The organism is bacterium (assembly GCA_021372615.1).
GTDB lineage: Bacteria > Armatimonadota > Zipacnadia > Zipacnadales > UBA11051 > JAJFUB01.
In genome coordinates this window covers 113,674-171,344 of the sequence record JAJFUB010000092.1, presented here as the reverse complement: position 1 = coordinate 171,344, position 57,671 = coordinate 113,674, and the positions used below count along the sequence as shown (strand labels likewise).

Annotated in this window: 48 protein-coding genes, 1 tRNA gene and 2 pseudogenes (2 of these 51 only partly in view); 41 read left to right on the top strand and 10 right to left on the bottom strand. The window is 67.0% G+C overall.

Annotated features, from left to right (window positions below; all coding sequences use genetic code 11):
- The 3 genes from LLH23_14490 to LLH23_14480 form a co-directional block, all read left to right on the top strand.
- Window positions 1–1,355, top strand: partial view of a glycoside hydrolase family 20 zincin-like fold domain-containing protein gene (locus LLH23_14490; protein ID MCE5239678.1) — the 3' portion only. The gene continues 679 nt to the left of window position 1, outside the view; only the last 1,355 of its 2,034 coding nucleotides appear in the window; its start codon lies off the left edge, out of view; the stop codon is at window positions 1,353–1,355.
- 75 nt (window positions 1,356–1,430) lie between these two features.
- On the top strand, window positions 1,431–1,652 hold the full coding sequence (locus LLH23_14485; GenBank protein ID MCE5239677.1) for a hypothetical protein: 222 nt from the start codon (window positions 1,431–1,433) through the stop codon (window positions 1,650–1,652).
- A gap of 48 nt (window positions 1,653–1,700) precedes the next feature.
- Window positions 1,701–3,434: a trypsin-like peptidase domain-containing protein gene (locus tag LLH23_14480; GenBank protein MCE5239676.1), complete on the top strand. Its 1,734-nt coding sequence runs from the start codon at window positions 1,701–1,703 to the stop codon at window positions 3,432–3,434.
- Window positions 3,435–3,494: 60 nt separating this feature from the next.
- On the opposite strand, the gene LLH23_14475 is transcribed toward LLH23_14480, so the two are convergent.
- Window positions 3,495–4,529, bottom strand: a complete 1,035-nt coding sequence (locus LLH23_14475) for a uroporphyrinogen decarboxylase family protein (protein MCE5239675.1) — start codon at window positions 4,527–4,529, stop codon at window positions 3,495–3,497.
- Window positions 4,530–4,933: 404 nt separating this feature from the next.
- Between LLH23_14475 and LLH23_14470 the strand changes: the two are divergent.
- The 14 genes and pseudogenes from LLH23_14470 (at window position 4,934) to LLH23_14405 (ending at window position 18,598) form a co-directional block, all read left to right on the top strand.
- Window positions 4,934–5,191: pseudogene (locus LLH23_14470) on the top strand (NADH-quinone oxidoreductase subunit A).
- Window positions 5,192–5,361: 170 nt separating this feature from the next.
- Window positions 5,362–5,886, top strand: a complete 525-nt coding sequence (locus LLH23_14465; GenBank protein ID MCE5239674.1) for an NADH-quinone oxidoreductase subunit B — start codon at window positions 5,362–5,364, stop codon at window positions 5,884–5,886.
- 35 nt (window positions 5,887–5,921) lie between these two features.
- Window positions 5,922–6,494: an NADH-quinone oxidoreductase subunit C gene (locus LLH23_14460; GenBank protein MCE5239673.1), complete on the top strand. Its 573-nt coding sequence runs from the start codon at window positions 5,922–5,924 to the stop codon at window positions 6,492–6,494.
- Window positions 6,495–6,563: 69 nt separating this feature from the next.
- Window positions 6,564–7,676 carry an NADH-quinone oxidoreductase subunit D gene (locus LLH23_14455; GenBank protein ID MCE5239672.1) on the top strand — a complete coding sequence of 371 codons (1,113 nt, stop codon included), beginning with the start codon at window positions 6,564–6,566 and terminating at the stop codon, window positions 7,674–7,676.
- Window positions 7,677–7,758: 82 nt separating this feature from the next.
- Window positions 7,759–8,856, top strand: coding sequence for an NADH-quinone oxidoreductase subunit NuoH (nuoH, locus tag LLH23_14450; protein ID MCE5239671.1), 1,098 nt, complete (start codon window positions 7,759–7,761; stop codon window positions 8,854–8,856).
- 124 nt (window positions 8,857–8,980) lie between these two features.
- The gene (locus LLH23_14445; protein MCE5239670.1) at window positions 8,981–9,550 is read left to right on the top strand and encodes an NADH-quinone oxidoreductase subunit I; all 570 of its coding nucleotides are present in this window, start codon (window positions 8,981–8,983) and stop codon (window positions 9,548–9,550) included.
- Between the two features lie 72 nt (window positions 9,551–9,622).
- The gene (locus LLH23_14440) at window positions 9,623–10,159 is read left to right on the top strand and encodes an NADH-quinone oxidoreductase subunit J (protein MCE5239669.1); all 537 of its coding nucleotides are present in this window, start codon (window positions 9,623–9,625) and stop codon (window positions 10,157–10,159) included.
- Complete coding sequence (gene nuoK, locus LLH23_14435) at window positions 10,156–10,485, top strand: NADH-quinone oxidoreductase subunit NuoK (GenBank protein MCE5239668.1); 330 nt, start codon at window positions 10,156–10,158, stop codon at window positions 10,483–10,485. Before LLH23_14440 ends, nuoK begins: the two co-directional genes overlap by 4 nt.
- 364 nt (window positions 10,486–10,849) lie before the next feature.
- Window positions 10,850–12,937 (top strand): NADH-quinone oxidoreductase subunit L, encoded by a 2,088-nt coding sequence (nuoL, locus tag LLH23_14430; protein MCE5239667.1) that lies wholly within the window; start codon window positions 10,850–10,852, stop codon window positions 12,935–12,937.
- Window positions 12,938–12,960: 23 nt separating this feature from the next.
- Window positions 12,961–14,508: an NADH-quinone oxidoreductase subunit M gene (locus tag LLH23_14425; GenBank protein MCE5239666.1), complete on the top strand. Its 1,548-nt coding sequence runs from the start codon at window positions 12,961–12,963 to the stop codon at window positions 14,506–14,508.
- Window positions 14,509–14,619: 111 nt separating this feature from the next.
- Complete coding sequence (locus tag LLH23_14420; GenBank protein ID MCE5239665.1) at window positions 14,620–16,071, top strand: NADH-quinone oxidoreductase subunit N; 1,452 nt, start codon at window positions 14,620–14,622, stop codon at window positions 16,069–16,071.
- 7 nt (window positions 16,072–16,078) lie between these two features.
- Window positions 16,079–16,744 (top strand): redox-sensing transcriptional repressor Rex, encoded by a 666-nt coding sequence (locus LLH23_14415; protein ID MCE5239664.1) that lies wholly within the window; start codon window positions 16,079–16,081, stop codon window positions 16,742–16,744.
- Window positions 16,696–17,751, top strand: coding sequence for a polyprenyl synthetase family protein (locus tag LLH23_14410; protein MCE5239663.1), 1,056 nt, complete (start codon window positions 16,696–16,698; stop codon window positions 17,749–17,751). The genes LLH23_14415 and LLH23_14410 overlap by 49 nt, the downstream gene beginning before the upstream one ends.
- Before the next feature lie 103 nt (window positions 17,752–17,854).
- The gene (locus LLH23_14405) at window positions 17,855–18,598 is read left to right on the top strand and encodes a tetratricopeptide repeat protein (protein MCE5239662.1); all 744 of its coding nucleotides are present in this window, start codon (window positions 17,855–17,857) and stop codon (window positions 18,596–18,598) included.
- Between the two features lie 77 nt (window positions 18,599–18,675).
- On the opposite strand, the gene LLH23_14400 is transcribed toward LLH23_14405, so the two are convergent.
- Together LLH23_14400 and LLH23_14395 are read right to left on the bottom strand one after the other, a co-directional pair.
- The gene (locus LLH23_14400) at window positions 18,676–19,383 is read right to left on the bottom strand and encodes an MtnX-like HAD-IB family phosphatase (protein MCE5239661.1); all 708 of its coding nucleotides are present in this window, start codon (window positions 19,381–19,383) and stop codon (window positions 18,676–18,678) included.
- Between the two features lie 42 nt (window positions 19,384–19,425).
- Window positions 19,426–20,664, bottom strand: coding sequence for a DegT/DnrJ/EryC1/StrS family aminotransferase (locus tag LLH23_14395; GenBank protein MCE5239660.1), 1,239 nt, complete (start codon window positions 20,662–20,664; stop codon window positions 19,426–19,428).
- A 109-nt stretch (window positions 20,665–20,773) separates the two neighbouring features.
- On the opposite strand from LLH23_14395, the gene LLH23_14390 reads away from it, so the two are divergent.
- The 6 genes and pseudogenes from LLH23_14390 (at window position 20,774) to LLH23_14365 (ending at window position 26,354) form a co-directional block, all read left to right on the top strand.
- Window positions 20,774–20,849, top strand: a tRNA-Ala gene (locus LLH23_14390).
- Window positions 20,850–20,933: 84 nt separating this feature from the next.
- Window positions 20,934–21,545 carry a hypothetical protein gene (locus LLH23_14385; GenBank protein ID MCE5239659.1) on the top strand — a complete coding sequence of 204 codons (612 nt, stop codon included), beginning with the start codon at window positions 20,934–20,936 and terminating at the stop codon, window positions 21,543–21,545.
- 53 nt (window positions 21,546–21,598) lie between these two features.
- A complete protein-coding gene (locus LLH23_14380; protein ID MCE5239658.1) occupies window positions 21,599–22,819 on the top strand; it encodes a PilT/PilU family type 4a pilus ATPase in 1,221 nt (406 codons plus the stop codon).
- 99 nt (window positions 22,820–22,918) lie between these two features.
- On the top strand, window positions 22,919–24,001 hold the full coding sequence (locus tag LLH23_14375; GenBank protein ID MCE5239657.1) for a type IV pilus twitching motility protein PilT: 1,083 nt from the start codon (window positions 22,919–22,921) through the stop codon (window positions 23,999–24,001).
- Between the two features lie 15 nt (window positions 24,002–24,016).
- Window positions 24,017–25,042: pseudogene (locus LLH23_14370) on the top strand (type IV pilus twitching motility protein PilT).
- Window positions 25,043–25,208: 166 nt separating this feature from the next.
- Window positions 25,209–26,354 carry a hypothetical protein gene (locus LLH23_14365; GenBank protein ID MCE5239656.1) on the top strand — a complete coding sequence of 382 codons (1,146 nt, stop codon included), beginning with the start codon at window positions 25,209–25,211 and terminating at the stop codon, window positions 26,352–26,354.
- A 131-nt stretch (window positions 26,355–26,485) separates the two neighbouring features.
- Here LLH23_14365 and LLH23_14360 read toward each other — a convergent pair whose 3' ends face one another.
- Window positions 26,486–27,694: a hypothetical protein gene (locus LLH23_14360; GenBank protein MCE5239655.1), complete on the bottom strand. Its 1,209-nt coding sequence runs from the start codon at window positions 27,692–27,694 to the stop codon at window positions 26,486–26,488.
- A gap of 135 nt (window positions 27,695–27,829) precedes the next feature.
- Between LLH23_14360 and LLH23_14355 the strand changes: the two genes are divergently transcribed.
- The 11 genes from LLH23_14355 to LLH23_14305 all read left to right on the top strand — a co-directional run bounded on the left by LLH23_14355 (window position 27,830) and on the right by LLH23_14305 (window position 42,685).
- A complete protein-coding gene (locus LLH23_14355) occupies window positions 27,830–28,495 on the top strand; it encodes an LON peptidase substrate-binding domain-containing protein (GenBank protein ID MCE5239654.1) in 666 nt (221 codons plus the stop codon).
- A gap of 51 nt (window positions 28,496–28,546) precedes the next feature.
- Window positions 28,547–29,056 (top strand): hypothetical protein, encoded by a 510-nt coding sequence (locus LLH23_14350; protein ID MCE5239653.1) that lies wholly within the window; start codon window positions 28,547–28,549, stop codon window positions 29,054–29,056.
- 106 nt (window positions 29,057–29,162) lie between these two features.
- Window positions 29,163–30,086, top strand: coding sequence for a hypothetical protein (locus tag LLH23_14345; protein ID MCE5239652.1), 924 nt, complete (start codon window positions 29,163–29,165; stop codon window positions 30,084–30,086).
- Window positions 30,087–30,228: 142 nt separating this feature from the next.
- Window positions 30,229–31,272 (top strand): hypothetical protein, encoded by a 1,044-nt coding sequence (locus tag LLH23_14340; GenBank protein MCE5239651.1) that lies wholly within the window; start codon window positions 30,229–30,231, stop codon window positions 31,270–31,272.
- A gap of 124 nt (window positions 31,273–31,396) precedes the next feature.
- On the top strand, window positions 31,397–34,075 hold the full coding sequence (locus tag LLH23_14335) for an extracellular solute-binding protein (protein MCE5239650.1): 2,679 nt from the start codon (window positions 31,397–31,399) through the stop codon (window positions 34,073–34,075).
- A 3-nt stretch (window positions 34,076–34,078) separates the two neighbouring features.
- On the top strand, window positions 34,079–34,945 hold the full coding sequence (locus tag LLH23_14330; GenBank protein MCE5239649.1) for a hypothetical protein: 867 nt from the start codon (window positions 34,079–34,081) through the stop codon (window positions 34,943–34,945).
- Between the two features lie 18 nt (window positions 34,946–34,963).
- Window positions 34,964–36,979 carry a carbohydrate ABC transporter permease gene (locus tag LLH23_14325; GenBank protein ID MCE5239648.1) on the top strand — a complete coding sequence of 672 codons (2,016 nt, stop codon included), beginning with the start codon at window positions 34,964–34,966 and terminating at the stop codon, window positions 36,977–36,979.
- Window positions 36,980–37,002: 23 nt separating this feature from the next.
- Window positions 37,003–38,388 carry a sulfatase-like hydrolase/transferase gene (locus LLH23_14320; protein ID MCE5239647.1) on the top strand — a complete coding sequence of 462 codons (1,386 nt, stop codon included), beginning with the start codon at window positions 37,003–37,005 and terminating at the stop codon, window positions 38,386–38,388.
- An 82-nt stretch (window positions 38,389–38,470) separates the two neighbouring features.
- Complete coding sequence (locus LLH23_14315) at window positions 38,471–40,132, top strand: hypothetical protein (GenBank protein ID MCE5239646.1); 1,662 nt, start codon at window positions 38,471–38,473, stop codon at window positions 40,130–40,132.
- A complete protein-coding gene (locus tag LLH23_14310; GenBank protein ID MCE5239645.1) occupies window positions 40,133–41,584 on the top strand; it encodes a sulfatase-like hydrolase/transferase in 1,452 nt (483 codons plus the stop codon).
- A 39-nt stretch (window positions 41,585–41,623) separates the two neighbouring features.
- The gene (locus LLH23_14305) at window positions 41,624–42,685 is read left to right on the top strand and encodes a hypothetical protein (GenBank protein MCE5239644.1); all 1,062 of its coding nucleotides are present in this window, start codon (window positions 41,624–41,626) and stop codon (window positions 42,683–42,685) included.
- An 83-nt stretch (window positions 42,686–42,768) separates the two neighbouring features.
- Here LLH23_14305 and LLH23_14300 read toward each other — a convergent pair whose 3' ends face one another.
- Window positions 42,769–43,632 (bottom strand): bifunctional methionine sulfoxide reductase B/A protein, encoded by an 864-nt coding sequence (locus tag LLH23_14300; GenBank protein MCE5239643.1) that lies wholly within the window; start codon window positions 43,630–43,632, stop codon window positions 42,769–42,771.
- A gap of 324 nt (window positions 43,633–43,956) precedes the next feature.
- On the opposite strand from LLH23_14300, the gene LLH23_14295 reads away from it, so the two are divergent.
- The gene (locus LLH23_14295) at window positions 43,957–44,643 is read left to right on the top strand and encodes a DUF1559 domain-containing protein (GenBank protein MCE5239642.1); all 687 of its coding nucleotides are present in this window, start codon (window positions 43,957–43,959) and stop codon (window positions 44,641–44,643) included.
- 65 nt (window positions 44,644–44,708) lie between these two features.
- Here LLH23_14295 and LLH23_14290 read toward each other — a convergent pair whose 3' ends face one another.
- The 4 genes from LLH23_14290 to LLH23_14275 all read right to left on the bottom strand — a co-directional run bounded on the left by LLH23_14290 (window position 44,709) and on the right by LLH23_14275 (window position 49,993).
- Window positions 44,709–45,842, bottom strand: a complete 1,134-nt coding sequence (locus LLH23_14290; GenBank protein ID MCE5239641.1) for a hypothetical protein — start codon at window positions 45,840–45,842, stop codon at window positions 44,709–44,711.
- A 90-nt stretch (window positions 45,843–45,932) separates the two neighbouring features.
- The gene (locus tag LLH23_14285; protein ID MCE5239640.1) at window positions 45,933–47,024 is read right to left on the bottom strand and encodes a glycoside hydrolase; all 1,092 of its coding nucleotides are present in this window, start codon (window positions 47,022–47,024) and stop codon (window positions 45,933–45,935) included.
- A gap of 152 nt (window positions 47,025–47,176) precedes the next feature.
- Window positions 47,177–48,166, bottom strand: coding sequence for a Gfo/Idh/MocA family oxidoreductase (locus LLH23_14280; protein MCE5239639.1), 990 nt, complete (start codon window positions 48,164–48,166; stop codon window positions 47,177–47,179).
- A 114-nt stretch (window positions 48,167–48,280) separates the two neighbouring features.
- Window positions 48,281–49,993 (bottom strand): DUF4091 domain-containing protein, encoded by a 1,713-nt coding sequence (locus LLH23_14275; GenBank protein ID MCE5239638.1) that lies wholly within the window; start codon window positions 49,991–49,993, stop codon window positions 48,281–48,283.
- A 244-nt stretch (window positions 49,994–50,237) separates the two neighbouring features.
- Here LLH23_14275 and LLH23_14270 point away from each other — a divergent pair, with 244 nt between their 5' ends.
- A complete protein-coding gene (locus LLH23_14270; GenBank protein ID MCE5239637.1) occupies window positions 50,238–50,885 on the top strand; it encodes a DUF2993 domain-containing protein in 648 nt (215 codons plus the stop codon).
- Window positions 50,886–51,002: 117 nt separating this feature from the next.
- On the opposite strand, the gene LLH23_14265 is transcribed toward LLH23_14270, so the two are convergent.
- On the bottom strand, window positions 51,003–52,238 hold the full coding sequence (locus LLH23_14265) for a hypothetical protein (protein ID MCE5239636.1): 1,236 nt from the start codon (window positions 52,236–52,238) through the stop codon (window positions 51,003–51,005).
- A 220-nt stretch (window positions 52,239–52,458) separates the two neighbouring features.
- Between LLH23_14265 and galT the strand changes: the two genes are divergently transcribed.
- The 5 genes in view from galT to LLH23_14240 are tightly spaced (at most 42 nt apart) and all read left to right on the top strand, a layout consistent with a single transcriptional unit that may run on beyond the window.
- Window positions 52,459–53,532, top strand: a complete 1,074-nt coding sequence (gene galT / locus LLH23_14260) for a galactose-1-phosphate uridylyltransferase (GenBank protein ID MCE5239635.1) — start codon at window positions 52,459–52,461, stop codon at window positions 53,530–53,532.
- A gap of 25 nt (window positions 53,533–53,557) precedes the next feature.
- Window positions 53,558–55,504, top strand: coding sequence for a PAS domain-containing protein (locus LLH23_14255; GenBank protein MCE5239634.1), 1,947 nt, complete (start codon window positions 53,558–53,560; stop codon window positions 55,502–55,504).
- Window positions 55,476–55,877: a response regulator gene (locus LLH23_14250; GenBank protein ID MCE5239633.1), complete on the top strand. Its 402-nt coding sequence runs from the start codon at window positions 55,476–55,478 to the stop codon at window positions 55,875–55,877. Before LLH23_14255 ends, LLH23_14250 begins: the two co-directional genes overlap by 29 nt.
- 3 nt (window positions 55,878–55,880) lie before the next feature.
- Window positions 55,881–57,113: a glucose-1-phosphate adenylyltransferase gene (glgC, locus tag LLH23_14245; protein MCE5239632.1), complete on the top strand. Its 1,233-nt coding sequence runs from the start codon at window positions 55,881–55,883 to the stop codon at window positions 57,111–57,113.
- 42 nt (window positions 57,114–57,155) lie between these two features.
- On the top strand, window positions 57,156–57,671 hold the 5' portion of the coding sequence (locus tag LLH23_14240) for a glycogen synthase (protein ID MCE5239631.1). Its footprint extends 915 nt past the window's final position; 516 of the gene's 1,431 nt are visible here — the first part of the coding sequence; its start codon is at window positions 57,156–57,158; its stop codon lies beyond the right edge, outside the window.

The window sequence follows — 57,671 nt, the reverse complement described above, 5'->3', positions numbered from 1 at the left end:
CGGAGGGAGAGGTGTACCAGTGCCGGGGGCTGGAAAGCTCCGAGGGGCGGCAGTACGGCTCGTGCCTGTGCAGCGAGGGGCTGGCGGCGGCCAAAGTGGCCGAGATGCGGCGCTTCGTCGAGACCATCGAGCCGGGGTTCATGTACATCCACGACATTGACAGCGGCACCTGGGCGGCCAGCGAGCAGAGCTGGCGGATGCGCTGCGACGAGTGCCGCCGACGCTGGCCCAGCGATGAGCTGACCGACCCGCAGGGCATGGCCGGGGCGCTGGCGCACTGGTTCGGCTTCGTGGCCCGGCACCTGCGGCAGGTGCGGACGGACGACTATGACGCCGCGCGCGACCTCACGCTGATCTTCGTCTCGCCGCTGTACGGCGCCGCGCATGAGAGCGACGAGACCTGGCGGCACGAGATCGCCTGCTTCCGGCTCATCAGCGAGCTGATCGGGCCCGTCCCAGGGGTGCAGTTCGGGTTCCGCGAGCAGTTCCTCAACACCAACAGGTCGCCCCGGCTGGCTCAACTGGCTGCGGCGTTTGACACCGTTGGCCACGGCCACGGCGCCCATGTCATCGCCTTCAGCGGCGGCGACAACTACACCAGCGACGACCTGTGCAACCTCTCCGGCGGGCTGAGCCCGCTGTACCAGGGGGCACAGTCGGTCTGCCTGTCCAACGGGGGCGTCCACGAGGAGCCGGTGCAGGTGCTGAACGCCGAGTGCCTCTGGAACGCCGCCGAGCCACATTTCGGCATGAACCTGCTGGACCCCGACGAGGTCCAGGAGCTATATCACCGGCTGCAGCGAGGGGAATACCGCCCGGCAGACGTGTTCGCGGAGGGGGGAGTGTTCCAGAGCGTGTGCCGCAGCCTATGGGGCGCGGAGGCAGGCGACTGCATGTGGCGGGCCTACCTGGCTGGCGGGGACACCGGGCAGGGCCCCGTCAGTCGTGTGTGGTGGGTCGTGACGCGCGAGGTGCGCCGCTTCAAGGGGGATCTGGCCGGAGCCGGGCAGAGCTGGGACGAGGTGTCGGAGCAGTGGCGGCAGCGGGTGGAGAGCACCCTGGGCGCACTGGGGTGGGCCAGGCAAGCGGCGGCCCTGTCAGATGACGAGGGCATCCACGCCTTCGTGCGCGGACTGGAGATGGGGGAGAGGTTCGCGCGGGTGGTGCAGGCGCTGGCCGAGTACCGGGCGACAGGGGCGGCGGAGGCACTGGCTGAGGCTCGCGACAGGCTGGCGGGGCTCCGTGAGCACCTCGCGGGGCTCACGCTGGCGCCGACAGACGTGCTGGGCGGAGACCCCGGGTGCTGGGAGGAGACGCTGGTAGCCCTCACGGAAGCGGCGGCAGGAGAGCAATAGCCTGCAGCGGCGCAGGAATCGGGCCCCACACGTCGAATACGCGGCACGGCCTGTTGCGCAGGAGGATGCCACCGAATGGGATTCGTTAGTCGAGCCATGCGAACGGTGTGGGGCGTGACTGCGCTGCTGGCATGCGGCGCGGCCATCGGGCAGACCACTGCCAGCCCGCCGGTGCCGCCCGCAGCTACCTCGTCGCAGCACCTGACCACCACCATCGTCATCGGGGCGGCGGTTCTCTCCCTCATCGCCATCGTGGTCGCCCTGGCGACGCGCCGGAGACCCTCACCACCGCAGTAGGCCTGTCGCGTCGGTCGCGCTCACACAGACATAGGAAGGGATGGGACCATGTCACCACTGAGGAGAGCGGGTCTGCTGGTGTCTCTGATGGTTGTGGGGGTGGTGCTGGCGGCCGGCGCACCGGCGCTGGCGGGACAGGGGGCCTCGCCGGCGGTCAACGAGGTCTTTGACTTCGCCAAGCCCGCGACGGTGATGGTCGTGGCGGTCTACAGCGCGGAGCTGTCCGTGCCCGCCAACTCGCACGTCCCGCAGGCCAAGGTGCAGGAACTGCAGCGCGAGCTGGTCGCGAAGGTCCAGGCCGGCGAGCTGCCGGCCAACGAGAGCGCCCTGAAGAAGGCGGCGCTGGAGGCCTTCCTCGCCGATCCCCTCTACTACCTGGTCCCCAGCGAAGAGCGCGAGACCCACGAGCGCACGATGTCCGGTCAGGGCTCGGGCTTCTTTGTCACGCCCGACGGCTACTGCGTGACCAATGCCCACGTGGTGAGCGCCGACCAGGACGAACTGAAGAAACAGTTCGTCATGTCCGTGCTCTCCGATCTGGTGGACAAGACCGTCTCCGAACTCAAGCAGGCCTTCCCGGAGGAAGTCACCGAGGACGTCATCGAGAAGCTGAAGGTCGCGACGGTCAAGTGGTATGTGGAGTACATGCAACTGGAGAGCCTGACGACCGAGTACCTCGTGCTGACGGGCGTGGCAGTGCCCGGGAAGGGCGCCGAGAAGAAGGGCCTGAAGGCCGAGTTGGTGACCAAGGGGGACATGGACGCGAGCAAGGATGTGGCGATCCTGAAGGTCGAGGCCAAGAACCTGCCCACCTTGCCCATCGGCGATGACAGCACGCTCAAGACCGGCGACCCGATCCACTGCATCGGCTATCCGGCGGCCGCTACTTTCCAGCCCTGGGCCGACGAAGCCGCTACCATCCAGGCGACGTGCACCAGCGGCAGCATGAGCGCCCGCAAGACCTGGAGTGGCGGGGTCGAGGTCATCCAGACCGATGCCGCCATCACCCATGGCAACAGCGGCGGCCCGGCGCTGGACAAGAACGGGAACGTCATCGGCCTGACCACATGGGGCGCCACCGCCGAGCAGCAGACCGCCCAGGGCGATGTGGTGCAGACCGAGGTCCAGGGCATGAACTTCCTGGTGCCCATCAGCGTGGTCAAGCAGTTCCTGGACCGCAGCAATGTCAAGCCCCAGGTCAGCCTCGTCACCGAGTTGTACCGCAAGGCTGTTCACAAGATGAACCAGCAGCACTTCAAGTCGGCCATGAAGCTGCTGTCGCAGATCAACGCGCTGTACCCCGGCTCGCCGTACACCGAGGAGTACATCTCGGCCGCCCAGAAGGGCATCAGCGAGGGCAAGGACAAGAGCTACATGGAGTGGCTGCCGGCGGTCCTGGGTGTGGTCGTGGTGCTGGTGCTGGTGGTGGGCGGCGTGATCGTCTGCGTCTCGCGGAAGCGGCGCGTCCCGGTCGCCGCTCCGGCGGCGCCAGGCCTCCCCATGGCGCCGCCACCTGCCCCACGGGTCATCGCCTCGCAGGCGACGCCGCTGCCGCCCGCCGCGCCTGCCCCGCCTGTCCCGGCGCCTCCGCCGGCTCCGACGCCGACCGTGGCGGCCCCCCCACCGCCTCCGCCGCCACCGGTGAGCCCGGCCGCACAGCCCGCTGCGCCGCCAGCAGCCCCGCCTGCTGCTCCCCCGGCCGCACCGCCGGCAGCGCCACCCGGTGCCCCGCCGGCGGCGGGGCCGACGCAGCCTGCGGAGCGCGATGAGGGGATCGAGTAGGCGGCACGTTCGCTACGACACACACAGCCGGGAGGCTCCGTTCGGAGCCTCCCGGCTCTGCTACTCAAACTCCCTCGCCACCTCGATGAACGCCCGGATGTTCGCCTCGGGCACCCCCCGGCACAGCTCGACGAGCATCGTCTGTGCCCCCTCGGCCACCATCTCCCGATAGCGCGCCTGGATCGCCTCCGGCGTAGAGTGCAGCATCTCCGCACTCGTCTTCATCTGCACCAGGAAGGGGATATGGAGCACCTCGCGGCAGTCGGCGATGGTCAGGTACGGGTCGGTGCCGACGTCAATATAGCCCCAGCCGTGCTCCTGTAGGATCGCCAGGTGGGGCTGGCGGAGCAGCTCGGTGTGGATGGTCTTGCGGGTGGCGCCGAAGTGGTCGGCGATCTGGAGCATGTACTGCACGTCGCAGTCGTAGTACAGATTGGGACCCAGGAGGCCGCCGTAGTCGTCAGTGAAGCCGAGGGAGTCCTGCGGCGCGTGCCAGTCGGGCGGCATGTGCCGGCTGGAAGCCGGCGCTCCTACGACCGACAGGGCGAACTCGCGCTGGCGGATGCTGGTCTCCGTCAGCGTCTGCAGGAAGCGGTGGGCGAGGTCCGGGTGGTCCACGAGATCGAGCAGAAAGCCCTCGCCGCGCAGCAGGACCGCCGTCGTGAAGGGGGCCTGGCTGCCACCGGTGAAGCCCACGCTGACGCCCTCCGGGGCGTGGGCCCGCATCCACGCGTAGAACTCCAGGGCGCGCGGGAAGGTGCCCGCCCGGCTCATGTCCTCGGGCACGGTCAGGGCGGCGGCTTCCTGGGTGCTGGCGATGGGGTGGCCCCGGGGAGCGGGGACCTGATCCTCGAAGACCTCAAACTCGAGACCGAAGACGGAGCCCGTCAGGTAGGTTGTGAAATCTGGCACAATGTGCTTGCTTGGGGGCAGGCCGTAGCGCTCGTGGAAGGTCCGGGGACCCCGAAGCTGGACGTCCATCTGCACTGCAGGACTGCTGTGGTACGCACTCATGGTGGCACCACAGACCTCGCAGTAGACCTCGGGCGGCACAGCGATAGACCAGGGGATACGGGGCATGCAGGCGCTCCTGATGGCTCTGGGGGGTTATGTGACGTTTTCACAAGGTGGCTTCGACAGCCTGGCGCTGTGGACCTCCCGGGCTGCCCGGGCTGGTCCGCAGGGGCTGGCGTCGGGCCCCTCCGGTTGACACCACCCGACTCGCGCGGCTATACTGAGGCCGCTCGCACGCGACACGGACCGGTGCCCTCGCTCGTTCTCCGGCCCGTGTTCCTCTGACAGCCGCCGCAACGGTGGCTGCCGTCCGCGATAGTGCCACCACCTGGCCGGCTGCCCCGGTCCCGCCGTTGGAGACTTAGATGGCGCTTACCTACGGCCCCGTCGCCGTCATCACAGCTCTCGCCGCAGCTCTGGCAGTCGCCTCCCTGGTGGTGGCCTGGATTGTCCGCCCCCACGACCCCTACGCCGCAAAGCGCGAGACCTACGAGTGCGGCCTGACCCCCATCGGTGAAGCCTGGGGCCAGTTCTATGTCCGCTACTACCTGATCGCCCTGGTGTTCGTCGTCTTCGACGTGGAGGCGATCTTCCTCTTCCCGTGGGCTGTGGTCTTCAAGCGCCTGAGCGCGCCCGACATGATGGGCCTGTGGCCCGTGGTGGAGGTCGGCGTTTTCATCCTGATCCTGCTGGTAGGGTTGGCGTACGTCTGGCGGAAGGGGGACCTGGAATGGACCCGCTAGACTTCAACCCCGAGCAGAAGATCGCGGAGATCAACCGCCGCATTGACGACAAGCTCGAGCAGCTTCGCGATGTGAACCTGTACGAGAAGCTGAAGCTGGAGAAGCTGGAGAAGTACCGGGTGGACGAGCCGCTACGGCGCGTGGCCCGGCGGTTCTCCGAGCAGCCGCTGATGGTGCGCTTCTTCAGCCTGGTGGACCACGTCTTCAACGTCTCGCGGGCCTGCTCGCTGTGGCCGATGCAGTTCGGCCTGGCCTGCTGCGCCATCGAGATGATGGCCACGAACGCCTCCCGCCACGACCTGGACCGCTTCGGCATCATCCCCCGCGCCACGCCCCGGCAGTCCGACGTGATGATCGTCGCCGGGACGCTGAGCGTGAAGATGGCGCCGGTATTGGAGAAGCTGTACCACCAGATGCCCGAGCCGCGCTATGTGCTGGCCATGGGCAACTGCGCGGTCAGCGGCGGGCGCTTCCACCAGCACGCTTACTCGGTCGTGAAAGGCGTGGACCGGGTCGTGCCAGTGGATATCTACGTGCCGGGCTGCCCGCCGCGGCCCGAGCAGCTCATTGACGGCCTGCTGGCCCTGCACAAGAAGATGCGGGGCGAGTCGGTCCGCGATCCCTCGCCCGAGGCGGGCGAGAAGCAAGCCGGGAGCGGGTACCGCACCATCATCACACCGGATGCTGCCCGCTAGCCGAATCGCCTTGCGCCGAACCAGGAGTGTGTCACGTGTCACAGACGCCGAACCCCGAGTGCGCCGGCAGCGCCCCACCCGAAGCGGCTCTGCAGGCCCGCCTGCAGCAGCTTCGTGAGGACTTCGCCGACACACTGCTCGATCATACTGTCTCCGAGCGCGAGATGGACTTCACCGTGGCGCCCGAGGCCCTCGCGGACTTCGTGGGCGCCCTGCGCCGCTCCGTACTGCCCCCGCAGCACTGCTTCTGCGACGCCTGCGCCGTCGAGCGCCCTGACAGCATCGAGGCCGTCTACCGCCTGTCGCTGCTGATGGAGCCCCGGCGGGTCACCATCCGTACCCGCATGCCGCGCCACAAGCCGGTGCTGCCAACCCTGTCGCACCTGTACAAGGGGGCCCTGTGGCCGGAGCGGGAGCTGGCCGAGATGTTCGGCGTGCAGATCGAGGGCCATCCGGACCTGCGGCACTTGCTGCTGCCCAATGACTGCGAGGGCTACCCGCTGCGCAAGGACTACCAGGTCCCACTGGACCACCCGTACCTGGCGCCGGACCCGCTGCGGGAGGACCCGGGGCAGGTGCTGCGTGCCGAGGGGACTGCGGAGAGCTAAGCCGAGGCGGGGTTGCGCCATCCGGGACGAACGGCGGGCCGGCTGGTAGCCGGCCGCTCCAGACGACACATGAGTGAAGAGACAGTCGGGACAACTGACGAGCTTCTGGTCAACATGGGCCCCCAGCACCCCGCTACCCACGGTGTGCTGCGGGTGGCCCTGAGGCTCGACGGCGAGAAGGTGCTGGGGGCCGACCCCGACATCGGCTACCTGCACTCCTCGATGGAGAAGATCGCCGAGTGCGTCGAGTACCGGCAGTACGTGCCCTACGCCGACCGTTTCGACTACCTGAACGGCATGGGCAACGAGTTGTGCTACGTGCGGGCCGTCGAGCGCCTGGCGGGGATCACCGTGACGCCGCGCTGCGAGTACCTGCGGGTCATCATGGCGGAGCTGAACCGCCTGGCGAGCCACCTGCTGTACTTCGCCGCCATCGGCATTGACCTGGGCGCCACGACCGCCTTCCTGTACACCTTCCGCGAGAGAGAGCTGATCCTCGACCTGTTCGAGTGGGTCTGTGGCCAGCGCCTGTTGTACCACTACCTACGCGTCGGCGGGGTCCGCAACGACCTGCCCGACGGCTGGGCGGAGAAGGCCGTCGAGGTACTCGACCTGCTGCCGGAACGGTTCGAGGAGTATGACGACCTGCTGACCCGTAACCGCATCTTTGTCGGGCGGACGCGGGGCGTAGGCGTGATCTCGGCCGATGATGCCCTGCAGTACGGACTGACCGGCCCGTGCCTGCGGGCCTGCGGCATACCCTACGACCTGCGCAAGCTGGATGGCTACGGGGCCTACCCGGACTTGGACTTCGAGGTGTGCGTCGAGGAGGGCGGGGACTGCCTGGCGCGTCACCTGGTGCGCATCCGCGAGCTGCGCGAGAGCGTCAAGATCATCCGCCAGGCCCTGGACAAGCTGCCCGAGGGCGATGTCAACGTCCCGGTGCCGCGGAAGCTGAAGATCGAGCCGGGCGAGGTGTACGAGCGCGTGGAGTCGCCCCGGGGCGAGGTGGGCTGCTATCTCGTCGCCGACGGCAGCGACAAGCCCTGGCGAATGCACTGGCGAGCCCCGTCCTTCTACAATCTGTCGGCTCTGGACACCATGTGTACCGGCGGCTGGATGGCCGACATGGTGGCCGTGATCGCCAGTACGGATATCGTGCTGGGAGATGTGGATCGGTAGCAACGGCGAGTGGCAAGTGCCATGTGGCAAGTCAGGGCCGTTGCCCTTGACCCTCGCCCCTGAACCCTAGACCCTGATACTCATGTCCGACCTTCTCTTCACAACCGGCGCCGCCCTGGGTGAGTGGTTCGTTCGCCTGCTCACCGGCTGGGGTGTGCCTCCTGAATGGGCCAAGATCATCTGCGAGGTCTTCGCCTGGGGCATCGGTGGCGTGTGGGCGCTGGTGGTCATCATGCTGGCCGCCCTGGTGTTCATCTACCTGGAGCGGAAGGTCGCCGGGTACATCCAGAGCCGTCTGGGCCCCACGCGCTGCGGGCCGGCGGGCATCTTGCAGTCCTTCCCGGACGCGCTGAAGCTGCTGCTCAAGGAAGACATCATCCCGGCTGATGCCGACAAGCTGCTGCACTGGCTGGGGCCGGTCGTGTTTCTGGTCGCGGGGGCGCTGGCGTTTGTGGTGATCCCCTGGGACCGCGGGCGGACCACGGCCGGGCTCATGGACGCCAACATCGGCCTGCTGTTCGCCGCGGCGGTGTCGTCGCTGGCCATCGTGGGGATCATCACCGGTGGCTGGGGCTCGAACAACAAATGGTCGCTGCTGGGCGCCATTCGCGGCGCCGCGCAGATGGTCTCGTACGAGGTGCCGATGCTGCTGGCGCTGCTGTGCATCGTCATGCAGTCGCAGACGCTCTCGATGGTGGGGATCGTGGAGACCCAGCACGGGGGCTTCGGGCACTGGAACATCGTGCGGCCCTGGCTGTGGCTGCCGATGCTCATCTTCATCATCTGCAGCATCGCCGAAGTCAACCGGACGCCCTTCGACCTGCCCGAGGCCGAGAGCGAGCTGGTCTCCGGCTACCACACCGAGTACTCCGGCATGAAGTTTGCCCTGTACTTCCTGGGCGAATACGGGAACGTCTACCTGGTCTCGCTCATCTTCACGGTACTCTTCCTGGGCGGCTGGCAGTCGCCGCTGGGCAACCCGGACCCGCTCTGTCTGCCGGGGCTGCTGTGGCTGCTGGGGAAGGCCTTCGTGTTCGTGCTCGTCCTGATGTGGGTGCGCTGGACATTGCCCCGCCTGCGGGTGGATCAGCTCATGGCGATGTCATGGAAGCTGCTCATCCCGGCGGGATTCATCGCGCTGGCCATCGTGACGGGAGTCGTCCTGGCCGGCTGGGCCTAGGCTTAGGCCGCGTGGGCGGGCGTGTCCTCACGCCCGCAGGCATGTTGCGCCGGTACGCCCGACACTCTTGTCGGGCGCTACACGGGGCGTGCCCGACAGGAGTGTCGGGCGTACCATCGATATCATGTCCGAACAGATCCGTCGTCCACAATCTGCCTGGGAGTTACTCGGCGACATCGGCTACGGGGCCCTGAGCGTCTGCAAGGGCCTATGGCTGACCCTGCGGGTGCTGTTCCGGCCCAAGGTGACGCACCAGTACCCCTTCAAGCACCACCCGGAGAAGGACTGGGTGCCGGCGCCGGGCTACCGGGGCGACTTCGCGCTCATCGCCGATCCCGAGCGGCCCGGCGGGACGCGCTGCATCGCTTGCATGGCGTGCCAGAAGGCCTGCCCCGACGAGTGCATCCACATCACCGCCGAGGGGAAGGGCAAGGAGCGCCACCCGGTGGAGTTCTACGTGGACGCGGGGCTGTGCATGTACTGCTGGCTGTGTGTCGAGGCCTGCCCGGTCGGGGCGCTGACCATGACGCGCGAGTACCACAATGTGGAATATGACCCCAGGAAGCTCATCCGCGACCTGGCGGACCTGAAGGCGCGCGGACAGGGCATTCCTGAGCCCGAAGTGCCTGTGTCTCCAGAGAAGACGACACTGGCCTCAGGCAAGAAGAAGGCGCCTGGCGGGGACGAGAGTTAGGGGAGGGGCCGGCTATCAGCCGGCCCAGGGAACAGCGGGCCGGCTGGTAGCCGGCCCCTCCAGCGAACTACCATGTACGGTATTCCTGCCGAGCACATCATCGAATACGTGGCTTTCCTGTGCACCGCCGGGCTGACGCTGCTCGGCGGGCTGGGGACGGTCGTGTCGCGGCGCGTGTTCCCGGCGTGTCTGTGGCTGCTGGTGTGCCTGCTGGGCATGGCCGGCCTGTATGGCCTGCTGGCCGGGCACCTGATGGTCGCCATGCAGATCCTGATCTACGCCGGGGCCATCACGGTGCTCATCATCTTTGCGGTGATGCTGCTGCAGCGCGGCACCGGGCGGATCATCATGGCCGAGAACCAGCACCTGATCGGCGGAGTGATCGCCGCCGGGTTCGTGGCGGTGCTCATCATGGTGGGGGCGCTCACCACGCGCTTCCCGGAGCTGTCCACCGCCGAGCAGCCCGTCGGCTTCGCCGGGCAGAACGTCCAGATGATCGCCCATCTCCTGCTCACGAAGTACCTGCTGCCCTTCGAGATCATCTCGGTAGTGCTGCTGGCCGCGATGGTGGGGGCCATGGTGCTGGCGCGAAGGGAGCCGGGCGAATGAACCCCGTCCCTCTGCTAGCCTGGCTGTTCGTCTCGGCCATCCTCTTCTCGATGGGCCTGTTCGCGGTGATGACCCGGCGGCACGCCGTGGCGCTGCTGCTGGGCATCGAGTTGATGCTCAACGCCGCGAACCTCAATCTGGTAGCCTTCAGCCACTACCTGTCGCCTGGCAAGCAGATCAACACGGTCCTGGACGGGCAAGTGTTCGCCCTGATGGTGATTGCCCTGGCGGCGTGCGAAGTGGCGGTGGGGCTGGCGATCATACTGCGCATCTACCGGACGCGGGGCGTGCTGAACCCGGATGAAGCGAGCACGATGAAGTGGTAAGCGAACGGCACCCCATGGAGGTGTATCGTGAGAGACCGCGCCTTTGTTGTACTCGTGGCCGTCGTTGTCATACTGTCTGTGGCCCTGTTGACCCAGACCAACCTGAAGGCTGATGCCCCCGAGGTTGGGAGGTACCAGATGGCCCCGTCGGGTCAGTACCCCTATGTGTACTTTGTTGACACCGCCACCGGCTGCCTTTGGGTGAAGGAAGACAATAACCGGGACAATCCCTGGCATCAGATAAAGTCACCTGTACACTAACGCGACTGAACCAATGGTGTGGCCTCTCGGCAACGTTCGCGGGTTCCGGTAGGAATCTGGCTTTGCGGCACATGCTACCTATGGCTTTCGGCCAACTCTCTCTATGCTTGACCTAGCCTGGCTCATTCCCATCATCCCATATGCCGCCTTCGCGGTGCTGATCTTCTTCGGCAGCGCCCTGCGTCATCGCCTGGGCGAGCGGGTGGGCTGGATCGGCGTCGCGGGGATCGCGGCGACGATCCCACTGACCGTCGGCTGCCTGGTGGAACTGCTGATGGGCGTGGCGCCGGTGGACCACACTGTGGTCTGGGCCAGCCTCGGCAACAAGGCCATGCAGGTGGGCTACGCGGTGGACCCGCTGGCGGCCATCATGCTGGTCATGGTCAGCATCGTCGCCACCTGCATCCAGGTCTACTCGCTGGGCTACATGCACGGCGACAGCCGCTTCCAGCGCTTCTTCGCGTACCTGTCGCTGTTCTGTGGCTCGATGTACCTGATCGTCCTGGCCAACAACTTCGTGATGCTGTATGCGGGCTGGGAGATGGTGGGGCTGTGCTCGTACCTGCTCATCGGCTTCTGGTATGAGCGCAAGTCGGCTTACAACGCCGCGAAGAAAGCCTTCATCACCACGCGCGTGGGCGATGTCGGCTTCGCCATCGGTATCCTGATCCTCTTTGCGCACGTGCCGGAGCTGCACTTCGGGGCAGTGTTCCACGCGATCTCGGCCGGGGCGATCCCCGCGACGGTGGCCGGCGCGGCGGCGCTGTTCCTGTTCTGTGGGGCCATCGGCAAGAGCGCGCAGTTCCCGTTGCACACGTGGCTGCCCGACGCCATGGAGGGCCCGACGCCGGTCTCGGCCCTCATTCACGCCGCGACGATGGTCGCCGCCGGCGTGTACATGGTCGGGCGGCTGTTCACGATCTTCTACGTCCCGGGGCTCGAAGGCGCCGGGCCCGTCGGCGGCGGGCTGCTGCTGACGCCGCTGACCTGGGTGGCGATCATCGGCCTCATCACGGCGCTGCTGGCCGCGACCATCGGCGTCGTGCAAAGCGACATCAAGCGCGTCCTGGCGTATTCGACGATCTCACAGCTCGGCTACATGATGGTCGCCATGGGCATGGGCCCGATCGGGATGGTCGCCGGGATCTTCCACCTGATCACCCACGCCTTCTTCAAGGCCCTGCTCTTCCTGGGCTCCGGCAGCGTCATCCATGCCTGCCACGAAGAGCAGGACATGTGGAAGATGGGCGGGCTGGCGCGTAAGGCGCCGGTGACCTACTGGACCTTCTGGGCGGGCACGCTGGCCCTGGCGGGCATCTTCCCATTCGCGGGGTTCTTCTCCAAGGACGAGATCCTGACCGCCGCGTTCCACAACACCGCCGAGCACTGGGTGTACTGGGTCTTCTTCGTCGGCCTGGAGATCGCGGCGTTCATGACAGCCTTCTACATGGGCCGGGCCTGCTTCCTGACCTTCAGCGGCGAGCCGCGCAGCGAGAAGGCCGAGCACGCCCACGAGAGCCCGAACGTGATGACCGTGCCGTTGGTCATTCTGGCGGTGTTTGCGGTGCTGTTGGGGTGGATCGGATCGCCATGGGTCGGTGGGAACCTGTTTGCGGGCTTCCTCCACTCTGGGGCGGCCTTGGCCGGCGGGACCCCGGCACTGGGCGGGGAGCATGGGTTCAGTTGGCTGGTGGCCGGTATCTCGACGCTGATGGCGTTGGGGGGCCTGCTCGTGTCGGCGGCCATCTATCGCTATGGCGTGCTGAACGTCAACTGGATCAAGATCCCGGCGTACCCCCTGTACTTCGCCGCCCGGCACAAGTTCTGGTTCGATGATGTGTACGAGGGTGTGCTCGTGCGGGGCGTGCTGCTGGTGGCGGCGCTGTTCCGCTGGCTGGACCAGAACATCGTGGACGGCGCGGTCAACCTGGTGGGGTGGGGGACGCGGACGCTGGTAGCGCTGGTGGCCGGGTGGGTGGACAAGTGGATCGTGGACGGCGCGGTCAATCTCGTCGGCTGGATGACCAAGACAGTAGGCGAGTACGGCGCGCGGCTGCAGACCGGGCGCGTGCAGGAGTACGTGTCGGGCTTCGTCTTCATCGCCTGTGCGGTGGCGGCGGCGGCGTATGTGCTGATCCTGGCGATGCCGTATCTCGAGCCGGTCTTGCGCGGGTGGTTCGGCGGGTCGTGAAGGAGCTAACTCGAGGCTAGCCTATGACGATACCTTTCCTGTCCCTCATGATCTTCCTGCCCGTGGTGGGCATGGCCATCATTCTCCTGATGCACAAGGAGAAGCACGTCACGGCCATCCGGTGGACGGCGAACATCGTCGCCGGCCTGGTGTTCGTGCTGTCGCTGCTCGCCCTCACCGCCTTCATCCCGGGCAATCCGGCCATGCAACTTCAGGAGGGGCCGACCCCCTGGTTCGCGGCCGCCGGCGTGGTTGTCAACTACCACCTGGGGGCGGACGGCCTGTCCCTGCCACTCATCATCCTGACGACGCTCCTGACGTTCCTGTGCACGATCTACTCCTGGCGCATCACCCACCGCGTCAAGGAGTACATGGCCTTCTTCATGCTGCTCGAGGTGGGGATGCTGGGGACCTTCTCGGCCCTGGACTTCTTCCTGTTTTACGTGTTCTGGGAGATCTCGCTGGTGCCGATGTACTTCCTGATCGGCATCTGGGGCGGCCCGCGCCGCGAATATGCCGCCATCAAGTTCTTCATCTACACCCTGGTCGGCAGCCTGGCGATGCTGCTGGCGATCCTGGCGCTGTACTTCCACAGCAGCCCACACACTTTCGACATGATCGAGCTGGCCCGGCAGACGCCGCTGGCGTCCCATTTCTGGGTCGGCGTCCTGGCCTTCTGGGGCTTCTTCCTGGCCTTCGCCATCAAGGTCCCGCTGTTCCCGTTCCACACGTGGTTGCCCGACGCGCACGTCGAGGCCCCCACGGCCGGTAGCGTCATCCTGGCGGGCGTGCTGCTGAAAATGGGAACGTACGGCTTCGTGCGGGTGTGCCTGCCGATCCTCCCGGGGCCCAGCCGCATGTTCGCCATCGTGATCGCCCTGCTGGCGCTGGTGAGCATCGTCTATGGCGCGCTGGTGGCGATGGCGCAGACCGATCTGAAGAAGCTGATCGCGTACTCCTCGGTCAACCACATGGGCTACGTGATGCTGGGGATCGCCGCCGCCGCGGGCATCACCTGGCCCGGCAACCCGCACGCCTTCGACGCCGTCAGCCGCACCACGGCGCTCAACGGCGCGGTGTTGCAGATGGTGACCCACGGGATCATCACCGGCGCGCTGTTCTTCCTGGTCGGAGTCATCTACGACCGGGCGCACACGCGCGACCTGGCGTCCTTCGGCGGGCTGGCCAAGCAGATGCCCGTGTACGCCGGGATCATGATGATGGCCTCCTTCGCCTCGCTGGGCCTGCCGACGCTGGCCGGCTTCGTGAGCGAGTTCCTGGTCTTCGTCGGGGCGTTCGGGACGTACCAGATCATCACGGGGTTGGCGGTCATCGGCGTGGTGCTGACCGCAGGCTACTTCCTGTGGATGATCCAGCGGATGTTCTTCGGGGACCTGAACCGACAGTGGGCCGGCCTCCCGGACATGGACCCGGGCGAGCTGGTCGCGGTCGTGCCGCTGATGGTCCTGACACTGGCCATCGGTGTCTTCCCGCACCCGGTGCTACAGGTCATCAACACGGTGTCGTGGTCGGTCGTCCAGCACCTCGGACAGGCGCTGGGGCTAGGGTAGGCCTGTAGGGCGGGGGCTTGTACCCCGCCCCTCCTTGCCTGGTCTAGACGCGGGCGTGGTACAAGCCCCCTGAGATCGCGAGCGATCTCTACGCCCTACAGACAACATCTCATGCCAGTATACAACATCACAACTTTCCTGCCGGAGATCATCCTGGCCTTGCTGGGCCTGGGGGTGCTGGTGCTCGACCTGGTGCTGCGGGGCGAGCAGAAGCGCCTGCTGCCCGCGGTGACGGTTGTGGGCCTGGCGGCCTATGGGACCGCGGCCGGCAGCCTGTGGAACCCGGCGCATGTGCCGGCGTTCGAGTTCTGGCACAGCATGCTGCTGGACAACTACGCCGTGTTCTTCAAGGTGCTCTTCGCCGTCGTCGGCATCCTGGTGGTACTGCTGGCTACCGACTTCCTGCGGCGCGTGTACGCGTACGGCGAGTTCTTCGTGCTGCTGGTGTTCACGCTGCTCGGGATGTCGCTGCTGAGCGGTGCGGTGGACCTGGTCACGATCTACCTGGCCTTCGAGCTGGTCAGCCTGTCCTCGTATGTGCTCGCGGGCTATCTGCGCCGCGACCCGAAGTCGAACGAGGCGGCGCTGAAGTACTTCCTGTACGGGGCCTCGGCCTCGGCCGTGATGATCTACGGCATGAGCCTGCTGTACGGGCTGGGGGGCTCGACGAACTTGCTGGTGCTGGCCGACCGGCTGGCGATGAACCCGGTCGGGCCGATGCACGCGCTGGCGCTCGTCATGGTCCTGGCGGGGCTGGGGTACAAAGTCGCCATGGCCCCCTTCCAGGCGTGGGCGCCGGATGTGTATGAGGGCGCGCCGACCGCCGTGACTGCCTTCCTGTCGGTGGGGCCCAAGGCTGCCGGCTTCGCGATCCTGGCGCGCTTCCTGCTGATTGTGGCGCCGCCGCTGGTGCCGCAGTGGCAGGTCATCGTGGCGGTGCTGGCGACGCTGACAATGTTCACCGGCAACCTGCTGGCGATCCGCCAGCAGAACGTCAAGCGCATGCTGGCGTACTCGTCCATCGCCCACGCGGGGTACATGCTCATCGGCGTCGTCGCTGCCGGCAGCCAGCTCGGCTTCGGCATGGCGGCGGTGTTGTACTATCTGGTGGCCTACCTGCTGATGAACCTGGGCGCGTTCGCCGTGCTGATGATCGTAGCGCACAACACGGGGACGGAGGAGTTGGAGGGGTTCCGGGGCCTGGCGCGCGGGTCGCTGGGGTTGGCGCTCATCATGCTCGTGTTCCTGGTGTCACTGACCGGCATCCCGCCGACGGCAGGCTTCGTGGGGAAGTTGTACGTGTTCGGCGCGGCGATCAGCTCCGGTGTGTGGTGGTGGCTGGGCGTGGTCGGGATCATCAACAGCGCCATCTCGGTCTATTACTACATGAACATCGCCCGCCTGATGTTCTTTTGCGAGGGGGGCGGCGAGACGACCCGCCAGCCGGTGGAGTTCAGTCTGGTCATGTGGGTCTGTCTGGTCGGCACACTGGTGCTCTGCCTCGTCCCGGCGCCCATCCTCAACGCCGCGGCCGAGGCGACCATGCTGGTAATGGGACGGTAGCGAGCCGATGCCCAACGAGCTTTCCCGACGACCGAATGTCCCCGAGGGCACCGTCACACGGCTGTGCGACTATCTGCGCGTGCTGACGATGATGGAGCGGCGAGGCCAGCCGAAGGCCTCGTCAGTGGACATCGGGCAGTGGGCCGGGGTGAAGGCCTCGCAGGTGCGCAAGGACCTGTCGTACTTTGGCGAGTTCGGGCGGCGCGGCCTGGGCTACGAAGTGGCCAAGCTGCGGATGCACATCCAGGACATCCTGGGGGTGCGGCAGCAGCGTCCGGCCATCGTGGTCGGGGCGGGAAACCTGGGGTCGGCGCTGGCCCGCTATCCGGGGTTTGCGGCGCACGGCTTCCAGATCGTCGGCGTGTACGACAACTACCCGGCGCGGATCGGCCATCGCCTGGGGAACATGAAGATCCGCTCGACCCGCGAGCTGCCGGATGACGTCCGGGCTCTGAAGGTCGAGATCGCCATCCTCACCGTGCCCGAGCATGCAGCGCAGGATACGGCGGACTTCGTGATCGCCGCTGGCGTGAAGGCCATCGTGAACTTTGCGCCGCTACTGCTGAACGTGCCGCGAGAGGTCACCATCCGCAACGTGGACCTGGCGCGGGAGCTGGAGACACTATGCTTCTATCTGCCGGCGGACGTGCCGCCGGCGGGGACGGATCGCTGATGGCCGCCATCACCGAGCAGCCGGCGCCCTGGCAGGCGCCGCGTGAGTTCGCCAGGCCGGTCGCGGCGGAGTTGCGGCAGGTCGAGGAGAGCCTGGCGCAACTGCTCCCGCCGGATGTGGGTGGCCTGGCGCCGGTCATCTACCACCAGGTCGTGCAGGCCGGGGGCAAGCGTCTGCGTCCGCTGCTCGTGCTGCTGTCGTGCGCGGCGGCCGGCGGCGACCCCGCCCGCGCCATCACCATGGCGACCGGCGTCGAAGTCGTGCACCTGGCCTCGCTAATGCATGACGATGTGATTGACGAGGCCCGGGAGCGTCGCGGGCGTCCCGCGGCGCGCCAGCGCTGGGGCAATCGGGCGAGCATACTGGTGGGCGACCTGCTCATCGCACAGACCTTCCGGCGCCTGAGCGACGAGTCTGGCCGCGCTGCGCTGGGCGTCATGGCTGAGGCTGTGGTGCAGATGTGCCAGTCGGAGCTGGTGCAGCAGGGAGAGGGCCGTCCGTGTCCTGACGAGGCCGCGTACTTCGCGAACATTCAGGGGAAGACGGCGGCGCTCATGGCCGCGGCGTGCGAGACCGGTGCTGTGGCCGCCGGGAACACGGCAGCAGCGCAGCCCCTGCGGGAGTTCGGCACCAACCTGGGACTGGCGTTCCAGATCACGGATGATCTGCTGGACCTGTACGGGGACCCGGCGAAGCTGGGGAAGCCTGTGCGGCAGGACTTGTTGCGGCGGCAATGGACGCTGCCGGTCATCGCGGCCCTGGAGAACGCGCCCCCCGAAGAGGCCCGTGGGTTGCAGAAGCTCCTCGAGCACGCCGCCGAGGGCGATGCGCAGGCCGCGGCGGAGGCGGCGGCCCGGGTGGAGGCGCTGGGGGGCCGGGAGTACGCCTCACGCCGCACGGCGGAACTCGTCAGACAGGCTTCGCTGGCTCTCGCGCCCCTGCCGGAGACGCCGGCACGGGACGCCCTGGTGGGGTTCGCAGAGTACGTGACGCGGCGAGAGTCGTGACGCGCAGGAATTGTCGCCGGGCAAGAAGGAGACGGTTGAGGGCTGGGGAACTGATTACCGCACTGAACTAGCGCGGACATCATATCGAAGGGAAGGACGCCCCGTGAGAGTACCGATCGTCTTAGCCGTCCTGGTCATACTGGCCCTGCTGGTGTCGCTGTGTAGCGGATGTCTGTTTGGTGGCAGCAAGGGGGAGACGGAAGAGGGAGGCGCCGCTGAAGGTGGCCCGGGTGCGGAAGCGGGCGCACCTCCTGGCGGTGGCCCCGGTGGGCCACCGGCCGGCGGACCTGGCGCGGAGGCCGGCGGACCTCCTGGCGGCGGTCCTGGCGGACCCGAGGGCGCTCCCGGCGCGGAAGCTGCGGGCGGCCCTGGCGGAGCCCCTGAGGGCGCACCGGCGGCCGGAGGCGCGGCGGCTATCACGCCCATCCCCGGGAAGACCACCAAGGAAGGCCTGAACATCAAGCACAGTGGCGACTATACCCAGGCGCTCGGGATCTTCGAGGCCAACCTGCAGAAGAACCCCAAGGACGCCCTGGCGCTCTATGGCAAGGCCTGGATCCTGGCCGAGCAGGGGCAGCGCCCGCAGTCCATCGCCACCTTCAACAGCTTCCTCAAGGTGAGCAAAGACGCCAAGAAGGTCAAGGAAGCCAAGGCCGCGGTCAGCCGGATGAAGTCGGCTGGTGCGGCGCCGGCTGCGGCCCCAGCCGCGGCTCCTGGCGGCATGGGGGCGCCGGGTGGTGCTCCGGCTGGCGGTCCCGGTGGGCCTCCCGCCGGCGGCCCTGGAGGACCCCCGGCGGGCGGGCCTGGTGGTCCCCCGGCCGGCGGACCGGGTGGGCCTCCCGCCTAGCCCAGTCGCCGAGTTGAAGTGAGCGAGCGGCCGGAGTCCCCACGGACTCCGGCCGCTCTCGTGCCTGGTCAGGGCCCTCAGGCCAGGACGCGCATCACGTCGGCGAAGGTCTCGAAGGGGATATAGGGGCGCCCGGCGCTCTCGCAGTCCTCGGCCAGGGCGTGCTTGGCGAAGATGAGGTCGGCAAAGCGCGCGGCGCACAGGTCGGAGTGTCCGTCGCCCAGGTAGATCACGCGCGTGGCGCTCCGCCGCAGGCGGAACAGGTGCTCGACCTTGCAGTTGCCGCACTGGCCGCAGGCGTTGCAGTAGGGGAACTCGATCCGCAGGCCCTCGGGGGGGAAGGTGGCGGCGTTGCTGAAGCGCAGCAGGCAGTCCGTCGCCCGCAGGCAACTGTCCTCACCGCACGTACGGAGGCCGAGGCCCGCGAACATGCGGTCCAGGTAGAAGTCCAGGCCGTCGCTCAGGATGGCAATTCCCGCACCCCGCGCGCGGGCCAGGGCGAGTAGTTCGAGAAAGCCGGGGTCTATGACGAGGCCATCCACGAAGGCCAGAGCCTCCGCCTCGGTGGGATAGAACGTGCGCCACTGGCGGCGCAGGCACTCCATCGAGTCGATCTCCCCCCGTCGCCAGGCATACTCGTCTTCCCAGGCGGCGGCCGCATCCGCCGGGGCGAGGGTGTCAATCATTGCCAGCCCGGTGTCAATGAGGCTGATAGTCCCGTCGAAGTCGGAGAGAATGAGGTCTTCGGGTTGCAGTGCAATGGCGCCAGGTGTCACGCGGCGCATTATACCACGGCCCTCAAGGCCCCCCGCCAGGGCGTGCTGCCGCTACTCCCTCAGCTCGTCTATGTTCTCGACCACCTTGGCCATCGCGTCGGCCATGAGCTGCATGTCCTGTTCGTCGCACGGCGGCGAGAGGTAGGGCTGGATGATCGAGAACTCCCGCTCGGCGATGAGCTCGCTGACCGGCAGGTCGCCCTTCCGGTAGACCGGCGGGTTCTCCACGTGGGGGCACTGGAAGGGGCAGCCCTTGCCGTAGAGGTTGCGCTCCTGGAAGATCGTGCGCAGGTGGATCGGTCCGCCCGCCTGGATCGGCCGGCTCTCGGGCGCGAACCGATAGTTGGCGTCATTGACGTAGGCGACCGCATAGACGCCCTCGGCATTGAGCGCCTGGCAGAAGCGGTCGCGGCTGACGCCGTGCACCTCCGGGTCCCACAGCGCGGTCCAGTAGTGGAAGACATGACGATAGCCCGGGCGCACGTAGGGCGGCGTCAGGCCGGGGAGATCGGCAACCTGCCGGGAGAGGGCCTCGCAGTTCCGGATGCGGGCTGCGGTACGGACCTCGGCGTCCAGGAGTTGCTGCATGGCCTCGGCGGCGCCCACGGCCCGCATGTTGTCGCCGGTGCCGCCCATCGAGGCATACTTGAGCACCTCGGGGTCGGTGGCCAGGCCCTGGATGACGGTCGGGTGCTGGCCCGCCAGCAGTGCCCGCTCGTACAGGCCCTGGTCGTTGGTCAGATACGCCCCGCCACCGGAGAAGGAGTAGATGGGCTTGCCGGACCAACTGAAGGCCGTCATGTCGGCGATGCTGCCGACCTTGCGGCCGTCGATCTCAGACGTGGAGGCCTGGCAGGCGTCCTCGATCACGGGGATGCCGTACTCGGCGGCCAGCGCCATCAACTCGGGGATGGGGGCCGGGTGGCCGTAGAAGTCCACCGGCAGGATCGCCCTGGTGTTGGGGGTGATCTTGCGGCGGGCGTCGGCGACGTCCATCGTGAACGTCTGGGGGTCAATGTCGGCGAAGATCGGGACGGCGTTGACGCGCAGGATGGCCCCCACTGTCGCCACCCAGGTGAAGGCGACCGTCAGCACCTCGTCGCCGGGGCCGCAGCCGGCGGCGAACAGGGAGGAGATGAGCGCGGCCGTGCCCGAACTGACACAGCGGGCGTAGCGAGCGCCGGTGTACTCGCACAGGGCGGCTTCCAGGCCCTTGCCGGCCCAACTGGACTTCAGATCGCGTTCCGGACCTACAGTCTGGGGGCCACCGAACAGCGCCAGCTTGCTCATGTCGCACCTCACGGGGGGAGTGGGTCCGCAAGTGCGTTCCTGGCCCCGGGGAAAGCACCTCTTTTTCTTGACGGTCGGGCTCAGGCTTGATATACTATGGCCCGTGGTTGGGGCCATAGCTCAGCTGGGAGAGCGCTTGCATGGCATGCAATAGGTCGGGGGTTCGAATCCCCCTGGCTCCACCAAACTAAGGCTACCCGCGAAGGCGCAGGCGACAGCTTGCGCCTTCTCCGTATTCACTCCCCGGTTCCAGGAAGGAATGGCGTCCCGTGTATCGAATACTGCTGCTGAGTGCCCTCGCGACCATCTGGTGTGCTGTGGCGACTGCCACGGACACGCCAGTGGGTCTGGTGGCGGCGCTGCAAGGCGGGGCAGTGGTGAGTCTGGATGCGTCCTTCCCGGCGGGCATGAACATGACCGCCATCCAGTCTGACCTCCAGCAGGTGGCGCAGCGGACAGGGTGGCGCATCGAGGGGCAGCCGGCCGAGACGGAGGGCGACACTATCTCGGTGCACGCCCAGGTCATGGGTGGCGAGGTCGCCTCGGTCCTCAACGATGTGGTGTGGCCGTTGGTGGCGGCCATGGCACGGCACGAGCGACTGGGGATCATGGTCACGGGGGCGCCCGCGGCCGTGGCCCCCATGGTCGTCGAGAACCGGTTCGTCCGACTGGAACAAAGCGGCGGGCAGGGGATTCTGTCATACCAGGCCTTCGTCAAGGACTCCAGCTTCGAGTCTCTGGACGAGCTGATGAAGCCGGATCTCCCCGGTGCGAGCACTCATCGGGGGAGCCGCCTGGGCTGGGCCTGGTTCTTCTTGGTCGTGACGGCCATGGCCGTCGGAGTGCTGGTGTACCTGCTCATGAGACGCCGCGGCGACTAGCGACGCTGCGACGGCGGGGCACATATCGCTGTCTGGCCGGGAGGGCATGCACGTTGGATAACTGGCAGGATGTCATCCGCTGGGGGTATGAGCACAAGTGCTCGGACGTCTTCTGGAAGCCCGCCAACCATCCCTGCTGCAAGATGCGTGGCGTCGTCTCGCACGTCGAGGAGTTCCCCATCCTCACCAAAGAGGATACCGAGAACATCGCCAAGTCGCTGATGCGGCCGGGGGACTGGGAAAAGTTCGAGGAGATGCACGAGAAGGACATCGGCCTGACCATCGAGGGCGTGTGCCGCCTGCGCATCAACGTCTATTGCGAGCGCGGCAATACCTGTCTGGTCATGCGTCTGATTCCCCTGGACATCCTCACCGTCGAGGATCTGGACCTGCCGGACGTCCTGAACAAGATCTCGCTTGAGCCGCAGGGCCTGGTGCTCGTGACGGGGCCGACCGGCTGCGGCAAGTCCACGACGCTCGCCGCCATGATCGACATGGTCAACCGCAAGCGGCGCGCCAATATCATCACCATCGAAGACCCCATCGAGTACGTCCACCGCGATAAGTCCTCCATCGTCAGCCAGCGCGAGGTCGGCATTGACACCAACAGCTTCGGGGCGGCGCTCAAGTACGCCATGCGCCAGGCCCCCGACGTGATCCTCATCGGTGAGATGCGCGACGTCGAGACCATGGCGGTGGCCATGCAGGCGGCCGAGACGGGCCATCTGGTCTTCTCCACCGTCCACACGACCAGCGCCGCCGAGACGATGGAACGTATCATCAACATGTTCCCGCCGCACGAGAAGCCGCAGATCTGTCTGCGCATGGGCAAGACGCTGCGTGCGGTCATCTCGCAGGCGCTGGTGCCGCGGAAGGACGAGGCCGGCCGGATCGCGGCCCTCGAGATCATGTACGTCACGCCGACGATCGCCAAGCTGATCGAGGACGGCAAGCCCTCCGAAGCCTACCAGTTCATCGAAGAGGGCCAGCATTTCGGCATGCAGACCAAGAACCAGGCGCTGCTGGAGTTGTACAAGTCGGGGAAGGTGAGCGGGGAGCACGCGCTGTTCTATGCGGGCAACTACACCGAGATGCGGCAGATGCTGCGCCGTGTGGACGGTCTGGCGGCCGACCAGCAGAAGGAAGAGGAAGCCGCGGCCAAGAAGGCCGCCGCGGCAGCCGCGGCGCGGGCGCGGATGGCGCAGAGCCAGAGCCAACCGGCCGGCGGCGCTCCGCCCGCCGGAGGCACGCCGCCGTCCCGGCCGCCGCAGTAGCAGGGGCGCCATGAGGCGGGGGCCCCGCTCGGCTCCCGTCACCGGGTTGACGTCATGCGGGGCGGGGTGCGAACTCCCGTTCCACGGATCGGAGACCATATGCCTGACTACATTCTCGACGATCTGCTCGGCCAGATGCCGGACCTGGAGGCCTCGGACCTGCACCTGCGGGTGGGGGAGCCGCCCATGATGCGCATCCATGGCGACCTGGAGCGACTCGACTATCCGGTGCTCACCCACGAGGACACGATGGACCTGATGTACGCCAAGATGACCGAGGCGCAGAGGGAGCGGTTCGAGAGCTTCAAGGAACTGGACATGGCGTACGAGGTCGAGGGGGTCGCGCGCTTCCGGGTCAACTGCTTCCATCAGCAGCGACATGTCGGCGCGGTCATGCGCATGATCCCCATCAAGATCAAGAGCATCGAGGAGCTGGGGCTGCCACAGATCCTCAAGGAGTTTGCTGACCTGCCCCGTGGCCTGGTGCTGGTCACCGGACCGACCGGGTCCGGAAAGTCCACGACGTTGGCCGCCATGGTCAACCACATCAACGACACCCGCAAGGCCCACATCATCACGATCGAGGATCCCATCGAGTTCGTCCACGAGGACCGCAAGTGCATCGTGGAGCAGCGCGAGGTCGGCCAGGATACTCACGCCTTCGCCGACGCCCTCAAGCACGTCATGCGCCAGACGCCGGACGTCATTCTCGTCGGCGAGATGCGCGACCTGGAGACCATCTCCCTGGCCATCACCGCGGCGGAGACCGGCCACCTCGTGTTCGCTACCCTGCACACCACCGACGCCATGCAGACCGTGGACCGCATGGTGGACGTGTTCCCCCCCCAGCAGCAGCAGCAGATCCGCATGCAGCTCGCGGTCACGCTGGGCGGCGTAATCTGCCAATCGCTCCTGCCCATCAAGGGCCGGCCGGGTCGCGTCGCCAGCTTCGAGATCATGAAGGCGACCCCTGCGATCCGCGCGGTCATCCGCGAGGGCAAGACGCACATGATCTACAACCTGATCCAGAGCGGCGCCGATGAGGGCATGATCGTGTTGGACCAGTACCTCGCCGGGCTGGTGCGGAACAACCTGGTCGAGTACGAGCATGCTCTGGCCAAGTCGTCGTACCCGAACGAGTTCGCGCGGCGCTGCGGGATCAGCGACACCGCCGCGACGTAATCCGGAGGGCTGTCCATGGCAAAGTACGATCTGGACAAGTTGCTGCGCTTCTCGGTCAAACAGCGTGCCTCCGACCTGATCATCAAGGCCGGCCAGCCCCCGATCTTCCGCATCCATGGTGACCTGGTGCGGATGGGTGCGGAGGTCATGACGGCGGAAGACACGCGCGAGGTCAGCTACAGCGTGTTGCCGCCGGACATGATCGCGAGGTTCGAGAAGGAACTGGAGCTGGACTACGCCCACGAGATCGAGAACGTCGCGCGCTTCCGCGTCAACATCATGCAGCAGCGCGACCGCATCACCTCGGTCTACCGGACTATCCCCTTCCACATCCAGACGATGGACCAACTGGGCCTGCCGGCCATCTGCAAGCACTTCTGTGACTTTCCCCGCGGCCTGGTACTCGTGACCGGGCCCACCGGCTCGGGCAAGACCACAACGCTGGCCGCCATGGTCAACTACATCAACGAGACCAAGCCGCTGCACATCATGACCGTGGAGGACCCCCTGGAGTTCATCCACGAGCCGCAGCGGGCCCTGGTCAACCAGCGCGAGGTCGGGGACGACACGCTGAGCTTCCCCAACGCCCTCAAGTACGTGCTGCGGCAGGACCCGGACGTGATCCTGATCGGTGAGATGCGCGACCTGGAGACCATCCACCTGGCCATCTCCGCGGCAGAGACCGGCCACCTGGTGTTCGGAACCTTGCACACCACCGACGCCGTTCAGACGATTGACCGCGTCATTGACGTGTTCCCGCCTCACCAGCAGCAACAGGTGCGGATGCAGTTGTCCGTCAACCTCGTGGGCGTGCTGTCCCAGGCGCTCATCAAGACCCGGGACAAGCAGGGCCGGGTAGCGGCTTTCGAGATCATGGAGGCCGTGCCGTCCATCCGCAACCTCATCCGTGAGGGCAAGACCCACCAGATTGCGTCGCTGATCCAGACAGGGCAGCGTCGCGGCATGATGACCCTGGACCAGTTCCTGGTGGAGCTGGTCGCACGCGGCATCGCCGACTGGGAGTCCGCCCGCGACAAGGCGCACGACTACGCCGCCTTCGACGAGATGCTCGATCGCCGGAAGGAGGACGGCGGTGTAGTCGCCGATGTGAAGGTCGGTCTGGACGCCGGCTACCAGCACGCCGCCGACGTGGCCGAAGAGGACACGGAGCAGTAGCACGGCCCATCACCCTGATCAGGAGCACCCCATGCGCGCGAAGCCCAAGGTCGCACGCCAGGTCAGAGAAGAGTTCGATGTCTACATCCTTCTATCGCGCTGGGCGCGGTTTGTGCTGCAGTTCGCCATCGCGGCCTTCGTCATTTCCCTGGGGTACATCCTCTACGGTATCTTCAGCGGCGTTCTGAACCGGCCGGTGGACGCTGCGGCCGCGGAGCGGTACGTACGGAACCTGCGCCTGATGGGCGAGATCATGGCCGCCGCGGGCGTACTGGGGACCATCTCCTTCGTCGTGCTGACACTGAGCGAGATTGCCTACTCGGTGACCATGGCGATCCTTGGCGTGGCGCTGATGTTCGGGATGCCGATCCTGGTGGCCAGCAACCTGGCCCAGGCCGGCAACCGCATCATCGGTGTCATCAACGAGTGGTCGCGCAACGCCGGGATGGGCATCCTGGCCGTGGTGGCGCTGCGGATCCTGTACGAGATCGTCGAGCAGATCCGGACCGCCGGAGCGCGGCGCAAGGGGAAAGAGGAACTCGAAGCGGTCGAGGGCCTGCAGAAGGCCAAGCGCCCACCGAAGCCGGGGGTCTGGTCGCCCTGCTGGAAGCTACCGTACTGCCATGAGGCGGTCCGGGAGTCCTGCCCGGCCTTCAAGAACCGTAAGTCCTGCTGGCGCTACGGGTCGGGCTGCAACTGCGACCCGGGCATGATCGAGCGCCTGATCCGCTCCGGTGCGCTGGAGGCCGGTAAGGGCGCCTCCAAGGCCAGTAGCCGCGAGAAGACCGCCCATGCCGCCTACGTGCGTTCCGACCTGCAGGCCGATGCGCCGGTGAAGGCCAGCGAGCGCACCATCCCGTGCAGCAAGTGCCCGATCTACCTGGACCACCAGCGCCAGAAGTTCAAGATCGTCAACCCGATCGCCGTCATCGGCACTGTGGTGGCCATGGGGGTGCTGTACATCCCCCTCCGGGCCATCTACCACACCGTGGTGCAGGCCGTCGCGGCGGTCGCCAGCCGCATGACCTTCGATGTGCGGCGGGTGGACCCCGGCGAGTGGGTGCGCTACCTGGACACCCCGGCCCTGCAGATCTTCTTCTTCGTGATCGTGGGGCTGCTGGCGCTGTCGTACGTGCTGAAGTTCGTGGAGTGGGCGATCTTCGAGAAGAAGCTGTAGGGGAGGGACAGGGGACTGTCCCCGCAGGGGGCTGTCCCCGTTGTGCGCAGAGATAGGGTCAGCCCCCTGCGACCGGCTGTGCCGGTCTCCGGGGACAGACCCCCCTCGGCTGCGGGGGCAGACCCCTCCGGTCAGGCCTTGATGACGTGGAGGGGGGTCAGGCGGGCCACCATGCGGCCCAGCCCGCACTCGATGGCCTTCAGGACCGGCTGGCGCCCGCGGTAGCGCTGCTGGATGTCGTGGAGGTCCTGCACCATCTCCGTCGTCCGATCCTCGATCGTGGACATCTCGAAATAGCGCTGGTTGTCCACCTCGATCACGCGCAGGACATCGCGCAGATGCGGGATGGCGTAACCGGCGCCGTGGGGGATGACGTTGGCGTTCTGGAGCCGGTGCAGCACCCCCGCCTCGACCGCGCGCTCGCGGAAGCCCAGGCTGTCGATCACGGAGTCCGTCAGGTTCGGCAACCCCTCGAACAGATAGCCCGGCAGGTCGCTACGGACCATTACGGGCAGGAGGCTCCCGTCGGCCGGTTGGCTGTCGTGGCATCCCAGCAGCACGGCATTGCCGCCCTGCATCCCCTGGTGGGTCTCGTTGCTGATGAGTTCGAAGTCGCCGAAGCAATGCCGGGCGGCCAGCAAGCGGCGCTCCCGGGCGAACTGATCGGCGCGCGCCCAGAAGTCAACGAAGCGCTGCACCGCGTCCTCGAGCAGTACGTGCAGTTCGCCCCACGGGGTGTCGAACAGGCGGGCCAGACGCTGCAGGGCGGGGGAGCTATCCCAGTACGACCCAGGCCCCAGGGCGCTCTCGGTGTGCAGCTCCGGGCACGAGGAGTGCATGACGAAGGCATAGGGCGGCAGAGGGCGGTCCGTGTCCGCCGCCTGCACCTGGCAGATGTCAATGAAGTGGTTGCCACGGCCGAAATCCCAGTTGATCTCCAGGCCGGAGAGGCTGACGCGCGACGCCTTGAGCTGATCGAGACGCTCCACGACGTCCTGGGGGCTGGGCTTGTCGGGCAGACCGCCGACGAGCATCCCGCAGCCGTTGGGCTTCACGTCCAGGATCAGCAGCGGACGGTCGCCGTCGCCCCACTGCACCTTGCCCCCATAGCCGAAGCCGGACTGCCAGCGGGCCGTGTTGCGGGTGATGGTCATGTCCGGCGTGGCGATGAAAGTCGCGTCAGGTGGGTATCCTAACTGCAACAGGACATGGTTCGTCTTCGCCAGTCCGTAGGCCATGTTGGCGGCGCACAGGCGGGAGGCGCTGTCGTCGAGGCCCATGGCGAAGATGAGCCGGCGGGCCTGTTCGAGCTGTTGGTGGGGGTTGGCGCTCATGGTCATGGAAGGTACTTCGGCGTCGCCGCAGAGTCTCCTGCGCTGCCCGCGCGGGGAACACGGGGGCCGGCAGGAGACACCGGGCGGGACGGCGAACACTGTTGAAGGTGCAGGCGGAGGGGCTGCTGGAGGCTGGGAGAGATGGAACTGCCACTCATGCCGCTGAATGCGGTCCTGTTTCCGGGCATGGTGATGCCCCTGTTCATCTTCGAGCCGCGCTACCGCGAGATGGTCGAGCGGTGCATGGCCGACGGCGACGGCTTCGGCGTCGCGCTGATCCGCGAGGGAAAGGAAGTAGGCGGCCCGGCAATTCCCTGGGCTGTCGGGACCACGGCCAACATCGTGCGGACGCTGGAACTGGAGGAGGGGGGGATGCATGTGCTGACCGTGGGAGCCGACCGCTTCCGGCTGCTCGACATCGTCCAGGCCGAGCCGTACATGGTGGGGGAGGTGGAACTGCTGGCCGAGAGCGATGGGGCGGCGGTCCCGGCCGAGGTCCAGGACGAGCTGCGGGAACTGTTTGCCGATCATCTACGTTTGGTCCTGCAGCTATTGGGGCAACCTGACTTGGATATCAGAATCCCTGACAGCGCCTCGCGCCTGTCGTACATGGTCGCCGCACACCTGACCTGCGAGCCCCAGGCCCGACAGCGCCTGTTGGAGATGGACAGTCTGCCGCAGCGCTTCTTCCACGAGAAGCAGTTGCTCCAGCGGGAGAGCGAGGAGTACCGACTGCTGCTGGCGACCAGAAGGAGACTCGGTACTGGGGGAGGAAAGACGGAGGACGAGACGTTCTCACTGAACTGAAGCACTACTCTATCCTGATCGGTCGTACGTATCACCTGGAGGTCGTTGTCGTTGGCTAATGATGAGGCCTTTGCGGCCTTCAAGCAGCGCCTGGACCGGGTCATCACGGCGTGCCAGCAGCCCGAGGAGCGGCGCATCGGCTTCGGCAACATCCGGCACGAATACTGTGACTGGTGCCGGGAGGGCGTCAATGACACGAACATCGCGGTCATTTACGAGACGCCTGGCGGCTCCACCACCCAGATCAACGTCACGTTCAACCACCTGACGGGGGAGTTCACCTACCTGGACGAGGACCTCGAGTCTCAGATCACCACCACCAGCGCTGAGACCGTGCTGCAGTACATCGAGGACCACATGCGCCAGATTCCCGGCAAGCGCCTGGTGCAGATCGAGAAGACCATCGACTCGTGGGTGTCGCAGGGCAAGGGACGCAGCGAGATCTTCGCCGAACTGAACAAGCTGCTGCAGACCGAGTTCCTGGGCGGGCGCGTGAACAACAACGAGCTGAAGCACGGCATTCAGCACCTGGTCCGGGAATACGCCCGCGCCGGGGCCTGAGGCCCCTGCACCCGCCGGCCCCCGGAAGACAGCCCCTGTGGCTGTCTTCTTCCGTATGCGGAGTCCCCCGCGAGGACCAGACCATCCACCGCCACCGAGGTGCGCCATGGCTTCTGTCCGCGTTGACGGCTCCACCGTCTGCATCGAGACTGATCTGCTGGCCGCCGAAGTCCACACCGAAGGCTATGTCAGCGGCGTGGCTGCCGGGACGCTGCGCGACAAGCAGACCGGGGCGACCGATCTGGGCTTCGGACTGGACATCGTGGATTTCCTGCTCGAGCCGCTTGGCGATGAGCCGGGCGCGGCGGAGGACGTCTACCCCCTGGGGGACCTCTACCACGGCCACCTGGTCAAGCGCTACGTGGAGACGCCGCAGATCTGCACCCAGGCCCGGAAGCTGGAGTACCGCGTCCACGACCTGGGCGACACGGTCGTCGTCGAGCAGTGGCACCACTGGTCGGGCGCGACCTACGGGCGGCGGCCGGGGTCGCGCTGGGAGCAGACCCTCGTCTTCCGCGACGGCTGGCGCTACTTCCTGGCCTCCGACCGCGTCACGAGCGTGAATGCAGTGGATGGCCTGATCCTGCGGATTGACATGCCGGGCCACCTGAAGCACCAGGCCGGCGACAGCTTCGAGCGCATCTTCCTGAGCTACCACGGCGAGATCCCCGCAGAGGAGTTCCGGGAGGACTTCGCTCCCGATGCCCGGTTCCTGTACCAGCGGCAGCCTGGCGGCATACCCGAGGACATGATCCGGGCCTACCAGGTGCGCCTCAACGGGCGGCCGGGGCCGTGGCTGGCGGGGATCACCCTCGACCCGGCGGTGGTGTCCGAGGCCTGGTGCCACCAGCGGGGCTATGTGTGCTTTATTGAGGAGATCGGGGGGCGGCCGGTGGCGGCGGGCGCGCAGTTTGGCGCCGCCTATGCCGTGGGCTGGTTTGACGACCTTGCGCCGATGGGGCAGGTCGCCCGGGAGTACCGTGGCGTCTCGGAGGTGCATCTTGAAGCGGGGGAAGTCGTGCTGAGGTAGACCAGAAGGTATGCGGAGGGTTTCCGCCGAAACGTTGTCCTGAGCCTCGCCCCCGGGGAGTGGCTGTCGCGCCCGCAGTTGCCGTCAGACGCGAGGGCATGCCGACGTGAAGGTGTCTCACACATTCCCTGGAGGTGGTGTCATGCCGCGATGTAGTCTCGCCCCCGCCTGGTTGCTGCTCAGCCTCGTCATCACCGTCTTCGTCGCTTGCAGTGTCACCCCGGCCCAGACGATGGGTCCTGAGATGTACGGCCTGGTGGGTCGGTTCGGGATGGGCACTCCTGTGCCGACGCGGGTGCTCGCCATGGGCGGGTTCCTCAGTTGCGTGAATGACGACCAGTTCGCGAACCCCGCCTTTGCCGCGGTGCAGACGCGGCCGAGCATGGGCGTACGGGCCACTCGCACCGAGTTCGACAACGGCCCCACGGTGGACAGCTACTACGCGCACCTCACGCTGCCGCTGCTGCCACGCCGGAGCGGGCTGCAGTTCACCGTCATCACGCTCGACAGCTCCGGCGACCCGGCGGTCCTGCCAGGAGTCGGGCCCGTCGAGGTGAACATGTCCGAGAGCGCCATGGTGGTGGACTACGGCCGCCGCCTGCGGGGCCATCTGACGGGTGGGCTGAGCGTCCTGGGCTTCGAGGACGTCGGGCTAACCTTCACGTCGGGGTTCGGCGCGGAGTTGGCGGACGTGGATGACACCGCACAGTACGGTTTCCGGGGTGGCCTGGCCTATGAGTGGGCTCCAGGCGATTTCATCGGGGCCATGTACAGCTTCTCACGCGACGACGTGGACTTCCGCGCGCTCGTCCAGTCACCGGGCGGTGGGGCCCCGGTGCAGGTCGCGCAGAGCCTCGAGTTCGACAGCTCGCAGTTCGTGCTGGGAGCCTCGCGGCACCTGAACCCGAACCTGCTGCTCGCCGCCGAGTACCAACATGGTGTCCTGTCCGGGGACGGGTCGGACAAGGTTAGCGACACGTGGAGCTTCGGCGCGGAGTATCTCGTCGCCCCTGATTGGGGGCTGCGCGCCGGGGTCAATGACGGCGACTTCTGTTGTGGCGTGGGCTGGGATGGGCCGCACTGGCGCGCCGACTACGCCTTCATCAATGGCTGGAGTAGCGGCGACGTCAGCCCGCTGTTTGGCGGCTCGGCGACTCATTCGTTTGAAGTGATGTACCGCTGGTAGAACCTGAGGTTCCGCTAGCAGATCCGACTGCGGCAGGCCAGACAGGAGTCAGCCGCCCCGGCGGCGAAATCAGTCTGGCCTGCCTGCGCGCAGGTCGCTCCCTCTTACCGAAGGATGGTCCCCGTTGACGTCAGGATGCCGTTCACTGCTGGCCTTCACGCTCGTTGCTGTCGGTTGTGCGTCTGCCGCTCCGTCGGCCCCGACTGACCCCGCACGGGGAGCGAACGGCCAGCCCCTCTTCCACATCTCGGTCACCTCGCGCTACAACGCGCAGAACCGCCAGCCCAAGATCATTCGCGACTTCCTGGCGGCCCATCCGAATGTGCGTCTGGTCCAGTGGGATGGCATTCGCATGCCCGCCGAGGGCGCGCGGGCCTCGCTGGCCATGGCCATGGCCGCCAACATCGGCCCCGACATCTTCGAGACCGACATCCGCCAGGCCGTCGAGCAGCGGCTGGCCTATCCCCTGACCGAATGGATCGGCGAGGACGGGGTCCTCGCCAACGGCAAGCCGAAACTGACGAAAGACGGCAAGCCGGACCGCAACGGACAGGTGGATGCGGATGAGAGCAAGTGGCCGGACTGGGTGAAGATCAAGCCGCTGTACCGGCAGGTCGTCACGGTCAATGGCAAGGTCTACTCGCTGCCGAATCGCGGCGGGACGTACGTGGGCATCCTGTACAGCAAGCGGCTCCTGCGCAAGGCCGGCCTCGACCCCATGCAGCCGCCGAAAACCTACGACGAGTTCATCCGCTGGGTGCGGCTCCTGTACGACCCCGTGAAGAAGACCTTCGGCCTCGAGTTGACCTCACAGAGTTGGGCCTTCGCCCCGTGGGTGGCCACGACCGGTTCCAGCATCGTCGTGCAGGACCGCTCGTGCCCCCAGTGCGGCAAGCAGATCACCTTCAACGAGCAAGCCATCGAGTTCGTGGACCCGGCCGGGCATGACCTGTCGCGCGTCGTGCCCACGTGGCGCTGCAATGTCGCCAGCCCCGAGTGCACCGCGGCGGTGGCGTTCTACCATCGCCTGCGCTGGGCGCCGTGGGTCATGGACCGCCGCCGCCGCGAGCCCGTGGAGCTGACGCAGCAGGACGTGGACAACGGCTTCGTCATGTCGGGCGGCAAGCGCCTGGTGTTCGGCAAGGACGAGGTGGTCGAGGGCAGCATCGGCGTCACGACGACGAACCTGCTGGACACGATGAAGCGCATGGGGCGCGACCTGGCGATGTACCCGCTGTGGTCGGGTGACATGACCGAGTTCCAGAATCTGGGGCTGCAGCCCGACGACATGGGCATGATGCCCTTCCCCGGGATGAACGAGCACTGTCAGCCGGTGCTCCAGGCCTCCAACAGCTTCTTCATGATCGGCAAGGACGTACTGAGGCGTGGGGGGCCGACGGCGCAGGACAAGAAGGCCTACCGGGACCTGGTGTGGGAGATGATGCGACGCATCTGCTCCCCCGAGGGCTCCGACGAGGAGATCCGCCGGAAGGTCGCCGCCGGGCAGGCCAAGTTCCTGAACCCCCGCGACCTGGAGCGCCTGGGGTTCGATGACTACCTGCGCGAAATCCCGCCCGAGAACATGCTCATGTGGCAGGGCATCGAGCAGGGCCGCATCCTCGAGGTCGTCGAGCCCTTCATGGGCAAGTGGCTGCAGTTCCGCGACTTCTACCAGCGCGAGATCATTGACCTGGTGCTGCGGCCCAGCGGCAAGGAGTTCGACTACAAGACGGCGCTAAAGGACCTCGAGCGTGACGCCAACACCGGCATCATGTTCGAGCGCCCGCCCGAGCTGCTCAACCAGTACCGCCCCCGGGCGCGCCTTATCGCCGGCTTCATCGCGCTCTTCCTGGCCTTCTTCACTGTGCTGATCGTCCGCGACCAGATGCGCAAGGTCGAGAGCAAAGCCGGCGTCTACAAGGGCTTTCTGCCGTGGCTGATGCTCACGCCCGCGGTGGTCTCGATTGCGCTGTGGGGCTACTACCCGCTCGCGCGCGGTCTCGTGATGGCTTTCCAGGACTACAAGGTCGTGGGGCACTCGGCCTTCGTGGGCCTCAACAACTTCATCAGCATCGCCCTGGACCCCAACTTCTACCACTACCTGCTCACGACGTTCCGGTTCGTACTGTGGAACCTGGGACTGGCATTCTTCACTCCCATCGTCCTGGCGTTCCTGCTCACGGAGGTCCCGAAGTTCAAGATCTTCTTCCGGACGCTGTTCTTCCTGCCGCAGATGACCTCGGGGCTGGTCGTGACGTTGATGTGGAAGGAGATGTTCGCCGGCACGGCCCAGGGGACGATCAACCGCCTGCTGGCGCCAGTCCTGGGCCTGTGGGACCTCAAGCCGGTGGACTGGCTGGGCAACCCGAATGTGGTCATGGCGTGTGTCATCATCCCGAGCGTCTGGGCGGCCTCCGGCATCGGCAGCCTGATCTACCTGGCGGCGCTCAAGTCGGTGCCGGACGAGCTGTATGAAGCCGCCAGCCTGGATGGCGCGGGCTTCCTGGGGCGCATCCGTCACATCACACTGCCCACCATCGCCCCGCTGGTGCTCATCAACTTCGTTGGGGCCTTCATCGGCACATTCCAGTCCATGGGTCAGATCTTCCTGCTCACCTTCGGCGGTCCCGGCAAGGCCACGATGGTCATGGGCATGGCGATCTGGCAGGAGGCGTATGTCAACATGCGCTTCAGCCTCGCCACCAGCTACGCGTGGATCCTGGGCAGCATCCTGATCGGGTTCACCTACCTGCAACTGAGGATCTTGAGGCGCGTGGACTTCCGGCAGGCAAGAGGAGACTAGAACGTGTCCAATGCGCCCCGACTGATCGCGTTGTTGGGAAGCGTCCTTGCGCTTGCACTGATCATGACGGGTTGTGTCAAGCGCGCCCCGACCGCTCCTCCGGCTCCCTCTCCGCTTCGCGGTGCGACTCGACAGCAGCAGGCGGCGGAGCTGCGGCGGCTTGCGCTGAAGCAGGCACAGGCGGTGTGGCCGTCGCCGTTTGAGCAGTACGCACCACAGTGGGCGAAGGGCATCTCGCAGGCCATCATGGACACCGGCACTGAGCCCTTGTCCGAGCAGCGCATGGCGGCGTTGCGGGAGGCGGTCACCCACGGCGCTGCCGATGCGCCCCAGCCCGCCTTGCGGGAGTACTACGTGTGGCGAGCCGCGGCCGCACGGTACAACTACGCCGAGCTCGCACGTCTCCCGGACTTGACGCCCCGGCAGATGCAGCAGATCGACCGGCAAGTGGACGAACTCGCCGAGCACGTCACCGAACAGGTGCGGAGGACTCTGGCGGCACTGGACCCCGCGATCGCAGACGAGGCCGGTGCCACTGCCGCGAGGGAGTTCACTCACGACGCAACGCGTGGCCGCACAAATCCCTCGTCAGTGCTGTTGAAGCAGCCATTGTTGCCCGACCAGATTGAGCAGATCAAGCAGGGGTTTGATACTCGGTTCGCCCAGTCCGACGGGCTGATCCGTTCCGTGCTCAGAGCCGTGAAGGACCCTGAGAAGCGCGGCGAGTCCATAGCCAGGCACGCGCAATTCACGATGATGGCCCAGATTACGGCTCTGTCTCCACGACCACAGTATCCGGAGGACGTGCTCAGACTAGAAAAGGCGTACGCGGATGCCTACATGGCAACCCGGAACCTGCCCGGAAAGTGACTTCTTCTCAGACTTCCCATGCCCATCATCAGTGACATAGACCGCAAGTCAGCCAAAGGCCGCGCGCTTACCGCGTGGATCTACGTGACGCTGCTGCTCGGCGGCCTCACGATGGTGTATCCCTTCGCCGTGATGCTCACCGGCTCGGTCAGCAACGGCTTCGACTACGACCGGCGCGACCCGGCCCCGCGCTACCTGTGGTCCCGCCAAGACCGCTTCATGCACATGCTGTGCGCGTACTTCCCGCCGGCCCACCGGGCGTCCCTGCGGCAGCTCCGGCAGTACTTCCCGGACCTTCCGGAAGATTGGTCGCTGTGGAGCGCCATCGGCGACGAGCGACAGGCCAGCGACGCCTGGGCGCGCAAGCAACTGGCGCTGCTGCGGGACCCCGACCAGCGCCAGTGCCTCGAGACGGCCGCGCGCGACTATGCGGACTTCATGCGTGACTGGAACGTCACCGAGACGATCCTGGCGTACGACAACCGCTACATCGCGCCCTTCCTGCGTGGACGCTACGGCACTCTGGCGGCGCTCAACCAGGCGTGGCAGATGACCATTGATGACTTCGCCAAGGTCAATGCCAGCGAATGGAGCGGGGAACCGGTAGACCAGGCGACCTACATTCCGGAAGTGGATGTGCGCTACCGGGACCTGCTGGAGTTCCGCAAGGCCTACCGGGAGAACCGCTTCACCGCCTATCTGAAGGGCGATCCGTCGGCGGCGGGGTACCTGCGCCCGGCGGCGCTGCGGTTCATCTGGGAGGACTACGTCGCCAAGCAGGACGAGAAGCTCAAACCCGAGCAACTGGCGGCGCTGCCGTTCCCGGTCGCCGCGGGCGTGGGAGGGGTCACCGACCCCGATGGGTCGCGGTCGGTGACCGCTCCCACGAGTCCCGCACACGCGGACCTCGTCGCGCTCTGGGAGAAGTTCCTCCTCACCGAGTTCCCCATGCGCCACGTGGAGATCGTGGTCGGCAACCGTCAGGCGGAGTTCGAACGCTTCCTGCAGCGGCGCTTCCCGAGTGTGGACTACCTCAACCGCGTGCTGGCCGGCATGGGGCAAGCCTTTGAGCCTGTAGCCCGCTGGCAGGACGTCAGACTGACCCCCACTGCGCCGTATGGCCCGCTGGGGCGCGTGTGGATGGACTTCGTGCGCGAGACCGTGCCGGTCACGCAGTGGCGCATCCGCGACACGCTCCCCGAGCAGGCCTTCCAGGAGTTCGCCCTGGCCAGGCACGGCAGCCTGGCGGGGATCAACACGGCCTATGGGCTGAAGCTCGACAGCCTGGAGCAGTTGGGGGTGCCGTTCGGGCAGGCGTTGCTGGTCACGTTCGCCCACAAGCAATGGGCCTTCTTCTTCGACAACCTCGCCGGGAACTACGTGGCGGTCTTCGACTACCTGATCCACCGCGGGCTGGCGGTGCGCAACACGCTGATTCTGGTGATTCTCGCCATCTGCATCACACTGACCGTCAACCCGCTGGCGGCGTACGCGCTCAGTCGGTTCCGGCTGCGCCAGACCGAGAAGATCGTCGTCTTCTGCCTGGCGACGATGGCCTTCCCCGCGGCCGTGGCGGCCATCCCGGGGTTCCTGCTGCTGCGCGACCTGGGGCTGCTCAACACCTTCGCCGCCCTCGTTCTTCCGGGCGCGGCCAACGGCATGACCATCTTCCTGCTCAAGGGCTTCTTCGACTCGCTGCCAGCGGAGCTATACGAGGCAGCGACGATAGACGGGGCGCCCGAGTGGACCGTCTTCTGGCGCATTTCCCTGCCGCTGGTCAAGCCGATCCTGGCGGTGGGGATGCTGAACGCCTTCATCGCGGCCTACAACGGCTGGGAGTGGGCGATCATCGTGGCGCAGGACCCGAAGATCTGGACGATCGCGGTGTGGACGTACCAGTTCAGCCAGACTCTCACCGGCGCGCCCTACATGGTCATGGCCTCGTTCATTGTGAACTCGATCCCGGTGCTGCTGGTGTTCCTGTTCTGCCAGAAGATCATCCTGCGGGGCATCATCCTGCCGCAGATGAAGTGACCTGGGGCCGCGGGGAGCGCGCCATGAACATCCTGATCATCCTCGAAGATGCCGTGCGGCCTCACCACATGAGTTGCTACGGCTACCCGAAGCCGACAACACCTCACTGCGACCGCCTGGCGCGCGAGGGCGTCCTGTTCCGCGACTGCATCTCGGTCTCCTCACACACGCTGCCGCCGGTGGTCTCAATCATCACCGGGCAGGACGTGGCCTCGCACCATATCCAGAGCCCGTACGACTTCGCGCACTGGGCCGAGAGCCCGGAGTGGGTCGGCCGCCGCACGCCGCTGCACCTGCTGCGCGACCGGGGCTTCGCGATCGACGGGGAGTTGGTGACGCGCTGGGGGCCGCTGGGCTTCGACCGCGACGACAACGACCTGCTCGGCTATCTCGACCGCCACCGCGAGGGCGGCTGGTTCTACTTCGCGATGCCCTACCCGACGCATCTGCCGTACAACCCCCCGCCGGAGTACTACGACCTGTTCGTGCCGCCCGACTACCACCCCGATGTCGCGACGCAGGAGCGCCTGGACATCGTCCGTACCCGCATGATTCTGCATCCGCCTGATGTCGTCTCGGCGATGGAAGCAGGCCGTCAGGACCCCATCGGCGACGGTGACGACGCCCACAAGCGCAGCGTGGCGGTCGTGGACTTCGTGCCCGAGCAGGACCGCCCCGGCGTCCACGCGCTCTATGATGGTGAGCTGCGTGTGTTCGATGACATGGTGGGCCGCTGGGTCGCGAAGCTGGAGGAGGTGGGCCAGCTCGACGATACGCTGATCGTCATCACCTCGGACCATGGCGAGGAACTGCTGGAGCGAGGCCACATCGGGCACACCTCGTGCAACCTGAAGGGGACGCTGTACGACGAGTGCGTGCGCGTGCCGCTGCTGATGCGCTATCCGAAGGGGCTACCGCAGGGCGTCACCGTCGAGCAGCAGGTCTCGCAGGTTGACATCATGCCGACGATCCTCGACCTCCTCGGCGTGCCGTTGGAGCTGCCGCACGACGGGCAGTCGGCGCTGGGGCTGATCGGGCAAGGACTGATGAGGCAGGATGGGTGTGTGGGAGGGGTCACCGACCCCGAACGGTCGCGGTCGGTGACCGCTCCCACAGTGACCGCCCCCACTGGCCCAGCAAGCGCCGCCTTCCGCCAGCAGGCATTCGCCGAGACGATGCCCGCCGGCTGGCAGGCGCTCGAGGGCGACAACCGACGCATCTGGATGGTGCGGGAGCAGGGCTGGAAGCTCATCCTGAACTGGGACCCGGAGACGCGGGAGCAGCGCTGGGAGCTGTACGACCTGCGCCGGGACCCGGGCGAGCTGACGAACGTGTGCGAGGCGGAGCCCGAGCAGGCGGGGCGGCTGCGGGAGGCGCTGCTGGCGCAGATGTCGCACCGGCTCAATTAGTGTCGCGCGCGTGAGGCCGGACGTGCGAGCTGCCGGCGCGGCCGGGACGTCCGCGCTCATGCGAGGAGACAGGAGCATACCCATGCGTTCGTCAGCACTGTTCATGATACTACTCGCCGCGCCACTGTGCGCGGCGGAGAACCCCATCCCGAACCCCTCGTTCGAGGAAGTCGGCCAAGACGGGTGGGCGGTGAAGTGGGGCCGGTACAACTGGGGACCGGAGGGCAGCCAGGGCAGTCAGAAGATTGACACTACGGTGGCGCACACGGGCCGCAACTCACTGCAGGGCATCAACGAGACGGCGACGGCTCGCGGCGGCGGCTACACCCACGTGCCACTGGCGAAGGGTACCTGGGCGCTGAGCTTCTGGGCGAAGTCTGAGCCCGGCAAGAGCGGTCTCGCGTGCTGCTACCTGGCCACCGCCTACTCGCGAGCCTTCCGCATCACCGATCAGTGGCAGAAGTTCACCTTCCGCAATACGCTGTTCGACTCCGTAGATCGCGCCGAGATCAACGTGCAGAATGCCTCCGGGGCCATCGGCACGATCTGGTTCGATGACATCGCCCTCGAGCCGTGCCAGGAGGCCCGCGCGAGCATCGTGCCCGACAAGCGCCCCGCCCGGCAGCAGCCGAGGCTCCTGTACTTCAGCACGCATCTGATGTCCTGGGCCGATGAGGCCGAGAAGTGGCACGCGCGAGGCTTCTCCGGCGCGTTCATTGACAACGTCTACTCGGACATCTGGAGCGACGTGTGGGCCGTGGACAAGGACCCCAACACGCGCGGCGAGGATGACAAGCTGCTCCAGGAATGCCGCGCCGCCAACGCCAGGTGTCTCAAGGCCGGGGTAGATGCCAACGTCCTGAAGGTGGCGTTCTACACCGACCTGCCCGACCCGTTCGACGACGCGGGCTACGCCAGGATCACTGCCAACTTCCGCGAGGCGGCGCGCTTTGCCCGGCTGGCGAAGTTCCCGTGCTTTGCCGTAGACACGGAGTACACCGCCTACCAGTTCGACCCGGCGTGGAAGGGCTACGGAGGGCGGCACACCCCCGCGGAACTCGCCACCAAGACCCAGGAGCGCTGGGCCACGATCTTCGAGAGCGTCATCCGCGAGTACCCGCAGGTGGAGCTGCTGACCTTGCCGGAGGGCTCGATCCACTACGGGCCGCTGTGGGCCTCCATCTTCGCCGGGATGATCGAGGGGATGGAACGCACGCACTACACGCGCGGCATCCACCAACTCACCGAGAGCACCTACCAGATGCGCGCCCCGTGGGCCCTGCGCGACTTCGCCGAGAGCGTCCGGGACGCCACGACGGAGAAGCTGCCCGCCCGGGAGCGGACGTATTGGCGGAAGTACGGCGACCTGGCCCTTGGTTGCTGGCCGCTGGGGTACTACCGGGCCATTACCGACAACGACGGCAAGTTCCTGGGGTGGTCGGGCAAGAAGGAGACCTACGGCGACAAGATCACCGGCTCGTACGCGGACAAAAGCGAGAACTACCCCCTCGCCGAGTTCGGTCCGCAGTTTGCCGCCGCCCGCAGCTTCAGCGGCAAGTACTGCTGGATCTATGGTCACGGCACCTCCTGGATGCAGTACACTCCCGAGCAGGTGGAGCACTACAAGCAGGTCTCGATGTCTTCCTTCCCGGCGGCCAACTGGATCCTGCCGACCGTCTCGAATATCGCGGAGTACTACCACATCACTGCGACGCCCCAACTCGTGAAGCTCGTGGAGCAGTAGATGGCCGACCGCCCGCACTTCCTGCTCATCATGTCGGACCAGCACAACCCGCACGTGATGGGCTGTGCGGGAGATAGGGTCGTCCGGACGCCGCACCTGGACGCCCTCGCCGCCGACGGCGTGCGCTTTGGCAGCGCGACCTGCGGCTCGCCCCTGTGCGTCCCCTCGCGGATGACCTTCCTGACCGGGCGGCACTGCAGCGACCTCGACGTGTACACCAACGGCTGCTACCTGCCGTCGGATGTCCCGACCTTCGCCCACAGCCTGGGCGCGGCGGGGTATGAGGTGACGCTCGGCGGCCGGATGCACTTCGTCGGTCCCGACCAGCGCCATGGCTTCCACCGGCGTCTGGTGGGCGACGTGACCGCGTCCGTGCCCGGCGGGCCAGGCATTGACCTCGGGCACATCCCCACGGTCAGCACCGGGCAGACCCGCGCCACCGTGGAGGTCTCCGGGCCGGGCCGCACCTCGTACCAGGCCTTCGACGAGGCGGTGCTGGGGGGATGCCAGGAGTACCTGCGCGAGCGCGCCGAGCACCCCGAAGACCCTTTCTGCCTGGTCACCGGGCTCGTGTTGCCCCACTGCCCGTACATCGCCCCGAAGGCCCTCTACGACTACTACCTCGACCGCGTCGAGCCGCCGCGGCTGCCCGATGGGTACCTGGAGAGCGTGCCGGAGCCGGTGCGCGGCATGCGCCAGGGCCGGGGCTTCGACGAGCTGACGCCCGACCAGGTCCGCAGCGCCCGGGCCGCGTACTACGGGCTGGTGGAGGTCGTCGACGGTCTCGTCGGGCGGCTGCTGGGTACTCTCCGTGAGACCGGGCTGGCCGACAACACCATCGTCATCTACACCTCCGACCACGGCGACTGCATCGGGGAGAATGGGTGGTGGTGCAAGACCAGCTTCTACGAGGGCTCCGTCGGCGTGCCCCTGATCGTCAGCGCCCCGGGGCGACTGCCAGAAGCGCGCGAATGCGCCCTCAACGCCAGCCTGCTGGACCTGGGCCCGACGCTCCTGGACTACGCGGGCGCCGAACCCCTTCCGCACGTGGCCGGGCGGTCGCTGCGGCCGCTGCTGGAGGGCGCCGTGCCGGCCGACTGGGACGACGCCGTCTTCTCCGAAATGGTCGGCTATGGCCACGAGCCGCCTGGACGCATGATCCGACAGGGGCCGTGGAAGCTGCTGTGGTACCCGGGGTTCCCTCCGCTGCTGTTCAATCTGGAGGAGGACCCCGGTGAGCTGAGGAATGTGGCCGACGCGCCGGAGCTGCGGGGGCTGCGCGAGCAGTTCCACGAGCGCGTGCAGGCGGGGTTCGATGCGCAGCGGTCGCTCGGGGTACTGGCCCGGCGTGCCCCCAGAGCGCTCCTGGCGCAGTGGCGGCGGCAGTTCGCGGCGCCCGATCCCGATCACTGGCTGCCTCCGCCGGGAACGAATGTCTGGCCGGAACAGTAGCACCCAAACCGGACCACTATGGCACGAGGACTGTCCACCATGACCAGCCGCGAGCGCCTGCGCACCACGTTGAGCCACCGTGAGCCCGACCGCATCCCGATGTGCGAGATCTGCTTCTGGCCCCAGACCGTGGAGCGCTGGCGCGGTGAAGGCCTCCCCGCCGAGCAGAGCCCAGCGGCGTACTTCGGCCTGGACACCATCGCCATCAGCGGGCCGAACTGCAGCCTGGGTCTGCCGGTGGAGCTGGTCGAGGAGGGCGAGGACTGGAAGCTGGAGCGGGACGCCGATGGGTCCACCCACAAGGTATGGAAGGACAACTACGCCCCCCCGTGCGAGGTGGATCACCTGATCAAGACGCCGCAGGACTGGGCACAACACCGCGACCGTCTGCAGCCGACCGATGACCGGCTCGGAGCGCTGGCCCAACACTACCCGCAGGCCGCCGCCAACGGGCAGTTCAGCACCTTCGACCCGGTCGAGCCGGTCTGGTGGGTGCTGCGGACGCTGGGGATGGAGCGGGCGCTGATGGTGATGGTGGAGCAGCCCACGTGGTTCGAGGAGATGGTGGCGACCCAGGCCGAGATGTCACTGGAACTGCTGCGCAAGCTGCTGGCGCAGGGCGTGACGCCCGATGCTGTCTGGTTCTTTTCCGACCTGTGCTACCGCAACGGGATGCTGTTCTCGCCGCGCGTGTACCGGGAGCACGTCCTCCGCTACCACCAGCGCTTCGCCGAGCTGTGCCATGCGCACGACATGTTCATGATCCTGCACTGCGATGGCGATGTCGGCGAGTTCGTCCCGCTGCTCATCGAGGCCGGTTTCGACTGCATCCAGCCCCTGGAAGCCCGCGCGGGCAACGATGTGCGGCGCTACAAGCCGCTGTACGGCGACCGGATCAGCTTCTTCGGCAATACCGACATGGATGTCCTGGCCCGGGGTGACCGTGAGGAGATCACGCACGAGGTCGCGACGAAGGTCGAGGCGGCCAAGGTGGGCGGGGGGTACATCTGGCATTCCGACCACTCGGTGCCGCCGACGGTGAGCTTCGAGTCCTACAGCCTGGCGGTCGAGGTGGGGAGGAGGCACGGGGGGTACGACTGAGCGGTCACTGGCGTGGGAGCGGTCACCGACCGCGACCTCGGGCACGCGCGGGTAGGGGTCGGTGACTGCTCCCACGGCGAGGCTCACCACAACTGCTTGCGCGCGTGGCAGTACGGCAGCTTGCCGGTCTTGTCGTAGTAGTCCTGATGGTCTTCCTCCGCCGGCCAGAACTTGCCCGCCGGCGTGACCTGCGTCACCACGTCCATCCCCCTGGCCTTGAGATCGGCAATCAGCTTCCGCGCCACGGCCTGCTGCTCGGCGGTGGTGGTGAAGATCTCGGAACGGTACTGGTCGCCGAGGTCCGGGCCCTGGCCGTTGGCCTGGGTCGGGTCGTGGATCTCGAAGAACAGCTTGGCCAGCGCCTCGAAGTCCACCCGCTGCGGGTCGTACAGCACCTCGACGGCTTCCGCGTGGCCCGTCGTGTGGCTGCACACGTCGCGGTAGGTCGGGTTGTCGGTATGGCCGCCCATGTAGCCGACCGTGGTGGCGATGACGCCGGACTGCTGTTTGAGCAGGTGTTCCACGCCCCAGAAGCATCCCCCGGCGAAGTACGCCCGTCCTACCCTCACCTCCGCCTCGGGCACGAACGTCAGGGCGGTGGAGTTCACACAGTTCCGGACGCTCCTGGGGGTCATCCCCTCCCCAAGGAAGGCATGCCCCAGATGACCGCCGCAGTTCGTGCAGATGATCTCCGTTCGCCGCCCGTCCGCATCGGGCTGGCGCGTCACGGCGCCGGAGATCGTGTCATCGAAGGACGGCCAGCCGCTGCCGGAGTGGAACTTGTCCTGCGACCGGAACAGCACGGCCCCGCAGCGCCGGCAGGTGTAGAGGCCCGGCGCCGTGAGGTCCACATACTCACCGGTGAACGGAGCGTCGGTCCCTTTGCCGACGATGACGTGCTGCTCCTCGGGGGTGAGCGTCTTCCATTGGCTGGTATCCTGCTTCACGGTGGTGTCCTCCTTTGCTGGCGGTGCGGGGGCATCCTGTGCGCGCGCCGGGCACAGCAGGGCTGTGCAGACGGCCGCGCAGGCGGCGGCTGCGACGAGGATCATGATGGCAAGCCTCGACAGAGCGCGCACAACGTCCTCTCTGGGCCGTCGGGCCAGGTGGTATGTCCCCGCGCAGGACGGCCGCGACGGAGTCCTATACGGGGCAACACGCAGGAAAAGAGGAATGTTCCGGAGCAGAAGGGGGAATAACTAGGGATGTCGAACGACTTTGGGGGGGAGAGTGGTGCGGGTGTTGGCACTAGCATGAGAGGATGAGTATCCATGGGCGTACGCAAGGGCTTCACACTGATTGAGTTGCTGGTGGTGATCGCCATCATCGCCATTCTGGCGGCGATCCTGTTTCCCGTCTTCGCCAAGGCTCGGGAGAAGGCCAGGCAGACGAGTTGCCTGTCGAACCTCAAGCAGATCGGGCTGGGTCTGCAGATGTACTCCCAGGACTATGACGAGATGCTGGTTCGCTTCTCTGGCCCGTACTTGTGGGTAGAGAAGATGATGCCCTACGTCAAGAACCAGCAGATGTTCAAGTGTCCTTCGAGTGGGTCCGGTTGGGGAGTGGTGAACACCACCGCGTGTACCCTCGGGGCCCACATGCCGGAGTCGGATGCCCGGGTTCGCGGCGTGTACTGCACGTACGGCATCTGCACCATTACCGAGAGCGCCACCTATGGTGACTTCAACGGCGATGGTGACGTCACCGATAGCCTTGGCTACAGCATGGGGTTCTCCGAGGGCCAGATCCAGCTCCCGGCCGAGAAAGTCGCCGTGTGTGAGTCCTCGTGCTGGCGCTTCCGCGGGCTGGACCACTACACACTGTACCGCAATGGCAACACGTCGTTCGCCGTCCACAACGGCGGCATGAACTGCGCCTTCGCCGACGGGCATGCCAAGTGGTCCAAGGACGCCAAGCGGGGCAACTTCGACATCACTGCCACGACGATCTACAACTGAGGCGTCCACGGGCAGTGGATGGGCCCGAGCCCCGTCCGGCCCGGCGTCGTGGCGCGGCTCCGCCCTCAGTACCGCCCGTGCACCCGCGCCGTCTCGATCATCGCGGCGATGTTCTCGTCCGGTGTGTCGCGGCCGCACTGGTCGCCCGTCGAGAGGATGAAGCCCCCGCCAGCAGCCGCGTCGTCCAGCGCCCGCTGGCTCGCCTCGATGACGGTCTGCGGCGTGCCCCGCAGCATCACCTCGGTCGTGTGCAGGTTCCCCATCAGGCCGATCTTGGCCCCATAGCGGCGCTTGATGTCGGCCAGGTCACAGTCGCCCATGGGCTTGATTTCGAGCGGGTTGATGGACGACAGGTCGGTCTCCTCGGCGCAGATGCGCACCAGGTCGCGCTCCGGCCCGCAGCAGTGGATCTGCGAGGGGACGCCCGCTTGCTTGCAGATGCGGGTGACTTCCTGAATCGTCGGCAGGCACAGCACGCGGAAGATGGGCTCGGGATTGTTGATCATCATGCCGGAGCCGCCCGTGAGCACGAAGTCGGGCTGGAGCTTGACGATCTCACGTGCGCGGCGGACGCAGGCTTCCCCCTGCCGCTCACAGCGCTCCCTGACCGCGTCCCGGTTGTCGGCCCACTCGTAGACCGCCTCGGCGGACAGCCCCAGCATCGGCGTCCCCACGGCGACCCCGACGACGCCGGCCTCGCCCATCAGCTCCCGCGCCCGGTCGAAGGCTTCCCGGCCACGGTAGTTCGTTCGAGCCGTCACGTCCTCCCACGTCTCCGGTGGGCCCTCAGGCAGCCCGACCTTGCGCAGCGGGACGTTCCCTGTGGGTGGGTCAGCGATGTAGTAGACGGTGCAGGTGTCCGTCCACTTGTCCTCTCCGTCAGTGGTCGCCCGGCGCCGCGTGTAGATGCGTTCGGCGGTCCGGTGGACGATGGCCTCGGTCCACTGCGGGCCGGCGGCGGCCGCCTCCAGCTCGTAGTCCAGTTGCAGAGGCACCGAGGGCAGCCAGCCGTCGAAGCCGAAGTGCTGGCAGCAGCGGATGTACGCTTCCCACAAGGGCGGGTCCTGGTACAGGTAGATGTCCCAGAAGGGCTTGCCGGTGAGCCGGCAGGGGATCATGTTCGACGTGTCCGGCGCGACCGGCACCATATCCGGCTGGCCGTTCGCCATGGCGATGAGCATGCGTTGTCGTGAAGTCATGGGCGGGGTCCGGGAGGCGGGATTCGGGATTCGGGAACCGGGCGTAGCCGACGGGGCCGCGTGGGCGCGCGTGTCCGCACGCGCGCAACCTCATGGGACCTCCACGAACGTTCCCGCGATGTGGCGGGTGCCGTCGGCAATGTTGGCATAGTAGGCCACCAGGATGGTGCCGTCGCCGAGTGTCACGGCCCAGGGATAGCCGATGTCGAAGTTGTACAGATCGTCGCGCAGGACCAGCTCACCGGCCATGTCAATCGTCTCGCACTCGGGGTCCAGCAACAGGCAGCGGACGCCGAACGGCTCGCGGCGGTAGCCGTAGGCCAGCAGGACGCGCCCGTCCGGGGCGACGGCGGTGGTGAAGGGGTGCCCCCAGACTTCTGTCTTCGCCCACTCGCTCCACGTTGCGCCGCCGTCGGTGGAATGGCACATGGCCAGATAGCCGTCCAGGCCAGCGGTGCGGATGAAGGCTACGACCTTGCCGCTGGGACACAGGTGCAAGTGCGGCTCGTGCATGTCCACCGTCGCGTCGTGGGCGATGACCGACAGGAAGCGCCAGCTCTGCCCGCCGTCGGTGGAGCGGTAGGCCACTGACGGGGACGGGCGGCTGCCGCCATAGACGGGCATGAGGACGGAGCCGTCCGGCAAGCTGACGCTCCGGCCCCTGACGGCGCCGCGGGCGGGCACACCCGGCAGCCGGTCCATGGCTCCGGGCGCGGGCTCGACGACGGTGGCCGGCCCCCAGGAGACCCCACCGTCGGTGGAGCGCAACGTGTGCACTCCCAGGTTGCTCATCGTCCAACCGTTGCCGTCCACCAGGAAGGGCGCGTCGGGCACCAACTTCTGGGACTGCGCCGGGTAGATCTGCCAGGCGAACAGTGTGCACAGGATGGCGCCGTCGGCCAGGAGGCTGAGGCACGGGTCCTGGCAGCCGGCGGCGGGATGAGCGTAGATGAGCTGCGGCTCGGGGTCCCACGTCCGCCCCTCGTCGGCGGAGGTGACGCAGACGGCCTGGCTGTTGGGGTCGGCATGCGTGACGACCCCGCCCGGCTGCAGGCGCCGCTCCGGGGCCCGGCGGAAGCCGCAGATGAGCTTACCGCTAGCCAGACGAACGATCGAGGGGAACGTGGAGTACCACGCGTCGTTGCCGTAGATGACGATGTCTTCGAGCTTCCGTAGGGCCATGGTCTGGTCCCCCTATGCTTGGGTAGTGTCAATGGACGGGTAGTGCCAACAGACTGGTAGTGCGGGCTTCCAGCCCGCCTCTGCGTGGCTAGCGGTGGACCTGCGCGCGTGGGGACACGCGCGCCCACGCGGCTCACGGCATAGCCACGCGGCTAGTGGCCGCCGATGCGCACCGGCTGGCCGGTCTGCGCCGACTCCCTGGCCGCATTGAGCACCCGCAGCGTCTTGACCATGTCGTCCATCCCCGCCACGGGCGGCTGTCCGGCGCGGAAGCGCTCCAGCGTGTCCTTCGTGTATGAGAAGTACACGTCATCGGCGGTGTTGCCGACGACGCGTTCGCTGCGGCCGTCGCGCCAGTAGACCGTCATGTCACCCATCTCGGGCCCGCCGCAGTGCAGGTTCGCCGAGTCGAGCGAGAAGTAGCGCTCGTAACCCTCCGGCATCGAGTAGCTGACTTCACCCACGCCGATCTCCCCCTCGGCGCCGACCATGGTGAGACTGCAGAGGTCCTCAATCGGCTCTCCGTGCAGGCCGCGGGTCCAGTGGGCGGAGACCTGGGTGACCTCTTGGACGCACAGGTAGAAGAACAGGTCCACCACATGCGGGCCGAAGTTGAAGAGCGGGCCGGCCCCGGCGCGCGCGGGGTCGAGCATCCACTCCACGCCCCACTCGCGGTACCGGCCCGGGTCGCCCGCGAAGAGCCGGTAGTAGTAGTGGTTCACGCGTCCGATCTGCTCCCGCCGCTCGCGGAGCCACTGCACAACGGCATAGTAGCGGGAGACCAGCGCGACGCTGGCGAAGACGCCTTCGGTCCGGGCCATGGTCGCCACCGGCTCCAGCTTGCGCCAATCCACGCCCATGGGCTTCTCCATGTGAAAGGGTAGGCGGCGCTCAACCAGCCAGTCGGCCAGGGCGGTCATGTCCGCATGCGGCGCATGGGCGAACACGAAGTCAGGCTTCTGCTCGGCGATGAGCTTGTCGTAGTCGGTGTACGACGGGCAGTCCACGAGCCCGTCGGTCAGCGCGAGCTTGCCCGGCAGGCACTCGCCGAGGGCCACGATCTCCTCGCCCAGCTTCTGCAGGGCTTCGACGTACATCAGGCGCACATGCCAGTGGCTGGCGCCGAGAATGGCGATACGCATGGTGTGTCCTCCGGTAAGGCAGGCGGCCTTGCCTGCCCGGTCTGCTAACGGCGTGGGCTGGAAGCCCGCACCACGACGACGGCGCGGGCTGGAAGCCCGCGGTCCCAGTAACGGCTACTGCGCCAAGGCCTGCAGGATGGCCTGCTCGCGGGCCAGGAGCGTCTCGGGCAGGCGATCCCAGTACTGCGGGTGCACGAAGAGGCCTGGCGTCGGGTTCAGCAACTCCTTCAGCTTGCGCGCCTTGGCGCCCTTCACCTTGCCGTCGGCAAGCATCTGCCGCGCCACGCGCAGCAGGGCCAGGTCCTGCATCCCGGCCCGCAGCACCTTCAGGCGCACGGAGGGCAGGACGGGCCCCCCGTCGCTCTGGGGCGGGTAGACGAGGTAGTTATTGCCATTGTGGATGCCGCCGTACGGGTAGCCGCCGGGCGTCTGCTCCAGCTCGAGCGTCTGCCAGAAGTCGTCCTTGATGCCCCCGGCCGAGAAGCCGGCCCAGATGAACACGCCCTTGGCCCCGTAGTAGTCCGACATCCACAGCGCCAGCCGGTGCTGTAGGGCGTCGCAGTCCACCTCCATGTTCGGGGCCATCGTCAGCGGCGCCCGGAACTGGATGTGGATCGGCAGGTGGCAGTAGTAGTGCCACAGCGTCGGGGCCTTGAGATGGCGCATGCCCTCGGGGTCATAGCCCTCGGTGGACAGGTCGGTCATCCAGATGTCGCAGCCGCGCTCCATGCCCTGGTGGTACGCCGAGGCCAGGAACACCCGCAGGCCCGGGTACTTCTGCTTCATGTCCTGGCACCACGGCACGTTGGACTGCTCGAAGGTCTCGGTGAGGGGCTCGTCGTTGTTGCTGTACACGAGCGCCTGATCGAGCCAGCCTTTGGCCTTGATGTGGTCATACAGCAGCTTGTAGTCGTACTTCTTGCCGGGAGCGTCAAGCTCGAACACGTTCTGGCCCGCGGCGGCCAACCCATCGTGGATCCGGTCGAACTCCGCGGGATCGTCGGGCTTGAAGGTGCCCTTGAGGATGTCCATGGCCTGCATGTTGTGGTCCAGGGCCAGCTTGGCCATCCCGAGCATCTGGTCCTGGCTGAGGCTCTTCTTGCCGTACCGCGGGCGGAACCAGGCCACGAGCGGGAAGTCCCGCGGGCGCAGCGGGAGGCCCGGGACGATCCGGAAGCGTTCCTCTAGGGTGTTGGTCTGGGTTCCGTCAGTGACCTTGACGCGGGCAGTCACGAGGCCAGCCGGCGCGCCGGCTGGCAGCTTGACATCCACCCAGAACGCGCCGCAGTCCGTCCCGGAGAGCGCCACCTCCGAGGCTGGCACGAGCGGATCGGGCCAGCGGTCAACGGGGTAGCGGGGGTAGCCGGGCTGGGCGGTCTTGACGAAGACCTCACGAAAGGTCTCGATCTGGGCTCCGGGGCAGCCATCCACGCCGGCCTGGACGGTGTAGGTGGCGTCGGCCGCGCCCATCCGGGGCAATACGACGACCTGGAAGGCGACGGTGTCACCGGCGGCCGCCCATCGCGGCTCGGTCTGCAGCAGGCCCGGTTGGTCGCCACGGGTGGCGACGCTCTGACCGCGGAACCAGTACTTGAGCGGCCAGACCTTGACCAGGTCGTGGGTCACGCCGAGGGCGAAGCGGCTGTCAGGGCCGAAGCGCTCGTCGAAAGCGCGCAGGGAGTCGCTGAAGGGCAGCCCCCAGGGGTCCACGGTGCCGGCGATGGCCTTCTCGGCCGGGGGCAGGTCGTCGGGGTACTTGGCCTGGGCGGGCAGGGCCGCCAGCAGGATGAGCATCAGGATGAGCCAGACGGGCAGGGGTGGGGTCATGGTCATGATTCCTCCGTGTCCCGGGTATTGCGCCGCCGGGAGCCGTGTTCCCTCCTGCGCGAGGGCACACGATGCGGCTGCAGGCCCCGCGCGGCAAGGCGGGCGAAACTTTTGGGCGGCGTAGCGACTCTAACGCAATGTCCTACGCACCGTAGTAATGAATGGGGCTGTGGCCCCGGAGCACATGGAGTTGAGGATTGTGAGCTTTCGCACACGATGTCTGACAGCCGTGGTGGGGATGGCCATGGTTGCGACGGCTGCGTGGCCGGCGATGACGCCCGACCAAGTGGCCGCCCGTATCCGTTCCCGCATGACGCACCTGTGGAAGGTGCAGAACCTGCGTATCGCCGTGACGCCCCATCCGGGCAACGCCGGCATGGACAAGGGCGCCTTCAAGCAGATCAAGGTCACGGCGGACTCCGTCACGGTGGACGGAGTAAAGATGACGCAGGTGCTGATGCAGGCACAGGATCTGGTCCTCGACCTGCCGAGACTGCGGACGCGCAATGATGTGAAGGTGCTGCGGCGCGGGTCGGACAGGATCCACGCGAAGGTCTCAGAGGCCGACCTGAACCGCGCCCTGACCTTCAAGAAGAACCGGATCGAGAACATGCGCATCAAGCTGGGCCATGGCAACCTGGTCATCACCGGGAAGTACCGCTTCGGCCTGGCCACGAACTTCATGGCGCAGGGACGGTTGGAGTGCCCCGACGGCTACCGGATCAGCTTCATCCCGACCAAGGCCTCGGTCGGCGGCCTACCGCTGCCCACCGCGCCGCTGCGCACCCTCCTGAAGAAGATCAACCCGCTGTTGGACCTGCAGAAGATCCCCATGTCGCCGAAGGTGGACCGCCTGATCGTCCAGCCCGGGTACCTGTCGGTGCAGGGCTAGGCGCATCCACGGGTGTAGCCGAGGCGGAGAGTGTAGGGCGGGGGCTTGTACCCCGCCGAGACGTTCGGTTCGTGCCATGCGGGGCGGGGTACAAGCCCCCGCCCTGCAGCGCCAGCTCTACACCTGCAGCAGCCTGTGCCCCGGCACGCTGGTCGGGCCGCAGCAGCAGACGTAGTTCCCCGGGGTCATACCGAGGTCCGGGCCCAGCTCCCGCCACATCTCCCTAGTCTCCATGCATAGCGACACCGGCGTCTCCGGCTGCAGGCGGCGGATCTCGCCCAGGACGTGGCGGAAGATCGTCAGCCGCATGTCGTGGCTGAACAAGTGCTTGGTGTGGACGCCCGGCGAAAGCTCGGACTGCTGGATGACGAAGTCGCAGTAGAGGGGGTCCAGCAGCTCAATGTCGAGCGCCTCACGCATCTGCCGGGCGTTCATCCACCCCAGCACGTCCATCGAGATGACCTGCGGGCAGACCTGCGCGAAGAGCGCCTCGAGCATCTCCGTGACCTCGCCGCGCCAGTTCACTACCGGGCAGATGGGGGAGAGGCGGACCCGCACCCCGTAGCCCGCCTCCTGGCACTTGTGCATCGCCCCGATGCGCGCCCGCATGGGCGGCGTCTTCCTCTCGATCAGCCGGCTGGGCGTGTCGCTGGCCAGGGACCAGCTTACGAGGGTCTGCCCCCGGTGGTCGAGGTCCAGCAGATGGTCCACGTTGTTGCTCTTGGTGTACAGCAGCAAGAACGCGTCGCGCTGCTGGGCAAAGAGGCTGACCATGGTCTCCGAAGCGCCGTACTCGGGCTCCAGGGCGATGGTGTCAGTCGTGTTGTCGAACTTCCACAGCCGGCACCAACGGTTCTCGGCAATGGCCGCTTGGAAACGCTCGGCCATGCTCTCCAGGTTGGTCATGATGTTCAGGCAACTGCCGACGTGGCAGTAGTCGCAGGCGTGGAGGCAGCCGTAGGCGCAGTGCAGCTCCAGCGCGGTCTGGCAGACACCATTCATCCCGCGCAGGTGGTTGCGGCTGTCGCGCGTCCCGATGATGCCCCCTCCGCCCAGGAACCACTGGCGCAGGTCCGGGTAACGGGCCAGGCGGTCCTGCAGCTCGGCGTCGTCGAGTGTGAAGGCGTTGAGCACGATATCCGGGTCGGCCGGCGTGCGGACGGCCCCGGTGCGGTTGCGTCGCTCGTCGAGCCAGCCGCGCTCCCGACAGGTCTCGGCCAGCTCGGCGGCCGTCAGGATCGGCGGGTCAGGCTGCCCGAAGGCGGCCGCAAGGCGACGCAGGCGGGGCTGAGCGCGCTCGTCGCGCAGCGCCCATTCGGTGACATAGACATGGGGAGGATATACCCGGTACATGCCCGCCATTTCGCGCGGCCCGACAGCGAGACCTTGTGCGCCGGGGAGGCCGTCGCTGGCACAGGACTGGGTGACTCCCGCCATTCACCTTGCCGACGCCTCCGGCGGTCTGCTAAACTAACCATGGGGACGAGGCCGTCGGCCGCAGCCATCCGTCACGCTGCGGGACGGGCGGCCTGTCGGCTGAAAGGAGGTGTGTGGCCCTGCCGGGCCACATCCCATGAGCAACCCCCTGGATGACGCTTCTGAACTCCGTAAAGACCCGGTGCTGGACCGCTGGGTGATCATTGCCGCCTCGCGGGGCAAGCGCCCCACGGATTTCACCTCCGCTCCCGAGCCGAACAAGTCGGCCGGCTGCCCGTTCTGCGGGGGGAATGAGGCCAAGACCCCACCGGAGATCTATGCCGTCCGCGACTGCGGCACCGGGGCCAACGCGCCCGGGTGGGAAGTGCGCGTCGTGCAGAACAAGTTCCCGGCCCTGACCATCGAGGCCAGCCTGCGGCGCTCGGGCATCGGCTTGCTGGACCGGATGGGGGGCTTCGGCGCCCACGAGGTCATCATCGAGACCCCGCACCATGAGGAAGACCTGGCGCTGGCTTCGGTAGATCACATCAACAGTGTCTTCGGCGTGTACCGTGAGCGGCTGGTGGACTTGCGCCAGGACAAGCGCTTTCATCATCTGATCGTCTTCCGCAACTACGGCTCGGCGGCGGGGGCCTCGCTGGCCCACCCGCACACGCAGCTCATCGCCCTGCCGATCGTGCCCCTGCTGGTCAAGGAGAAGCTGAGCGCGGCCCAGCGCCACTACGAGCACAAGCAACGCTGCATCTTCTGCGACCTGGTGGAGCAGGAGACGACGATCCCGGACCGGCTCGTGTCCGAGAACGAGGACTTCGTCGTGGTGTCGCCCTTCGCCTCGCGGTCGCCGTTTGAGCTACTCGTGCTACCCCGGCGCCACATGCACGACTACGCGATGATGACGGAGTCCGAGCAGTACAACTTCGCGTGCATCATGAAGGACGCCCTGATGCGCTATCGCAACGTGCTACAGGACCCGGCGTACAACATGATGCTACAGACCGCGCCCAGTGTCTCGGCCTGCCCCGGGCATCCGGAGTACTGGGGTATGGTTGACCTGCACTACCACTGGCATGTCGAGTTGATGCCACGGCTGACCAAGACCGCGGGCTTCGAATGGGGCACGGGCTTCTACATCAACCCCGTGTCACCGGAGCGGGCGACGATGTTCCTGCGGGGCGAGGTCGAGGAAGAAAGCAAGGCGGCGTCGGCGTAGGACGACCCGCCCGGGATTGTGGCCCATGGACCCTGACGAACACACCCAGGACGCCACCACGGAACAGGTGAACGGCGGCTGCGTGGCGGCAGACACTCGCGATGGGCGTCGCGCCGACCAACTGCAGGTGCAGCTGACCGCGCGCCTGGACGAGGTCGAGAATCTGCAGGCGTTCCTGGCGAACGTCATCAATGCCCTGCAGACGCGCCTGCTTGTGCTCGACGAGAACCTGATCGTCCTGCACGCCAACAGCGCCTACCTGCGCCAGCGCCGCTTGTCGCGGGAGCAGGCCGAGGGGCAGCACATCTCCGAAGTGTTCCCCCACAGCCTGCTGGAGGAGGCCGGGCTGCGGCAGGCCATGCAGAACACGCTGGCCACGGGCGATCGGGTGCGCTGGGCCGGCTTCCGACAGGCGACGGAGGACCACTCCGAACGCATCCTCAATATCGGTCTGGACCCTTGCGTCGGGGCCCGCGGTGAACGGAACCTGCTCATCACCATTGAGGACGTCACCGAACGCCACCGGCAGCTCTACGAGCGCTCGATCCTGCACCAGATCGTGCAGGCGATGCTGGGGATGCACGATCTGCCCCGGCTGCTCCACGCCATCCTGACCGGCATCACGGCCGGTGGCGCCATCGGCCTGGGGTTCAACCGCGCCATCCTGCTGCTGGCCGATGAGGAGGACGGGGTGCTGAAGGCGGAGATGGCGGTGGGGCCCGAGAACCCGGCTCAGGCCAACCAGATCTGGTCGGAGCTGTCGGGGGGGCGTACGCTGGCGGACTTCCTGAGCGCGTTCGACCGCCTGCCCCCGCCCGAGGAGCGTCCGCTCCGGGACCTCGTCCAGCAGCTGTCGTTCCCGCTGAGCGATACCGCAGCGCTACCGATGCTGGCCGCGGCGACGCGCGAGACGGTGCACGTGCTCGATGCCCCCAATGACCCGCGCGTCCCGCCGGAGTTGTTGGGCGCACTGGCGGCCGAAGAGTTTGTGGTGGCGCCGCTGGTGGTGCAGGACAAGGTCATCGGCGTCGCCATCGCCGACAACAGCGTCACCGGGCAGCGCATCAACCAGACCGATGTGCAACTGCTGACCGGTCTGGCCAACCACGCGGCGCTGGCCATTGACAGCGCCCGGCTGTACGCCGCCGAACTGCGCCGCGCCAACGAGCTGGAGGAAGCTTACCGCAAGCTGGAAGAGGCCACGGAGCGCCTGGTACGCTCTCAGGCCCTGGCGGCTATCGGCGAGTTGACGGCGATCGTTGCGCACGAAATCCGCAACCCGCTGTCTACCATCGGCGGGTTCGCCAAGATGCTCCTGCGCCGGGCGGGCGATGTCCAGATCGTGGAGCGCAACGCGCGTATCATCGTGGAGGAAGTCGCGAAGCTGGAGGACATCCTGGGCTCTCTGCTGGACTTCAGCAAGCCCTCGCGGCCGCAGTTCGCCCAGTGCTCCTTGGAGGCCGTGCTGGGGCCGAGCGTGCAGATGGTGCAGCCACGGGCGGAGAAGCAGGGCGTGCGGATCGCGGTGAGGGTCGCGCCTGACCTCCCGCTCCTGCCCCTGGACTGCCGCCAGATGCAGCAGGTTGTCACCAACCTGGCCCTCAACGCCCTTGACGCGATGCCGGAGGGCGGGCTGCTGAGCCTGCACGCCTGGCGCGAGGGGAACGTCGTCAAGCTCGCCGTGGCCGACACAGGCCAGGGCATACCCGTCGCCCACCAGGATCAGATCTTCGACACCTTCTTCACCACCAAGACGACCGGCACCGGGCTGGGGCTGGCGCTGGCCCGCAAGGTGATCGAGGACCACGGCGCCACCGTGGAGGTCGCCAGCACTGAGGGCGAGGGGACCACGTTCACGATCGTGTTCCACCTCGATCAGGTCGTACCGCCGCCGCTGGAGCCGGAAGCCGTCCGGCCGAAGCTACACGAAAGGGGTCGTGTGCATGGGGAAGCCGACACTGCTGGTCATTGAGGACGACGACAATCAGCGCCTGCTCTACGAGGACGATCTGTCCTGGATGGGTTACAACGTGGTGGCGGCCAAGAGCGGCCAGGAGGGGCTCGACCTGCTGCAGAAGCACGAGGTGGACGCCGTGCTCCTCGACATCGCCATGCCGGGCATGGACGGCATCGAGGCCCTGGGCAAGATACTGGACTACGACAACCAACTGCCCGTCATCCTCAACACGGCCTATTCGAGCTACAAGGATGACTTCATGACCTGGGCGGCCGAGGCCTATGTCATCAAGTCGCACGACCTGGCCGAGCTACACGAGACGATCGCGGGCGTGCTGGCCAAGCGCGGCATCGAGGCGCCGGCTCCGCCTCCGGAAATGGAGCGCTGACCGGTGGCCGCCGGCGGCCGCGCCGCGCAGGGCGTGACAGTGATGGTGCTGGCCGGAGGCCAGGGCCAGCGTCTGCACCCACTGACCAGCCAGCGGGCCAAACCGGGAGTGCGCTTCGGCGGCACCTACCGGATGATTGACTTCACCCTCAGCAACTGCATCAACTCGGGTCTGCGCCGCATCCACCTGCTGACCCAGTACGCCTCGACCTCGCTGACCCGCCATGTGCGACGCACCTGGTCGGCGCGCCTGTCGGATGACCTGGACGAGTTCGTGGACTTCGTCCCGCCCCAGCGTCTGGGTGCGGATCGCTGGTACGCCGGGACGGCCGACGCCATCTTTCAGAACCTGTTCGTCCTGCAGGAGGAGCGACCCGCCGTCGTGGTCCTGCTGTCGGGCGACCATGCTTACCGGATGGACTACAGCGGCATGCTGGCCTATCACGAGGAGCAGGGGGCGGACCTGACCATTGCCGCCCTGACCGTCCCGCGGGAGAGCGCGCGGCAGTTGGGCGTGCTGGATGTAGACGACTCCGGGCGGGTCGTAGGCTTCCTGGAGAAACCGGCGGAGCCGCCGGGGATGCCGGGCCGTCCCGAGGTGGCGCTGGCGAACATGGGGGTCTACATCTGGCGGACGCCGGCACTCGTCGAGGCTGTGTCTGCCGACGCCCGCACCAAGAACACCCACGATTTCGGTCGGGACGTCATCCCCACGGCGGTGCAGCAGGGGCGGGCGGTGTACATGTACGAGTTTGCCGATCCCGCTCGCAGCGCCAACCCCTACTGGCGGGACATCGGGACCTTGGAGAGCTACTGGCAGGCGCACATGGATCTCGTAGCGCCCGTGCCCGAGCTGGACCTGTACGACGACCGCTGGCCGATCTACACCTACAAGCCGCCGCTGCCGCCGGCCAAGGTCGTCTGCGGCGCGGGCTCGCGGCCGGCCAGCGTGAGCGACTGCCTGCTCACCGGGGGCTGCATCATCAGCGGCGCCACGGTCAACCGCTCCGTGCTGTCACCCGGCGTACGCGTGGATGCGGGCGCCGAGGTGACCGAGTCCGTCCTCATGGACGACGTGACGGTAGGCGAGGGCGCTTCGCTCAGCCGCGTCATCGTGGATGAGGGCGTGCACATCCCGCCCGGGTTCCGTATCGGCCACGACCCCGAAGTGGATGCGCGCCGCTTCGTGGTGACCTCGGGCATCACGGTCGTGCCCCGGCGCGTGGTGTTGGGGTAGGTAACCGCACTCCGCCGGGCGAGTCTACGAAGGGATTCCACCATGAAAGTACTGATGATATCGTTTGAAGTGGCGCCGTTCTCGAAGGTGGGGGGGCTGGCGGATGTCGCCGGGAGCCTGCCCAAGGCCCTCGCCCAGCGCGGGGTGGACATCCGCGTCATCACCCCCAAGCACCGCTCGGTGCTGCAGGGCGACTTCGAGCTGACGCGCGTTCTCGAGCCCGTGCATGTACCCATGCCGACCTACACCAGCGGCTGCGCCATCGAGCAGGCCTTCATCCCCGGCACGGAAGTCCCCGTGTACTTCGTGGAGCACAACCTGTATTTCGATCGGCAGTCCATCTACGGCACCGGCGGGGGCTACGGCGACCAGTTCGAGCGCCTGGCGTTCTTCTCGCGGGCCTCGCTGGCGGCGCTGGAGGGCCTGGAGTGGCAGCCGGACGTGCTACACCTCAACGACTACCACACGACCCTCGCGGCAGCCTACACGCGCCTGTGGGACCTGCCCTATGGCACACTGTTCACGGGCCACAACCTCGGTCCCGGCTACCAGGGCGCC

Coding starts and splice junctions, on each gene's coding strand:
- LLH23_14485 (MCE5239677.1), top strand. CDS start 1,431: ATGGGATTCGTTAGTCGAGCCATGCGAACGGTGTGGGGCGTGACTGCG.
- LLH23_14480 (MCE5239676.1), top strand. CDS start 1,701: ATGTCACCACTGAGGAGAGCGGGTCTGCTGGTGTCTCTGATGGTTGTG.
- LLH23_14465 (MCE5239674.1), top strand. CDS start 5,362: ATGGTGCGCTTCTTCAGCCTGGTGGACCACGTCTTCAACGTCTCGCGG.
- LLH23_14455 (MCE5239672.1), top strand. CDS start 6,564: ATGAGTGAAGAGACAGTCGGGACAACTGACGAGCTTCTGGTCAACATG.
- nuoH (MCE5239671.1), top strand. CDS start 7,759: ATGTCCGACCTTCTCTTCACAACCGGCGCCGCCCTGGGTGAGTGGTTC.
- LLH23_14445 (MCE5239670.1), top strand. CDS start 8,981: ATGTCCGAACAGATCCGTCGTCCACAATCTGCCTGGGAGTTACTCGGC.
- LLH23_14440 (MCE5239669.1), top strand. CDS start 9,623: ATGTACGGTATTCCTGCCGAGCACATCATCGAATACGTGGCTTTCCTG.
- nuoK (MCE5239668.1), top strand. CDS start 10,156: ATGAACCCCGTCCCTCTGCTAGCCTGGCTGTTCGTCTCGGCCATCCTC.
- nuoL (MCE5239667.1), top strand. CDS start 10,850: ATGCTTGACCTAGCCTGGCTCATTCCCATCATCCCATATGCCGCCTTC.
- LLH23_14425 (MCE5239666.1), top strand. CDS start 12,961: ATGACGATACCTTTCCTGTCCCTCATGATCTTCCTGCCCGTGGTGGGC.
- LLH23_14420 (MCE5239665.1), top strand. CDS start 14,620: ATGCCAGTATACAACATCACAACTTTCCTGCCGGAGATCATCCTGGCC.
- LLH23_14415 (MCE5239664.1), top strand. CDS start 16,079: ATGCCCAACGAGCTTTCCCGACGACCGAATGTCCCCGAGGGCACCGTC.
- LLH23_14410 (MCE5239663.1), top strand. CDS start 16,696: ATGCTTCTATCTGCCGGCGGACGTGCCGCCGGCGGGGACGGATCGCTG.
- LLH23_14400 (MCE5239661.1), bottom strand. CDS start 19,383: ATGCGCCGCGTGACACCTGGCGCCATTGCACTGCAACCCGAAGACCTC.
- LLH23_14395 (MCE5239660.1), bottom strand. CDS start 20,664: ATGAGCAAGCTGGCGCTGTTCGGTGGCCCCCAGACTGTAGGTCCGGAA.
- LLH23_14375 (MCE5239657.1), top strand. CDS start 22,919: ATGCCTGACTACATTCTCGACGATCTGCTCGGCCAGATGCCGGACCTG.
- LLH23_14365 (MCE5239656.1), top strand. CDS start 25,209: ATGCGCGCGAAGCCCAAGGTCGCACGCCAGGTCAGAGAAGAGTTCGAT.
- LLH23_14360 (MCE5239655.1), bottom strand. CDS start 27,694: ATGACCATGAGCGCCAACCCCCACCAACAGCTCGAACAGGCCCGCCGG.
- LLH23_14355 (MCE5239654.1), top strand. CDS start 27,830: ATGGAACTGCCACTCATGCCGCTGAATGCGGTCCTGTTTCCGGGCATG.
- LLH23_14345 (MCE5239652.1), top strand. CDS start 29,163: ATGGCTTCTGTCCGCGTTGACGGCTCCACCGTCTGCATCGAGACTGAT.
- LLH23_14340 (MCE5239651.1), top strand. CDS start 30,229: ATGCCGCGATGTAGTCTCGCCCCCGCCTGGTTGCTGCTCAGCCTCGTC.
- LLH23_14325 (MCE5239648.1), top strand. CDS start 34,964: ATGCCCATCATCAGTGACATAGACCGCAAGTCAGCCAAAGGCCGCGCG.
- LLH23_14320 (MCE5239647.1), top strand. CDS start 37,003: ATGAACATCCTGATCATCCTCGAAGATGCCGTGCGGCCTCACCACATG.
- LLH23_14315 (MCE5239646.1), top strand. CDS start 38,471: ATGCGTTCGTCAGCACTGTTCATGATACTACTCGCCGCGCCACTGTGC.
- LLH23_14310 (MCE5239645.1), top strand. CDS start 40,133: ATGGCCGACCGCCCGCACTTCCTGCTCATCATGTCGGACCAGCACAAC.
- LLH23_14305 (MCE5239644.1), top strand. CDS start 41,624: ATGACCAGCCGCGAGCGCCTGCGCACCACGTTGAGCCACCGTGAGCCC.
- LLH23_14295 (MCE5239642.1), top strand. CDS start 43,957: ATGGGCGTACGCAAGGGCTTCACACTGATTGAGTTGCTGGTGGTGATC.
- LLH23_14290 (MCE5239641.1), bottom strand. CDS start 45,842: ATGACTTCACGACAACGCATGCTCATCGCCATGGCGAACGGCCAGCCG.
- LLH23_14285 (MCE5239640.1), bottom strand. CDS start 47,024: ATGGCCCTACGGAAGCTCGAAGACATCGTCATCTACGGCAACGACGCG.
- LLH23_14280 (MCE5239639.1), bottom strand. CDS start 48,166: ATGCGTATCGCCATTCTCGGCGCCAGCCACTGGCATGTGCGCCTGATG.
- LLH23_14275 (MCE5239638.1), bottom strand. CDS start 49,993: ATGACCCCACCCCTGCCCGTCTGGCTCATCCTGATGCTCATCCTGCTG.
- LLH23_14270 (MCE5239637.1), top strand. CDS start 50,238: ATGGTTGCGACGGCTGCGTGGCCGGCGATGACGCCCGACCAAGTGGCC.
- LLH23_14265 (MCE5239636.1), bottom strand. CDS start 52,238: ATGTACCGGGTATATCCTCCCCATGTCTATGTCACCGAATGGGCGCTG.
- galT (MCE5239635.1), top strand. CDS start 52,459: ATGAGCAACCCCCTGGATGACGCTTCTGAACTCCGTAAAGACCCGGTG.
- LLH23_14255 (MCE5239634.1), top strand. CDS start 53,558: ATGGACCCTGACGAACACACCCAGGACGCCACCACGGAACAGGTGAAC.
- LLH23_14250 (MCE5239633.1), top strand. CDS start 55,476: ATGGGGAAGCCGACACTGCTGGTCATTGAGGACGACGACAATCAGCGC.